General features: G+C 41.4%; 52 protein-coding genes, 1 tRNA gene and 1 pseudogene (1 of these 54 running past the window's edge). 41 read left to right on the top strand and 13 right to left on the bottom strand.

Going from position 1 to position 57671, the window contains the following annotated elements:
* The 3 genes in view from ACI3E5_RS13690 to ACI3E5_RS13680 are tightly spaced (at most 47 nt apart) and all read left to right on the top strand, a layout consistent with a single transcriptional unit that may run on beyond the window.
* A protein-coding gene (locus ACI3E5_RS13690) for an ABC transporter permease (protein ID WP_060792682.1) crosses the window boundary here: on the top strand, positions 1-556 show its 3' portion. The gene continues 521 nt to the left of window position 1, outside the view; the window shows 556 of its 1077 coding nt (coding positions 522-1077); its start codon lies off the left edge, out of view; it ends in the stop codon at positions 554-556.
* A 5-nt stretch (positions 557-561) separates the two neighbouring features.
* The gene (locus tag ACI3E5_RS13685) at positions 562-1263 is read left to right on the top strand and encodes an ABC transporter ATP-binding protein (RefSeq protein WP_060792683.1); all 702 of its coding nucleotides are present in this window, start codon (positions 562-564) and stop codon (positions 1261-1263) included.
* 47 nt (positions 1264-1310) lie between these two features.
* On the top strand, positions 1311-1949 hold the full coding sequence (locus ACI3E5_RS13680; RefSeq protein ID WP_060792684.1) for a TetR family transcriptional regulator: 639 nt from the start codon (positions 1311-1313) through the stop codon (positions 1947-1949).
* A 115-nt stretch (positions 1950-2064) separates the two neighbouring features.
* Here ACI3E5_RS13680 and ACI3E5_RS13675 read toward each other — a convergent pair whose 3' ends face one another.
* Positions 2065-3492, bottom strand: a complete 1428-nt coding sequence (locus ACI3E5_RS13675) for an APC family permease (RefSeq protein ID WP_005225272.1) — start codon at positions 3490-3492, stop codon at positions 2065-2067.
* 559 nt (positions 3493-4051) lie between these two features.
* Positions 4052-4591, bottom strand: coding sequence for a hypothetical protein (locus ACI3E5_RS13670; protein ID WP_096742302.1), 540 nt, complete (start codon positions 4589-4591; stop codon positions 4052-4054).
* A gap of 140 nt (positions 4592-4731) precedes the next feature.
* Between ACI3E5_RS13670 and ACI3E5_RS13665 the strand changes: the two genes are divergently transcribed.
* The 5 genes from ACI3E5_RS13665 (at position 4732) to ACI3E5_RS13645 (ending at position 10183) form a co-directional block, all read left to right on the top strand.
* Positions 4732-7209, top strand: coding sequence for a vitamin B12-dependent ribonucleotide reductase (locus ACI3E5_RS13665; RefSeq protein ID WP_311957800.1), 2478 nt, complete (start codon positions 4732-4734; stop codon positions 7207-7209).
* A gap of 87 nt (positions 7210-7296) precedes the next feature.
* Positions 7297-7686 (top strand): DUF4430 domain-containing protein, encoded by a 390-nt coding sequence (locus ACI3E5_RS13660; protein ID WP_060792688.1) that lies wholly within the window; start codon positions 7297-7299, stop codon positions 7684-7686.
* Between the two features lie 536 nt (positions 7687-8222).
* On the top strand, positions 8223-8711 hold the full coding sequence (locus ACI3E5_RS13655; protein WP_034868317.1) for a P-loop nucleotide/nucleoside kinase family protein: 489 nt from the start codon (positions 8223-8225) through the stop codon (positions 8709-8711).
* A gap of 931 nt (positions 8712-9642) precedes the next feature.
* Positions 9643-9918 (top strand): type II toxin-antitoxin system RelB/DinJ family antitoxin, encoded by a 276-nt coding sequence (locus tag ACI3E5_RS13650; protein WP_311957799.1) that lies wholly within the window; start codon positions 9643-9645, stop codon positions 9916-9918.
* A complete protein-coding gene (locus ACI3E5_RS13645) occupies positions 9911-10183 on the top strand; it encodes a type II toxin-antitoxin system PemK/MazF family toxin (protein WP_244323525.1) in 273 nt (90 codons plus the stop codon). Before ACI3E5_RS13650 ends, ACI3E5_RS13645 begins: the two co-directional genes overlap by 8 nt.
* 475 nt (positions 10184-10658) lie before the next feature.
* On the opposite strand, the gene ACI3E5_RS13640 is transcribed toward ACI3E5_RS13645, so the two are convergent.
* Positions 10659-10731, bottom strand: a tRNA-Lys gene (locus tag ACI3E5_RS13640).
* A 269-nt stretch (positions 10732-11000) separates the two neighbouring features.
* Here ACI3E5_RS13640 and ACI3E5_RS13635 point away from each other — a divergent pair.
* From ACI3E5_RS13635 to ACI3E5_RS13590, 10 genes are all read left to right on the top strand, one after another.
* Complete coding sequence (locus ACI3E5_RS13635; protein WP_275626302.1) at positions 11001-11567, top strand: DUF1836 domain-containing protein; 567 nt, start codon at positions 11001-11003, stop codon at positions 11565-11567.
* Complete coding sequence (locus ACI3E5_RS13630) at positions 11560-12420, top strand: DegV family protein (RefSeq protein WP_005225280.1); 861 nt, start codon at positions 11560-11562, stop codon at positions 12418-12420. The genes ACI3E5_RS13635 and ACI3E5_RS13630 overlap by 8 nt, the downstream gene beginning before the upstream one ends.
* A gap of 132 nt (positions 12421-12552) precedes the next feature.
* Complete coding sequence (gene yycF / locus ACI3E5_RS13625; RefSeq protein WP_010747607.1) at positions 12553-13257, top strand: response regulator YycF; 705 nt, start codon at positions 12553-12555, stop codon at positions 13255-13257.
* A 3-nt stretch (positions 13258-13260) separates the two neighbouring features.
* Positions 13261-15102, top strand: a complete 1842-nt coding sequence (walK, locus tag ACI3E5_RS13620; protein ID WP_086293178.1) for a cell wall metabolism sensor histidine kinase WalK — start codon at positions 13261-13263, stop codon at positions 15100-15102.
* A complete protein-coding gene (locus ACI3E5_RS13615; RefSeq protein ID WP_428219848.1) occupies positions 15099-16409 on the top strand; it encodes a YycH family regulatory protein in 1311 nt (436 codons plus the stop codon). The genes walK and ACI3E5_RS13615 overlap by 4 nt, the downstream gene beginning before the upstream one ends.
* The gene (locus ACI3E5_RS13610; protein WP_005225285.1) at positions 16410-17264 is read left to right on the top strand and encodes a two-component system regulatory protein YycI; all 855 of its coding nucleotides are present in this window, start codon (positions 16410-16412) and stop codon (positions 17262-17264) included.
* Positions 17265-17319: 55 nt separating this feature from the next.
* Positions 17320-18126, top strand: coding sequence for an MBL fold metallo-hydrolase (locus tag ACI3E5_RS13605; protein ID WP_005231151.1), 807 nt, complete (start codon positions 17320-17322; stop codon positions 18124-18126).
* 42 nt (positions 18127-18168) lie between these two features.
* Entirely contained in the window at positions 18169-18906 is a 738-nt protein-coding gene (locus tag ACI3E5_RS13600; protein WP_010747610.1) for a MurR/RpiR family transcriptional regulator, read from the top strand.
* A 155-nt stretch (positions 18907-19061) separates the two neighbouring features.
* Positions 19062-20354, top strand: a complete 1293-nt coding sequence (locus ACI3E5_RS13595) for a PTS sugar transporter subunit IIC (protein ID WP_010747611.1) — start codon at positions 19062-19064, stop codon at positions 20352-20354.
* A 25-nt stretch (positions 20355-20379) separates the two neighbouring features.
* A complete protein-coding gene (locus tag ACI3E5_RS13590; RefSeq protein ID WP_010747612.1) occupies positions 20380-21810 on the top strand; it encodes a 6-phospho-beta-glucosidase in 1431 nt (476 codons plus the stop codon).
* A gap of 42 nt (positions 21811-21852) precedes the next feature.
* On the opposite strand, the gene ACI3E5_RS13585 is transcribed toward ACI3E5_RS13590, so the two are convergent.
* Positions 21853-22497 (bottom strand): CPBP family intramembrane glutamic endopeptidase, encoded by a 645-nt coding sequence (locus ACI3E5_RS13585; RefSeq protein WP_005225290.1) that lies wholly within the window; start codon positions 22495-22497, stop codon positions 21853-21855.
* Between the two features lie 217 nt (positions 22498-22714).
* Here ACI3E5_RS13585 and groES point away from each other — a divergent pair, with 217 nt between their 5' ends.
* Positions 22715-22999: a co-chaperone GroES gene (gene groES, locus ACI3E5_RS13580; RefSeq protein ID WP_005225291.1), complete on the top strand. Its 285-nt coding sequence runs from the start codon at positions 22715-22717 to the stop codon at positions 22997-22999.
* Positions 23000-23031: 32 nt separating this feature from the next.
* On the top strand, positions 23032-24660 hold the full coding sequence (gene groL, locus ACI3E5_RS13575; RefSeq protein WP_005237384.1) for a chaperonin GroEL: 1629 nt from the start codon (positions 23032-23034) through the stop codon (positions 24658-24660).
* A gap of 206 nt (positions 24661-24866) precedes the next feature.
* On the opposite strand, the gene ACI3E5_RS13570 is transcribed toward groL, so the two are convergent.
* Entirely contained in the window at positions 24867-25073 is a 207-nt protein-coding gene (locus ACI3E5_RS13570) for a hypothetical protein (RefSeq protein WP_231435116.1), read from the bottom strand.
* 390 nt (positions 25074-25463) lie between these two features.
* Between ACI3E5_RS13570 and ACI3E5_RS13565 the strand changes: the two genes are divergently transcribed.
* The 3 genes from ACI3E5_RS13565 (at position 25464) to ACI3E5_RS13555 (ending at position 28131) form a co-directional block, all read left to right on the top strand.
* Entirely contained in the window at positions 25464-26210 is a 747-nt protein-coding gene (locus ACI3E5_RS13565) for a YcjF family protein (protein WP_498855879.1), read from the top strand.
* 95 nt (positions 26211-26305) lie between these two features.
* A complete protein-coding gene (locus ACI3E5_RS13560; protein WP_231473121.1) occupies positions 26306-26812 on the top strand; it encodes a hypothetical protein in 507 nt (168 codons plus the stop codon).
* Positions 26812-28131: a glycosyltransferase family 2 protein gene (locus ACI3E5_RS13555; RefSeq protein ID WP_428219846.1), complete on the top strand. Its 1320-nt coding sequence runs from the start codon at positions 26812-26814 to the stop codon at positions 28129-28131. The genes ACI3E5_RS13560 and ACI3E5_RS13555 overlap by 1 nt, the downstream gene beginning before the upstream one ends.
* Before the next feature lie 65 nt (positions 28132-28196).
* Here the strand turns inward: ACI3E5_RS13555 and ACI3E5_RS13550 are convergent.
* Positions 28197-28895 (bottom strand): annotated as a pseudogene (locus ACI3E5_RS13550) (GntR family transcriptional regulator).
* Positions 28896-29094: 199 nt separating this feature from the next.
* Here ACI3E5_RS13550 and ACI3E5_RS13545 point away from each other — a divergent pair.
* The 4 genes from ACI3E5_RS13545 to ACI3E5_RS13530 all read left to right on the top strand — a co-directional run bounded on the left by ACI3E5_RS13545 (position 29095) and on the right by ACI3E5_RS13530 (position 32782).
* Positions 29095-30474, top strand: coding sequence for a glycoside hydrolase family 1 protein (locus ACI3E5_RS13545; RefSeq protein WP_074932468.1), 1380 nt, complete (start codon positions 29095-29097; stop codon positions 30472-30474).
* Between the two features lie 11 nt (positions 30475-30485).
* Entirely contained in the window at positions 30486-31799 is a 1314-nt protein-coding gene (locus tag ACI3E5_RS13540) for a PTS sugar transporter subunit IIC (protein WP_016620624.1), read from the top strand.
* A gap of 152 nt (positions 31800-31951) precedes the next feature.
* On the top strand, positions 31952-32251 hold the full coding sequence (locus ACI3E5_RS13535) for a MazG-like family protein (protein ID WP_121262073.1): 300 nt from the start codon (positions 31952-31954) through the stop codon (positions 32249-32251).
* A gap of 72 nt (positions 32252-32323) precedes the next feature.
* Positions 32324-32782: a GNAT family N-acetyltransferase gene (locus ACI3E5_RS13530; protein WP_005225310.1), complete on the top strand. Its 459-nt coding sequence runs from the start codon at positions 32324-32326 to the stop codon at positions 32780-32782.
* Positions 32783-33037: 255 nt separating this feature from the next.
* Here the strand turns inward: ACI3E5_RS13530 and ACI3E5_RS13525 are convergent, their stop codons facing one another.
* Entirely contained in the window at positions 33038-33877 is an 840-nt protein-coding gene (locus tag ACI3E5_RS13525) for an AraC family transcriptional regulator (RefSeq protein WP_060792893.1), read from the bottom strand.
* A 114-nt stretch (positions 33878-33991) separates the two neighbouring features.
* Here ACI3E5_RS13525 and ACI3E5_RS13520 point away from each other — a divergent pair, with 114 nt between their 5' ends.
* Positions 33992-34870: a DMT family transporter gene (locus tag ACI3E5_RS13520; protein ID WP_121262071.1), complete on the top strand. Its 879-nt coding sequence runs from the start codon at positions 33992-33994 to the stop codon at positions 34868-34870.
* A gap of 74 nt (positions 34871-34944) precedes the next feature.
* On the opposite strand, the gene ACI3E5_RS13515 is transcribed toward ACI3E5_RS13520, so the two are convergent.
* A complete protein-coding gene (locus ACI3E5_RS13515; protein WP_498821915.1) occupies positions 34945-35085 on the bottom strand; it encodes a hypothetical protein in 141 nt (46 codons plus the stop codon).
* 612 nt (positions 35086-35697) lie between these two features.
* On the opposite strand from ACI3E5_RS13515, the gene ACI3E5_RS13510 reads away from it, so the two are divergent.
* Both ACI3E5_RS13510 and ACI3E5_RS13505 read left to right on the top strand, forming a co-directional pair.
* Positions 35698-37338, top strand: coding sequence for a C40 family peptidase (locus ACI3E5_RS13510; protein WP_060792891.1), 1641 nt, complete (start codon positions 35698-35700; stop codon positions 37336-37338).
* A gap of 244 nt (positions 37339-37582) precedes the next feature.
* Positions 37583-39355 carry an oleate hydratase gene (locus ACI3E5_RS13505; RefSeq protein ID WP_060792890.1) on the top strand — a complete coding sequence of 591 codons (1773 nt, stop codon included), beginning with the start codon at positions 37583-37585 and terminating at the stop codon, positions 39353-39355.
* Positions 39356-39441: 86 nt separating this feature from the next.
* Here the strand turns inward: ACI3E5_RS13505 and ACI3E5_RS13500 are convergent, their stop codons facing one another.
* On the bottom strand, positions 39442-40230 hold the full coding sequence (locus ACI3E5_RS13500; RefSeq protein ID WP_498821918.1) for a MerR family transcriptional regulator: 789 nt from the start codon (positions 40228-40230) through the stop codon (positions 39442-39444).
* A 73-nt stretch (positions 40231-40303) separates the two neighbouring features.
* On the opposite strand from ACI3E5_RS13500, the gene ACI3E5_RS13495 reads away from it, so the two are divergent.
* The 5 genes from ACI3E5_RS13495 to ACI3E5_RS13475 all read left to right on the top strand — a co-directional run bounded on the left by ACI3E5_RS13495 (position 40304) and on the right by ACI3E5_RS13475 (position 44872).
* A complete protein-coding gene (locus ACI3E5_RS13495) occupies positions 40304-40927 on the top strand; it encodes an N-acetyltransferase (RefSeq protein ID WP_060792888.1) in 624 nt (207 codons plus the stop codon).
* Between the two features lie 156 nt (positions 40928-41083).
* Entirely contained in the window at positions 41084-41923 is an 840-nt protein-coding gene (locus ACI3E5_RS13490; RefSeq protein WP_034858307.1) for a Cof-type HAD-IIB family hydrolase, read from the top strand.
* A 108-nt stretch (positions 41924-42031) separates the two neighbouring features.
* Positions 42032-42154 (top strand): hypothetical protein, encoded by a 123-nt coding sequence (locus tag ACI3E5_RS13485; protein WP_498821919.1) that lies wholly within the window; start codon positions 42032-42034, stop codon positions 42152-42154.
* Positions 42155-42175: 21 nt separating this feature from the next.
* Positions 42176-42979, top strand: coding sequence for a hypothetical protein (locus ACI3E5_RS13480; protein WP_498821921.1), 804 nt, complete (start codon positions 42176-42178; stop codon positions 42977-42979).
* Positions 42980-43207: 228 nt separating this feature from the next.
* Positions 43208-44872 (top strand): peptide ABC transporter substrate-binding protein, encoded by a 1665-nt coding sequence (locus ACI3E5_RS13475; RefSeq protein WP_060792886.1) that lies wholly within the window; start codon positions 43208-43210, stop codon positions 44870-44872.
* Between the two features lie 194 nt (positions 44873-45066).
* On the opposite strand, the gene ACI3E5_RS13470 is transcribed toward ACI3E5_RS13475, so the two are convergent.
* Positions 45067-45651 (bottom strand): polymer-forming cytoskeletal protein, encoded by a 585-nt coding sequence (locus tag ACI3E5_RS13470; protein ID WP_010747631.1) that lies wholly within the window; start codon positions 45649-45651, stop codon positions 45067-45069.
* A gap of 245 nt (positions 45652-45896) precedes the next feature.
* The gene (locus ACI3E5_RS13465) at positions 45897-46706 is read right to left on the bottom strand and encodes a MurR/RpiR family transcriptional regulator (protein ID WP_015509153.1); all 810 of its coding nucleotides are present in this window, start codon (positions 46704-46706) and stop codon (positions 45897-45899) included.
* A 107-nt stretch (positions 46707-46813) separates the two neighbouring features.
* Between ACI3E5_RS13465 and ACI3E5_RS13460 the strand changes: the two genes are divergently transcribed.
* The 5 genes from ACI3E5_RS13460 to ACI3E5_RS13440 all read left to right on the top strand — a co-directional run bounded on the left by ACI3E5_RS13460 (position 46814) and on the right by ACI3E5_RS13440 (position 52884).
* The gene (locus ACI3E5_RS13460) at positions 46814-48685 is read left to right on the top strand and encodes a beta-glucoside-specific PTS transporter subunit IIABC (protein WP_081091758.1); all 1872 of its coding nucleotides are present in this window, start codon (positions 46814-46816) and stop codon (positions 48683-48685) included.
* On the top strand, positions 48682-50124 hold the full coding sequence (locus ACI3E5_RS13455; RefSeq protein WP_498821923.1) for a family 1 glycosylhydrolase: 1443 nt from the start codon (positions 48682-48684) through the stop codon (positions 50122-50124). The genes ACI3E5_RS13460 and ACI3E5_RS13455 overlap by 4 nt, the downstream gene beginning before the upstream one ends.
* A 1-nt stretch (position 50125) precedes the next feature.
* Complete coding sequence (locus ACI3E5_RS13450) at positions 50126-51586, top strand: glycoside hydrolase family 1 protein (protein WP_081117307.1); 1461 nt, start codon at positions 50126-50128, stop codon at positions 51584-51586.
* Positions 51587-51833: 247 nt separating this feature from the next.
* On the top strand, positions 51834-52034 hold the full coding sequence (locus tag ACI3E5_RS13445; RefSeq protein WP_005225331.1) for a cold-shock protein: 201 nt from the start codon (positions 51834-51836) through the stop codon (positions 52032-52034).
* Between the two features lie 496 nt (positions 52035-52530).
* The gene (locus ACI3E5_RS13440; protein WP_060792883.1) at positions 52531-52884 is read left to right on the top strand and encodes a nuclear transport factor 2 family protein; all 354 of its coding nucleotides are present in this window, start codon (positions 52531-52533) and stop codon (positions 52882-52884) included.
* Positions 52885-53335: 451 nt separating this feature from the next.
* On the opposite strand, the gene ACI3E5_RS13435 is transcribed toward ACI3E5_RS13440, so the two are convergent.
* Positions 53336-54736 carry a metallophosphoesterase gene (locus tag ACI3E5_RS13435; protein ID WP_498855878.1) on the bottom strand — a complete coding sequence of 467 codons (1401 nt, stop codon included), beginning with the start codon at positions 54734-54736 and terminating at the stop codon, positions 53336-53338.
* Between the two features lie 391 nt (positions 54737-55127).
* Here ACI3E5_RS13435 and ACI3E5_RS13430 point away from each other — a divergent pair, with 391 nt between their 5' ends.
* Positions 55128-56504: a CHAP domain-containing protein gene (locus ACI3E5_RS13430; protein WP_498821927.1), complete on the top strand. Its 1377-nt coding sequence runs from the start codon at positions 55128-55130 to the stop codon at positions 56502-56504.
* 237 nt (positions 56505-56741) lie between these two features.
* Here ACI3E5_RS13430 and ACI3E5_RS13425 read toward each other — a convergent pair.
* A partial coding sequence (locus tag ACI3E5_RS13425) for an ISL3 family transposase (RefSeq protein ID WP_428207897.1) occupies positions 56742-57671 on the bottom strand: 930 nt, incomplete at its 5' end.

The raw sequence follows: 57671 nt of genomic DNA, 5'->3' as shown, positions 1-57671 counted from the left end.
TTCCCTCGATACTTGGACGAAAATGAAGTTTGCTAATCAACCATTTGCATCTGACAAGGAGCAGCCCATCAATATCATTGTGACCAAATCAAGTGATCCGAAAGTCGATAACCAAGAAGGAACCCAGCTTAAAGTGTTGGCAACGGAAGACTTTATTGAAAAGCTTCCTGGATTTTCTGCCCAAAACTTGACCTTAAATGCCATGATCTACTTCTTATTTGTCGTTGCAACGGCAATCGTGGGGATTTTCATGTATGTGATCACCCTGCAAAAAACGGCGATTTTTGGTGTGATGAAAGCCCAAGGCATTCGGACCAGCTTTATTGCCAAATCAATTATTGCGCAAGCATTTATGGTCGGTGTGATCGGGGTAGCCCTAGCCTTTGCGGCGGCATACGGCACCAGTTTGTTTTTACCAGATGCCATGCCATTTTTCTTTGAATTCAAGCAATGGCTGCTTTATAGCGGCATCTTGATTCTCGTGGCAGTTCTAGGCGGCTTATTCTCCATTCGGACGGTCACAAAAGTCGATCCAATCACGGCAATAGGAGGGTAACAAAGATGAAAGACATTTTAGTAATGAAGGATATTATAAAAAAATTTGGCAAGCAGCATACCGAAGTAACGGCATTAAAAGGACTGAATTTTCATGTTCAAGAAGGGGAATTTGTCAGTATCATCGGTCCTTCTGGTTCAGGAAAAAGTACCTTTTTGACCATCGCTGGCGGCTTACAAAGGCCAACATCGGGAGAGATCATCATCAACCAGGTGAACTTTTCCCAATTAAATGAAAAGCAACGAGGGAAGTTGCGTTTTAAAGAGATTGGGTTTATCTTGCAAAGCTCGAATTTGATCCCTTTTCTAACGGTAAAGGAACAATTTTATTTGGTCGACAAAGTTTCAGGAAAAGCCAAGGAAAAGGAACGGATTGATGAATTGCTTGCTTCATTAGATATTCTCGATCTTCAAGACAAGTTTCCCCGCGATTTATCTGGTGGGGAACGTCAACGAGTAGCGATCGGCAGGGCGTTGTTTAATGACCCCAGCTTGATTTTGGCGGATGAACCAACTGCCAGCTTAGACACCGATCATGCGTATGAAGTGGTGAAGTTATTGGTGAAAGAAGCGCATGAGAAAAAGAAAGCGACAGTCATGGTCACTCACGACGAGCGAATGATCCAATGGAGTGATCGCATTTTCCGAATGGAAGATGGCAATCTGATCGAACAAAACGCCCCGTCAAGAGAAACTGCACAAGTCTGAGTGGAAAAGTAGAGGGATTAGTTTATAATAGAGGGAGTAGATTGCGAATGATGGAGGAGAATCCCTTGCCAAGTACAACATTTTTTCATTTAAAACAAGAGAAAAAAGAAAAAATCGATGCCGTGCTTTTAGAAGAATTCTTCAGCAAGCACATCAGTCAAGTCAAGGTCTCTGCCATCGTCGAAAAGTCGCACATTTCTAGAGGGGCGTTTTACAAGTACTTTCAAAACTTAGAAGATGCCTATGACTATGCGATCGCCGACTATTCAAACCAAATCCATTCTGCGATTTTTACGTTTATCAATCGCAACAAAAATGATTTTTTCAAAGGGATCGAAGAATACTTGGCTTGGTGCAGTCAATGGTCACCTGAAGATGATCATTGGAAAATGATCCACTTATGTACCCAAAGCAATGCCTGGACGAAGCGCGATGCGATCTCTGACGATTCGCCCATGATTCGTCAGTGGTTGGAGCTGTTGGAAGAAAATCGCTTTACGATCCATGATACGCAAGAAGCTGTCAGTTTCCTTTATTTTATTATGGCGGTCGTGATGGATAGTCTGACAGATTTTATTTCGAATGAATGGACCGCAAAAGAGCTGATCAAAGATTTTCGCTATAAGGTGCAATGGATCAAGTATGGAATCAAAGAGGACAACAAAGAGGACAATGAAGAAGAATGAACGCTTCGGCAAGAGGATGGACCAAATGCCTCGCACGGCGGAAAAGTTCATATATAAGGAAAGAGGTGCCCGACAACCGAAATAGTTGTCGGACACCTCTTTTTTGAGGGAATGATTATTTTTTATTTACACGTTTCGCAATGATCGGCAAGATCAAGCCAATCAAAAGAAAGGCGATTGGCGTAATGATATTTAAGGCCAATTGGAAGAACCAAGCTTGCGGATCTGCCGCATAATCAAGCTTAGGAACCATCCCTAAAATGCAGGCAAAGGCCGTGAACAAGAAGCACCATAAGCCGATCCCAAAGCCAACCTTGGTGTTTTTCACGAATTTATAATCGGAAGTAAAGCGATTGGCGTGTTTGTTGACTAGCATAAAAGCTAAGAAGACCCATAAGTAACGCAATGGCATGACAACTGAATTCAAGTTCAACAACCAACGATACAGTTCGGTCATATTGCCGATTCCTAGTGCTGGAATAATGATCAAAATGCTGACTAGGATACCAGTCATAATATACCCATTCACTGGTGTTCCTTTTTTGTTTAGTTTTGCTAAACCATTTGGAACAAATTCTGAATCAGCATCAGACAATAATATTTTCAATGGGGCATCAATTGAAAAAGCCAAAGCAGAGATTTGCGCTAACGCATTGGCGATGGAATAAAGAATGACAAAGAAATTGCCGATTCCGTAGAAGTTTCCTAGTCGTTGAAAGGCTTCATAAGCGCCGTTGACCATCAAATCTTCTGGAATATGGTTGGCATCAAAAAGCATCCCCATAGCAATCGAGCCGAGCAAGGCACATAACGCCACCATACCGGCTAAAAAGATCATGCCTTTTGGAAATTCTTTGGCAGGATTTTTTGTGTTATTTACGTAAGGCGAGATTTTTTCACAGCCACCTACCGCAAATACCAGCATCGAGATCGTGGTTAAATAGGTAAAGTCAAATTTAGGGATATAGGTTGAAACAGATGACATATTTGGTGTAGCAATCTCAGCACCAGTCATTGCTGGAGCAGTCACTGCTAAAAGAATAAAAAGAATCGACATCACGAACATGGCTGTTCCGGCGATGTTCCCAATCATTTTTAAGGTCGTCAATCCTTTAGAGGCAATCCATAAAAAGAATAGAAAAATAGCTAAACAAATCAATGAGACTTCCATGGAGCCCATCGTTGATACAAATGTACCGTTTCCTTTAAATAACCAACTCAATGATACTAAGATTCCTTGGGGTTTTTGTGCCAAATAAGGCACGTGAACGACCCAATAAGTCCAAGCAGCAAAAAAAGCCAACCGCTTTGTTGAGGTTTCTTTGATCCATGAGGAAACCCCACCACTTGACTCTTTGAAGGTCGATCCTAACTGACCAACACTTAATGCATAGGGTACAAAATAAAGAGCCATAATTAATAGCCACGAAACAACAACAGTCAACCCTTGTTGAGCGTAGTTGTTTACAACATTTCCCAGTCCCCAAACAGAGACGAACGCCATCAGCGCAATATTATACCAGCGTAATTGTTTCTCATTCATCGCTTTCTCCTTCTTAAAATGATTTTTCTGACTGGTTAAAATAGAGCGTTTTTTGAAATTTAGTGAGAAAAAAATTTCTTTCCATAAGCGCTTGATCACGATCAAGTTTCTTATGCATTTTTTCACAAATGTCAAAGGTCAAATTGAATAAAAAAATTTCATTTGCTTCTTTTTATCCAGTCGTTGATTTTCCATAGTTAGGATAAACCTCTGAATTCTTTTGGTCAAGAAAAATTAAATTGTTATTTAAAAAAAATAATAAATTTCTGATGATAGCAAAAGCAAACATCATCATTCATTAATAATCTGAAAGAAATCCAACTACATTCGGTCAAGGGCATGGATGAAATAGGGAGTGCTTCATTCAAATGAATGGACGTATAAAGATGGAAGAAACCCTTTCGAAAGGCTTTTCACTGGTGCTTTTAGGATAGATTTTTAAGCAAAGGAAACAGGAGAGTAGACGTAATTTTTTTGTTTTTTTAAGAAAAATTTTACGCGAACATTCTTTCAAAGAAACACGTAAACAAAGTTAGCCAAATGCTTCGTTCCATCGAAATCACTCGTTTTTTTTCGCCAATTTATAGGAAGTGGGTGTTATTCGCTCAAATACTGGCCATAAAAGCAGATAAAAGACGAAGTTTCCACTGGCATGGAAGAAATCGAACAGTAGTCCTTGAAGGTAATAGGCAAGAAACGAAGGAAACTGATAAAGCCAAACTTCCATCAACGAAATGATCAAGCCATAAAGAAGTCCGCAAAGAAAGGCAAAGAAAGCTTGCAAGAAGCGGTTTTTCTTGATGATCGGTATTTTTCCAAACTGATGAAAAAGAATGATGGTGATAGTAAGTGCAGCCAATTGACTGATCGTCCAGGGACCCATGCCTAGATAGATATTTGTTCCGAGCAAACTTAATAAGGCAATCATCAACGCATCGGATAAACGGTAAGAAAAAGCCACTAAAAATAAAAGGGCACTCATAGGCTGAACGTTAGGGATAAAGACAAAAACTAACCGTCCAACGATACAAGCCGCAGTAATCAGTGCTAAATGAGAAATTCTTTGGATGGAAAATATCTTGGTTTGGGGAGGAAGCATGAAAATCGCCGTCTTTCTAATTGATAATCATTCTCATTATACATGGAAAATAATAAAATTCAAGATTGAAATACACATTATATAGTACGATAATAAAAAACGAGCACAATATGTTGTGTTTTAGAAGGTGAGGGAAAGAAATGGAATACAAAAAACAAACGATTGAGAAATTGAACGAGGATATCAAGTTTTTCCAAGAAGTTTCGGCGATCACACCAGAAATGACCCAAACATTTGAGGGAATCGCTCGTTTGATTATGCTGGATCGTTATTCATACAAGGATCAAACCCATCAAACATTGCGTAAGGATGATTTGGTGATTTTGACAACGAAAGCTGATCCTAAATATCCTGCGCGAGGAATCGGTGTTGTGAAAGCAATCGATGGGGAACTAGTCTCTATCGAAGTGGAAGAGGCCTATCGCTCAGCGTTAGAAGATATTGATGAACAAGCCAATGGACTTGTTAAAAGAAGAAAAAGTGACATTGAAAAACCGTTAGAACTCTTTTTTGAGCAAGTGGCGCATCGTGTAGCCAAAGGGATTTCTGCCAACGAGTCCCATGACCAGGAGCGCTTCTTCGAGGTGTTTTACCAACAAATCGTGGCGCAAAACCTAATTCCTGCAGGCAGAGTACTTTATGGAGCAGGAACAAATTCTCAAGTTACCTACTTCAATTGCTTTGTGATGCCTTTCATCCATGATTCCCGAAAAGGGATTGCTGTTCATCGACAAGAAGTTATGGAAATCATGAGTCGAGGTGGCGGGGTCGGAACCAATGGGTCGACCTTGCGACCAAAATCAAGTGTGGTCCACGGTGTCAGTGGTCGGTCTTCTGGGGCAGTTTCTTGGTTGAATGATTTGGCAAACTTGACGAACCTTGTCGAACAAGGAGGTAGCCGCCGTGGAGCGCAGATGATTATGATGGCAGATTGGCATCCAGATATTTTTGCGTTTATTCTTTCTAAAATTCAAAATCCTGCTGTATTGCTTCACCTAAAAAAAACAATCACAAATGCGACGATCAAACAACTGATCAATGAAAAACTGCAATTTGACCCTCTGACAAAAATGGAAGAAAGAATGTTCACTTATCTAGCACAACTGCCTGAATCGTCAGATAAGGAACATAATGACATGATCCAAAAGGCAAAAGAAAAATTGCGCATAGGTGGCAGCTATACGGTGAAAGAAAGTGATTTCTTAACTGGCGCGAATATCTCAGTCTGCTTGACAGAAGAATTCATGGAAGCAGTGAAGACAGATGGGTGGTATGAGCTACGCTTTCCAGATATCGACAATTATTCAGAAGCAGAGATGGCGCAATATGATGCAAAGTGGGCTGAAGTCGGGGATGTGCGAGAATGGGCAGCTGCTGGCCATAAAGTCAAAACCTATCAAAGGATCAAAGCTCGTGAGTTATGGGAGTTGATTACTTTTTGTGCAACGTATTCTGCTGAGCCTGGTATTTTCTTTATCGATAATGCCAACAAGATGACGAATGCTACAGCATATGGACAAAAAGTCGTAGCAACTAATCCGTGCGGTGAACAGCCCCTAACCCCTTATGCGGTCTGTAACTTGGCAGCCATCAATCTCGCAAACATGGCGGATCGCCAAAAGGGCACCGTTGATTTTGCCAAACTAAAAGAAACCGTGAAAACAGCGGTTCGTTTCCAAGACAATGTTATTGACGTAACGCCTTACTTTTTTGACAAAAATGAGCAGCAGGCGAAAGGGGAAAGACGTGTTGGATTAGGGATCATGGGCTTGGCAGATTTATTGATCTACTGCGGGAAAAAATACGGATCGGCAGAAGGAAATCAATTCATTGATCAAATTTTCGAGGCAATGGCAGTCACTGCCTATGAGGCATCCATTGAATTGGCGAAAGAAAAAGGCAGCTTTCCCTTCCTGATTGGAAAAAATGACCAAGAGACGCAAGCGTTGCGAAAGAAATTTATCGATACAGGATACATGAAAAAAATGCCAGCGCACATCCGCGAAGGCGTGCTGCGATTCGGTATTCGCAACTCTCATCTTTTGACTGTTGCGCCAACAGGATCGACAGGCACGATGACGGGAGTTTCAACTGGTTTAGAACCTTATTACTCCTTTTCTTATTTTAGAAGCGGTCGACTAGGTAAGTTTATTGAAATCAATGCGGAAATCGTTGACGAATACCTGATGGATCATCCTGAACGAACCAAAGCGGAGTTGCCGGCATGGTTCATTTCCGCTATGGAGTTGACGCCCGAAGAGCATGTCGGTGTGCAATGCACCATACAACGCTGGGTGGATAGCTCCATTTCAAAAACGGTCAATGCACCAAAAGGATATACAGTAAGCCAAGTAGCCAAGGTTTATCGAGATCTTTATGAAGGAGGAGCCAAAGGAGGGACTGTCTATGTAGACGGCAGCCGAGATTCACAAGTACTTACCTTAGAAGCGGTTGAAAATGAGCTGACCGCACAAGTTGAACCGCTGCCTGTCGTTCAAGTAAATGAACCCGTCGCCTCTGGTGAAATCTGTCCCATCTGCCATGAAGGAACCATTGAGGAAATCGGTGGCTGTAGTACCTGCACAAACTGTAAAATCCAATTAAAATGCGGGCTCTAAGAAAAAACGAGAGTGATAAAATAATTCTTATCCGTATACTGGATAGAAAAACGATTAGTATTTTGACTATTGGAGAGGAAGAAATAGATGAAAAAAGTATTTGTCGTATTCCTGCTAGTGAGCACACTACTCGTCGCTACAGGATGCCAACAGGCAAGTGTAACGCCAGAAAGCACGCAGCAAAGTTCCTTGAAGCAAGAACAAGGAACAGCTACGATCGTCATCCAAAATCAAGAAGCTGTGACCTCAAAAGAAGTAACGTTCCGAGAAAATGAGTCGCTGCTGGAAGTAATGAAAGAAAACTTTGCGATCAAAGAAAAAGATGGCTTTATCACCTCGATCGACGGCATCAGTCAAGATCAAAAAGCCAATCTATTTTGGGTCTATACCGTCAATGACGAAATGACCGATAAAGGGGCACAAGCGTTGATTTTAAAGAACAATGACACTATCACATTTGATTTGAAAGCATTCTGATTTGCTTGATTCTAAGGATCTTTATTGGTGCAAAAGAACTTGCATATAAAGATCTTTATCTATACAGATAGACTCTTGCGTTGATTTTGGAGGCAGTTTTGCATTCAAGTTCTATTCAAGAGTCTATTCTTGTTTTTCTATCAGGGGTTGGGTGGTGGCTTAGTTTATTTTAAAATTGGAATAATAGAAGTAAAGATACCATTACATACATAAGTTTTAGCCATGATGTTTCTTTCGTATTTTGGCTTTCGTTCCTATTTTTTGTAGAAAATAATTTTTTTATAGTAGAGTGGAAATGGACAAAAATTTGATTTATCCGTTAGCTTAAGTGGCTAACGCTTCTATTCTCTAATATATGGTTTTACTTACTATTTTTCTTGCGATTGTTTCCCAATCTGCTTGTTGTTCATAAAAACAATGTTATCATTGTACCATCAGATGTGGTGGCGAACAGTGGTCTAAAACACGAGCGGTGATTACAAATAAGGTTTTTTCGTTCTCTTTGTTTATTGATCAGAAAAGGTAGGAGGAGAATAATGGTTGAGGTACTTTTGATGTGTGGCGTTAGTGGTGCAGGCAAAACCACTTACTCAAAACAAAAAGAGCAAGAAGGCTATGTAAGACTAGCAATAGATGAATTGATTTGGGAAGATTATGGCGTTTATGGTGTTGATTACCCTTCGGAGAAATATGCAAAAGTTTCTTCATTATCTTCAGTTAAATTGAAAGAGCTTACAGTAAAGGCTGTTCAAGAAGGAAAAAACGTAGTTGTCGATTCTAGTTTTTGGGCTAAAAGTCACCGAGACGCTTATAGAGAACTACTGGCAGCATATGATGTGACGATTAAAGTAATCTATCTAAAAGCTGATTATGATACTTTACGAAAACGATTAGCGATCAGAAATAAAGTCCAGACTGCAAATTCCGCTTTTCCTATTACAGAAGAAATCCTTCAACGGTTTTTTTCAGGATTCGAAGAACCGGTAAATGAAGATGAGGTAGTGATCGAGCAAAAGAATATATGAAGTAGCCTCAAAACTTTTTTTACTCTTTTTCAATACAGTTAGTCTTATTCCTGTGCAGGACACGAAGGACAGTCATGCTAGAAGCAAAATAGTGATTGGCAATTTCTTTTCTTGTTGCATTCTTCGATAGAAGAAATAATTTAGCGGTGACCACCCCAAATGAAGAATAAGAGCAGCTAGTACGAAATTTGTATCCAATTGCTGATGAGAGGAATTAGATCAGCCAAAATTGTAAAAGAGGGTAAGAAATAGGAGAACTATTTTAAAATGACGATCGTCCCCTCAGAACCTTCAGAATACAAATAGAATAAAATCAATTGATTGTATAGGTGAGTTATGAAAGTTCAGTATAAACTAATTTTTCTTATTATATTATTTATTTTGATAGGGTTAGTTTTAATTGGAGATCCTACAGATATTTTTTATATAGTGTTAAATTTTTCTCTTCCTGTGTTATTTATAATTTTTAAATTGTTTTTTTCTGATGTGAAAAACAGGAAATTGTTTTGGCAAAAAAGGTCGCCATACTTTGGAGAGCAAAGAAGAAAAATAAATAAAAACATTTTAAATCTATTTTTTATAATAGGATTAGTATGGTTTATGTATTTAGTTTATCAATACCTAAATTAAAAAAACAAGGGACATGACATAGGTTAACAAGTTATGCTCCTTGTTTTATGGTGTTACGATAATTAGTGTTAGTGTAATATCCATGGATTTTTTGAAGAATATATGGAGATAATATAAATAGGGGTTCGCGCCACGATTTACCTGTTCATTGGGTGTTAAACCCACTTACTAAAAGTTAGGTAATTTGAAGAAGTTAGATTTTTTATGCGAAAAATAAATTTATTTATGAGTATAGTAAGTGAAAATAGCGCTCAAATAGAGTATAATATGAGTATAAAAAACTCTTTTTTGGGGGTGCGTTATGAAGAAGGAAAAAGAAAGAATTCAGATTGCGGTTGAAAAAGATCTAAAAATGGAAGCAGAAGATATTTTACATGATTTAGGAATGAATCCCACTACGGCAATTACTATTTTTTATAAACAAGTCATAGAAAAAGGGGGATTACCCTTTGAGGTAAAACTTTCTGAACAAACAAAGCAAGCTAGGCGAATTGCTAAGTTAGCGAAAAAATCTACTAATGTGACGAGGATAGATGATAATAAGGCTTTCAAGGCTTGGTTGGATGAAGATGAATAAAATAGTTTCAATGTATGTGGCTTATGTGGGTAAACCAGAAGGAAAAAGACGACCAGTTTTGATTATTGAGAATAGTGAAAATGAAGTTCTTTTTTATGCGATTACAAGCAAGTTTGAACACAAATCAGAGCGCATAAAAAAGCTTTATTTCCATATCAATGATTGGCAAGATTCAAATTTAAAAAAAGAGTCTTGGATTGACACAGGAACGTTATTCGTTCTTTCCAAAGAAAAAATAGATTTTAAATATAAAGATATAGGGTAACTATCTCAGAAAGATTTGAATCGTTTAGAAGAGTTTCTTAAGGAGCGCTCTTAGAAGAATGAACAGCATTAAAAATACACTACCTTTTCATTAGGACTAGGTAGTGATTTTTTTGATTTCATATCTAATTTGTAGTGGTAATAGTGAGAAAAAAATTACTGTAAAGGTTTTTGAACTAGCGAAGCACTCACTGAATTTATACAGAAGATATTACTTCCACAAATTATCTGACTCAGTTAATTTATGGAGAAACGAAGCATTTCACGTGCAAAGAGTTCAGTCATCTCGTAGAAAAAAACTTTTCGAAAAGCATAGCTCTTACATACATCATTTAATAAGAAACTTTTTGACAGCAAGGCATTTCTTCTTATTCAATTGGCAATAAATTAATTATAAACAAAAAAATGGAACAGCATAAATGTTTTCGAAATGCTTTCGCACCAACATTTACCTGTTCCGTGGGTTTGGCACCCAATGGGCCGTGAGGGGCTCGAACCCGCGACCCGCTGATTAAGAGTCAGCTGCTCTACCAACTGAGCTAACGGCCCGTACCAAAAGTACTTCATTATCTTAGCACTCCGGTGTTTAAAAATCAATCATTCTTTTGAAAAAAATGTGCGCTTTTTTCAGTTGAAAATCAGGGGTTATCTTAAAAAAACACCATTGGTTCCCCAATTTCAAATGATAGGAAATTCTTAAAAGATTGATCAGATTGCTTTAAAAACTCAGAAAACCGTGATAAAATATATCTAGTTATCATAACTAGATGATTAGTTTACGATAATCTAACCTTCTGTTCGTCAAAATGGAGGATGACATGAAAAAATTACAAGCAGACATGAAAAATTGGGGCAATTCATTGCTGAAATTCCATCTGCCGAGATGGGAAGAGTTGCCAACCCTGGAACTGTATATGGATCAGGTAATCACTTTGATTGACCAATATTTATCACCGGTGATCCAAACGGAAAAGCATCCGCTATTGACCTCTTCCATGGTCAATAATTATGTCAAAAAAGGGATGATTCCAGCACCAGAGAAGAAACGTTACAATCAAAAGCATCTCGCATTTTTGATTGCGATCACGATGCTCAAGCAAGTGCTGACGATTCCTGAAATAAAGACGGGGATCCTTTTTCAAGGGAAAGTCGTCGGCATCAGAAATGCCTACAATGTATTTTGTGAAGAACAAGAAAAAGCGATCCACCTTGTCGGCAAAGAAGCAATGGGAGAACCCGAACAAATGACGTCGGAACCGATCCCAATTGAATTAGTAGCCATGAAAGGTGCGACGCGTTCCTTTGCCAACAAACTATTGGCAGAAAAAACGATTGAATTAGAAGTCATTTATTTAGAAACACATAAAGGAGAAGCCCATGAATAAAGAGAAAATTGCCCTATTAGTTGATTCAGGTACCGATGTTCCCGCACAGATCATGGAGCAATACGGCATGTATATGCTGCCATTGCAAATAATCTACAAGGATCGGACCTATACCGATAAAGTTGATATTACTGCGGAAGAAATCTACGAGCGCTTGCCGCAAGAGATCCCTAGTACCTCGTTACCTGACGGTGCTGCGATCGGGGAAATCTTTGATCGGATCAAAGCCGATGGGTATGAGAAAGTCTTTGCCGTAACCATCTCCAGCGGATTGAGCGGAACGTTTAACGTCGTTCGCCTGTTAGGTGAACAACGGACGGATCTTGAGGTTTTCGTACTTGATACGAAAAATATCGGAATCGGTGCAGGGCTGCAAGCGATTCGTGCAGCAGAACTGTTAGAAAAAGGCGTGACTTGGGAAGAACTGCGGGCACAATTAACGAATGAAGTGCCGAAAAACAAAGTCTTTTTCAACGTAGCTACCTTAGAGTATTTACAAAAAGGCGGCCGGATCGGTCTGGTTGCATCTATCTTAGGCAATGCCTTGAAATTGAATCCAATTATCTCTTGTAATGAAGAAGGGATCTACTATACGGTCGCAAAATCTCGTGGACGGAAGAAAAGCTTGGACAAAACCGTTGACTTGATCAAGCAATTCATCGGTGATCATCGCCATGTGCGTTTAGCTGTGGCGCAAGGTGATGCACTGCAAGAAGCCAAAGAAATGAAAGCACGATTAGAAGCCGAATTTCCTAAGGTCAAAGAAATCTTATTTGGACAAATTTCTCCCGCATTAGTCGTCCACACGGGTCCTGGGTTGTTAGGGATCGGTATCCAGCTTTTAGAAGAGTAAAAAAGAAAGGCCCCGTGCCTTTCTTTTTTTGTGCTTTCCTTAAGAATAAGGCCGCGGTTTTTGGGAAAGATGAAAAGCCCGTTTAAATAATGTATAATAAGTAAGAAACCAAAAAAAATTGAGGTGACATTTTTGAAAAAGATCCTAGTCGTGGACGATGAGAAACCAATTTCTGATATCGTCAAATTTAATTTAACCAAAGAAGGATATGAAGTATATACCGCCTATGATGGAGAAGAGGCATTAGAAAAAGTAGCCGAGGTCGATCCTGATCTGATTTTGCTTGATTTGATGCTGCCAAAAATGGATGGGTTGGAAGTTGCACGGGAAGTGCGCAAAACCCATGACATGCCGATCATCATGGTCACAGCCAAAGATTCTGAAATCGATAAAGTACTAGGCCTCGAGCTTGGTGCGGACGATTATGTAACCAAACCATTTTCAAACCGGGAATTGGTGGCCCGCGTCAAAGCCAATCTGCGTCGCGGTTCGGCAGCTGCGAAGGAAGCAGACGATAACGCCAACAGCGAATTAACGATTGGTGATTTAACCATTCATCCTGATGCGTACATGGTCACTAAAAATGGTGCAGCCATCGAATTGACGCACCGAGAGTTTGAATTGATGCACTACTTGGCAAAACATCTTGGTCAAGTGATGACCCGGGAGCATTTATTGCAAACGGTTTGGGGTTATGACTACTTTGGTGATGTTCGGACCGTTGACGTGACGGTGCGTCGTTTACGTGAAAAAATCGAAGACAGCCCGAGCCATCCAAATTATTTGGTTACTCGTCGCGGAGTGGGCTATTACTTGCGGAACCCAGAACAGGAATAAGCTATGAAAAATAAAGTTCGCTTTTTTCAATCGGTGAACTTCAAAATCGCCCTGACTTTTATCTTGATCTTATTGATTGCGATCCAGATTATCGGGGCGTATTTTATTCGCGAATTGGAAAGAACAACGGTCGATGCCTTCAAACGCGACATGGAGGCACGTGCCAGCACGTTAGTGGTAACATTAGGCTCTGAATTGAGTCGAATGGATAATGATGACGGTTTAGATTGGGATTCCATGAATGCTTCCTTGAATCGAATCTTAACGAGTACCAACTCATCGGAAATTTTGGAGATGCGGGTGGTGGATGAGCAAGGGATCATTCGTGCAACCACTAATATCAATGATCGTGGCTCGGTGGGAGAAAAAAATGATTACCGTGATTACGATACGAACCGAAGTGAAGTCCTCTATGATGAATCCAGCGGCCAGCGGGTGTTCAATATCGTGCAGTCGATCCAATCACCGACAGGGGATACCGTTTTAGGAACCCTTTATTTACGGAGCAATCTTGAGTCAAAATACAATGAAGTCAGTACGACTGCGGTCATTTTTGTGACAGCCTCACTGATTGCGGCAGTGATTTCGATCATTGTGGCACTATTGGTCTCTCGTTCCATCACCCAACCGATCGGAGAGATGCGCGAACAAGCGATTCGCATCGCCAAAGGAGATTATAGCCGCAAGGTCGCGATTCATGGGAAAGATGAATTGGGACAACTGGCGGAGACCTTTAATCAACTAGGGGAACGAATCGAAGAGACTCAAGAGGCGATGGAATCCGAGCGAAACCGCTTGGACAGCGTCTTGTCTCACATGACCGACGGCGTTGTTGCCACCGACCGACGAGGCAAAGTCATTACCATCAATGAGATGGCGATGTCCTTGTTAAATGTCAGCAACGAAGAAGCGATCGGGCAGTCGATTTTGACGTTATTGGAAATCGATGAAGAATACACGTTACGAAAGCTTTTGGAAAATCCTGAAGACATGCTGTTGGAGCGTCCTAGCAATGATTTGACGGGAACAAATCTGATCTTGCGCATCGATTTCTCCATGATTCGTCGGGAGTCTGGCTTTATTTCTGGGTTAGTTGCGGTAATGCACGATGTCACGGAACAAGAAAAAAATGAGCAGGAACGGCGAGAATTCGTTTCCAACGTTTCTCATGAGTTACGGACACCATTAACGAGTATGCGCAGCTACATCGAAGCGCTGAGTGAGGGTGCTTGGAAAGACCCAGAAATTGCGCCGAACTTTTTGAAAGTGACGTTGGATGAGACGGATCGAATGATTCGCATGATCAATGATCTGTTGAGTCTGTCGCGGATGGATAGCGGCAATTCGCAACTGCAGTTGGAATATATCAACTTCAATGAAATGGTCAATTTCGTGTTGGATCGTTTTGACATGATGGTGACGAATGAAAGCAAAAAATACTTGATTCGTCGGGAGTTCACTAAACGAGAATTGTGGGTGGAAGTCGACACGGACAAAATGATCCAAGTGATCGACAACATCATGAATAATGCCATCAAATATTCGCCAGATGGTGGGATCATTACGGTGAAATTGATGGAGACCCATAACAACATCGTACTTAGCATCAATGACCAAGGACTAGGGATTCCGAAAAAAGATCTCACGAAGATCTTTGATCGTTTTTACCGAGTCGACAAAGCTCGTGCCCGTCAGCAAGGAGGTACTGGCTTAGGATTGGCGATCTCACGAGAAGTCATCAAAGCTCATGGCGGTGCGATTTGGGCGGAAAGTCGAGAAAATCGCGGGTCAACATTTTACATCATGTTGCCGTATGAACCGTATGAGGAGGATTGGTGGGTATGAGAATCTCAGAAAAAATCATTCGTGTAGGCTTGATCGTGATGATCGCCTTGAGTTTTTATTTCTCCTATATGATTTGGCTGAATCCGACTGGGTTCAACAATGCCAGCACGGAAACAGATACCGGCGTCAATCCTTCGGTTCAAACCTACAAACAAAAAAGCGATTTGTTTTTGCCCCTGTATTTGACTTGGAATGACGAGGACGCGATCAAAGAAACCAACTCTGAAGCGGTGATTCGAGAGATCCAAGAGGTGATCAATGAGGCAACGATCAGTGATTTGACGCTGCGGACCTATGGCGAGGAACAAGCTTTTTCAAAAGCCCAAGAAGTCAATCAAGGGGTGTCCTTAAACTACTATACGACGTTTTACTTGAAAGATTATGAGAAAACCTTTGAAAAAGAGCTGTCCTTAGAGGACGAAAGTGAAACAGAGGATTTTCCGTTTTCCCGCATCCAGTTTGACTTTGAAGAAAACACGATCCAATTTGTTGATTTTACCCATCAACGAGTGGTGCGAGGCAAAATCGACTGGGACAAAAGCCAAGTAAAACACTTACTAGCAGACAACCCTCGGGAATGGACGACAATGGTGGCAGATGAAGAACGATCCAGCAAGCAATATTATACGCAGGATTCGATTAAGCTGAAAAAATACAGCTACTATTCTTCGACCCAATCTCAGAGCTTGTTTCGAGAAGCCTTTTTCAGCAATCCTAAAAACGTCAAGATCAATGATGAAAGTGTCGATACCTACTATTATGAAGGTGGGCAAAGCATGACGGTCTTGCAAGATCAGCAGCAAGTCAAGTTTGAAACTACCACAGACGGTTCCGATGAAACGGACCTGGCGATGTTGAGTGCGGATTATATTATTCGTTTAGGCAACAATTTTGGGACGATTCGCTATTTTGATCAACAAGACAAGCACTTGGATTATCGGGTCTTCGTTGAAGGCTATCCAGTCTTTAGTACTGGTGGTCAAGGGGTGATCAGTGTGGCTTTTTCAGAAAGTGGTCAGACCGGCAGTCGGGAAATGACGATTTCTGCCAGTTTGAACGCGATTCAAGTGCCGATTCCTTCTGAAACCGAGATTGAATTGCCCTCTAGTTTGTCAGTCAAAAATGAGCTGATTGCGGCAGGGGCTGATCCGGAATTATTGCAACAGATCATCGTTGGCTATCAATGGGGGGAGATCAAAGATGCACCACTCGTTGATTTGACGCCTGCTTGGTATGTCAATTATGACTCGTCTTGGATCAGTTATGATGCATTAATGACAAAATTAGCAGAAACGGAGGAGAATTAATTGGATTTTAAACGAATCGAATGGATTTTTTTCCTCGCTTTTCTTGGTCTGAACGTCTTTTTATTCAATGTTTACAGTGAGGCTCGCAGCGAGCATCAGATGGTTTCACAATCAAACCAAACGATTCCTATCGAACAACGCCTCGAGTCTGAGGACATTCGGTATTCTGGCGAATTATCAGATGAGGTCTTGAGTGGCTATTATTTGAGCGGTGAACAGACGGATTTTGATGTGGAGTTACGAAATCCGCAACTCAATACGCAGTTCAAAAGAGGGTCGACGGTCAAAGGGCAGCAGTTGATCCATGTCTCAACCAATGGCTTTTACATCAGTGATGATTCCCAAACGGAAGAAACCGTCAATGGTTTTTTGCAACGAAAAGATCAAGTCCTGTTTGGGGATGAATATGACTATTTGGAAAACCTCTCTGTCTTGAACGCCAATCATCCGACCGTGGTGGCGGTTCAATCCTATGAAGGCATTCCTTTCAATGACAGCTCAAGTCGAATCGATATCACCTTAGAACAAACGGATGATCTATTGCAGATTGCCCGTTACACGCAAACACATATCTCCAATATTACGCCTCTAAGGGAAAAGATGACGGTTTATTCAGAAAAAGAAGCAGTAAATACGCTTTATCTAAACAACAAGCTGCCGAGTCACTCGAAAATTCTCTGGACGGAATTAGCCTATACGATGATTTTGAAGGTTAGGGAAAAAAATGTGTATATTCCTGCATGGTTTATTGCGTTCCAATTAGATGGCGATGACACCATCCAAATCGAAACGGTCAATGCCTTTAGCAATCGGATCATCACGAATAATGCCGTTCAAAAGGTAGAAAATCCATAAAAAAGCGGGTATAATGGAACTCGTTGAAACAACCAGAGAGGAAGTCACGTAAACCATGATGAAGGAAAATGCCTTTCAAGTAAGTATTCTAGCCAGCGGAAGCTCAGGAAATTCGCTCTATATCGAAAGCAATAAAAAGCGGATCTTAGTGGATGCCGGTTTGAGCGGCAAGAAGATCACTTCATTATTGGATGAAGTAGGGCGTAAACCAGAAGATTTGGACGCCATTCTTGTGACCCACGAACATCGAGATCATATCCACGGTGTCGGAGTACTGGCGCGAAAATACAAACTTGATGTCTATGCGAATACAAAAACATGGCAAGCGATGGATCCAATGATCGGTAACGTCGCTGTCGAACAAAAACATATCTTTGAAATGGGAAAAGTGCTGACCTTGGGTGACTTGGACATTGAGAGCTTTGGCGTCTCTCACGATGCTGCAGCGCCGCAATTTTATCGTTTCCATAAAGACGGCAAATCATTCGTGATGTTGACGGATACCGGTTATTGCAGCGATCATGTACGAGGCATTATCAAAGGCGCCGATGCGTACCTTGTGGAAAGCAACCATGACCTAGAAATGCTGCGAATGGGCCCTTACCCATGGAGCCTCAAACAGCGAATTCTTGGAGACCGTGGTCACTTATCGAATGAAGATGGCGCTCTGGTCATGACGGATATCTTGACCGACAATACCAAACGGGTCTATCTTGGTCATTTAAGTAAAGAAAACAACTTGAAAGAGTTGGCGCACTTAACGATGGTCAACACCATGAAAGAACATGATCTAGGTGTTGGAGAAACATTTGAAGTCTATGATACCGATCCTGACAAAGCGACGGAGTTATTTGCAATCTAATCGATCAACAAAGGATAAAATTGTCGGGTGGAGGCAGCAGGTATGTTTGATGAAGAAAAAATCAAGCGTCTGAACGAGCTTGAAATGGCTGTTTATAAGTACATTGTCCAGCATTTTGAAGAGATCGATCAACTGACGATCCGCGAATTGTCAGCTGCATGCCATGTCTCGACCTCGACGATTTTACGATGTATCACGAAATTAGGCTATCGCGGGTATTCAGAGTTAAAGTATGCGATCTGTCAAAAAAAGGAACAAGATGCACGAGCGTTTGATCTTTTCTATGATGCAACGATCCAAGTCAATACATTCTTAAAAAAAGTCAATAATGAAGATTACCGTAAGTTTATCCAGCCAGCGGTAGAACTGATTCTTTCCGCACGCCATGTGGCGTTTTCAGGTATCGGCACAAGTGGCATTCTGGGCACCTATGGCAGCCGCTATTTTGCTAATTTAGGCATCAATGCCTATAGCATCGTCGATCCCTTTTTGCCAGTACCGCCTCGTGGGATGGAAAATACGTTAGCGATCATTTTATCAGTTTCGGGAGAAACCATTCAAATGATCAAGCAAACGGAGGACTTCAAACGGTATGGGGCAAAAGTACTCAGCATCACCAATGATGAAAAATCGACGATCGCCCAAATGGCAGATTACAATATTTCCTACTATATGCCCGTCGTCAGTGGGGGAAAAGAAGTCGATTTGAATCTGACGACGCAAGTCCCGGTGATTACACTGATCGAACTTTTAGCCCATCAAGTCTACAAGCAAATCTAAGTGATCGTAAAAAAACAGCTTCGGCTGTTTTTTTTGTTGGAACATGTTTCATAACTTAGAAAAGCTATAGGCAAGGGGAATATTATCCATTAAGATTTATTTGTAAGCGAATTCACTGGCCAGTGGATGGAATTTTATTTTAGGAGTGATGTGAGATGAACGAATGGATCAATGAGAAATTATTACCCCCAATATTAAAATTTGTCAATACGAAAGCAATCACTGCATTAAGAAACGGTATGCTCTATACGATGCCCTTTTCAATCGTAGGATCGATTTTCCTGCTATTAGCAAACTTTCCCGTCCAGTCGATTGCGGATTGGGTAACGAATAGCGGCTTAGGTGAATACTTCAACCAAGCCTATGGCGCCTCTTTTGCAATTATGGCCTTTTTCGCCGTAATGGGCATCGCCTATTCATATGTAAAAGCAGAAGGTTACGAAGGACTCCCTGCAGGGATGATTGGTTTAGTTATTTTCTTATTAACTATGGAGTCAAGTGTGACGGATGCTGAAGCAAATGTGACCATCGCAAATGTCATTGATAAGACGTGGACCGGTGGACAAGGAATGATCAGTGCCATCTTAGTGGGACTTTTTGTGGGTTGGGGCTATACGTGGTTCTTGAAACGCGACATCCGAATCAAACTGCCAGAGCAAGTACCCACCAATGTCGCAAACTCATTTACAGCATTGATTCCAGCCGCTGTTTTGACGACCATCGCATTAGGCATTTATATTTTCTTTGATAAAGTTTTTCAAACAACCGTGGTCGAATGGATCTACACCGTGATTCAAAGTCCGATGCAAGGGGTGACGGATTCCCTTGGTGGTGCAATGATGTTAGGCTTCTTAGTGCCATTCTTGTGGTTCTTTGGGGTTCACGGTTCGACGATCGTGGGCGGGATCATGGGACCAATTTTACAAGCCAATTCACTAGCCAATACGGCTATTCTTGAATCTGGTAAAGCATTGACATTAGAAAATGGCGGACACATCGTGACCCAGCAGTTTTTGGATCAATTTATGACGGTAACTGGCGCAGGAATGACGATTGGGATCGTGCTATACATGGTGGCTTTTGCCCGTTCGGCGCAGTTCAAACAATTAGGACGTCTTTCCTTGATCCCGGCATTCTTTAATATCAATGAACCAATTATTTTTGCGACACCGATCGTCATGAACCCAATCATGGTATTACCATTTATTTTGACACCGATGGTTTCAGGCGTGATCACGTATTTTGCACTTTATACCAGTATCGTACCGCTATTTACTGCTGTGCAAGTTCCCTGGACGACTCCGCCGATCATTTCAGGTTTTCTAGTAGGTGGCATTCGGACCGCTATTTTACAATTTGTTGTTTTAGCAATCGGCTTCTTTATTTACTATCCTTTCATTCGTAAGGTCGATAGTTTGAACTATAAACAAGAAACAGAGATCGTTTAATACCAAGGAAGCAGGTTGAATAGAAATGAATAAACTAAGAAGCGATTTTTTATGGGGTGGCGCAGTCGCTGCTCACCAATTGGAAGGCGGCTATCGTGCGGGTGGAAAAGGCGTGAGTGTCGCTGATGTCATGACTGTCGGAGGCAACGGAATTCCTCGCCGAATCACGGAAGGGATCCAACCGGGCGAAAGCTATCCCAATCATGAAGCGATCGATTTTTATCATCGGTATCCTGAAGACATCAAGCTTTTTGCCGAATTAGGGTTGAAGTGCTTCCGAACATCGATTGCCTGGACCCGTATTTTTCCAAAGGGGGATGAGCGCGAGCCGAATGAGGAAGGCCTGGCCTTTTATGATCAATTATTCGATGAGTGTTTACGCTATGGCATTGAGCCAGTCATTACCCTGTCTCACTTTGAAATGCCTTATCATTTAGTGACCGAATACGGAGGTTGGCGTAACCGTAAGTTGATCGATTTGTTTGTCCGCTTTGCAGAAGTTTGTTTTACGCGCTATCAAAAGAAAGTGAAGTATTGGATGACCTTCAATGAAATCAATAATCAAGCAAACTATAAAGAAGATTTTGCGCCATTTACCAATTCTGGTCTGTTCTTTACGGAAGGAGAAGACCGAGAAAAAGTCATGTACCAAGCAGCTCATTACGAGCTCGTTGCCAGTGCAAAAGCGGTGGCGCTAGGACATGCGATCAATCCTGCGTTTCAAATCGGATCGATGATCGCGATGTGCCCAATCTATCCGTATTCTTGCGATCCCAAAGACATGATGGCAGCCGCGGTGGCCATGCAACGGCGCTATTGGTTTTCAGATGTTCATGCCCGTGGGCACTATCCGAGTTATATGCGCAGCTATTTTGAAAGAAAACAATTTGATTTAGATATCACCCCTGAAGATGAAGCAGCTTTGGCAAAAGGTTGTGTTGACTACATTGGTTTTAGCTACTATATGTCTTTTGCGATCAAAGGCAAGGAGAATGATCCAACCTATGACTATGATGAGAGCCAAGATCTGGTGGACAATCCTTATGTCGATGCTTCTGAATGGGGCTGGCAGATTGATCCCGTAGGCTTGCGCTATGCCATGAACTGGTTTAACGAACGCTACGAATTGCCGCTTTTCATTGTAGAAAATGGCTTTGGTGCGGTGGATACGGTGGAAGAGGATGGACAGATTCACGATGACTACCGTATTGACTACCTAAAAGCCCATATCGAAATGATGAAAGAAGCAGTAGCTTATGATGGCGTCGACTTATTAGGTTATACACCGTGGGGCATCATTGACTTGGTTTCTGCGGGGACAGGGGAAATGAAGAAACGCTATGGTGTGATCTATGTGGACAAAGACAATGAAGGAAATGGAACCCTTGCTCGTCGGAAGAAAGATTCATTTGCATGGTATCAGCAAGTGATTGCGTCCAATGGCACGAAGGTCTAAAGAAAAAAACGTTACGCAAAATTTCTGCGTAGCGTTTTTTCTTTAGGGCATTTGGATATAGCCGTAATGAAGCAATAACTGAATAATAATAACTAAAGTGTTCATTCCCACATGGGTGATCATGGAAGTCCAAATACTGCCGGTCAAAGCATAAAGCCCGGAAAAGAACAGTCCTAAGAAAATATAGACTAAGAGATGATTGTCATTGTGGGCAAAGGCAAAGGCTACGGCGCTGACCACTACACCAACCCAAACATTGCTGTATTTCCCAATGATGCCAACTAAGGCTCTGCGGAAGACAAATTCCTCCATAATTGGCCCACCGACCATTGCTGCGAGAGCAAAGAGTGGGTTTTGCACCACGATGGCAATGATGTTTTCGGTATTTTGCGAAGCGCTGACTTCTCCGAAAAAGGATTCGATAAAGATGGCTAGATTTTGCAACAAAATCGCTGCGACAATGCCGGTTAGCCCGTAAATAAGAATCGCTGAGACTTTGGTTTTTTTGTGTTCAAACGATAGCGGTTCTGTTTGTTTGAAATACAAGAAAAACATGATCGCTGCACCAGCTAAGTAACCGATCGTTGTTGCTGCTACTTGATGTCCGCTAGGGACGAAGGCGATCGGTAGAAAAAAGACGATGCCGTAAGTAAGAATCGTGGACAAAGAATATTTTGATAAAGACATAGTTGTTTCCTCACACTCCTTTGCTTCATTATAGACTAGGTTACTTCTAGAAACAAAAAATCCTACTATATTTATCAATCAATTAGAAATGCAAAAAAAATTTAGCAAAAGGCTTGCAAAAATTTGGGAAAATGAGTAATATTGAAACTGTAAGTTAGCACTCGATACAAGAGAGTGCTAATGCTAAATTCTATAACATTCATTGGAGGGATTTATCGTGTTAAGACCATTAGGTGATCGTGTGATTATCGAAGTCGCAAAAGAAGAAGAAAAAACTGTAGGCGGAATCGTGCTTGCATCAGCAGCAAAAGAAAAACCACAAACGGGTACCGTTATTGCAGTCGGCGAAGGACGCACGCTCGAAAACGGTGAAAAAGCTCCTGTTGCTGTCAACGTTGGCGAACAAGTAATGTTCGAAAAATACGCTGGCACAGAAGTGAAATATGAAGGAACAGAATATTTGATCGTTGCTGCAAAAGATATCATTGCAGTAGTAGAATAAGAAAAATAAAAAATACTTGAGGTGATGAAATCATGGCAAAAGAAATCAAATTTGCAGAAGACGCACGCGCTGCAATGCTTCGTGGGGTAGATAAATTAGCAGATACAGTAAAAGTAACCTTAGGCCCTAAAGGTCGTAACGTGGTTTTAGAAAAATCTTACGGTTCACCATTGATCACAAATGACGGTGTAACGATCGCGAAAGAAATCGAATTAGAAGATCATTTTGAAAACATGGGCGCAAAACTTGTTTCTGAAGTCGCTTCAAAAACAAACGATATCGCTGGTGACGGAACAACGACTGCTACGTTATTGACACAAGCAATCGTTCGTGAAGGATTGAAAAATGTCACCGCTGGTGCGAACCCATTAGGTATTCGTCGTGGGATCGAAATGGCAACAAAAGTGGCTGTAGAAGAGCTACACAACATTTCATCAATCGTTGATTCAAAAGAAGCAATCGCACAAGTTGGTGCTGTTTCTTCTGGTAGTGAAAAAGTTGGTCAATACATCGCTGATGCAATGGAAAAAGTCGGCAATGACGGTGTTATCACTATTGAAGAATCAAAAGGGATCGAAACAGAATTAGATGTTGTGGAAGGAATGCAATTTGATCGTGGTTACTTATCACAATACATGGTAACTGACAACGATAAAATGGAAGCAGCGTTAGAAAATCCATACATCTTGATCACTGACAAAAAAATCTCTAACATCCAAGATATCTTGCCATTGTTAGAACAAATCTTACAACAATCAAAACCATTATTGATCATCGCTGATGACGTTGATGGCGAAGCATTACCAACACTTGTATTGAACAAAATCCGTGGAACATTCAATGTTGTTGCAGTGAAAGCACCAGGATTTGGTGACCGTCGTAAAGCAATGCTAGAAGACATTGCGATCTTAACTGGTGGTACAGTGATCACTGAAGACTTAGGTCTTGAGCTGAAAGATGCAACCATCGATAACTTAGGTCAAGCAAGCAAAGTGGTTGTGGATAAAGACAACACAACAATCGTTGAAGGTGCTGGTGAAAAAGAAGCAATTGACGCACGCGTTCAATTGATCAAAAACCAAATCGCTGATACAACTTCTGACTTTGACCGTGAAAAACTACAAGAACGCTTAGCAAAACTTGCTGGTGGGGTTGCTGTGATCAAAGTTGGGGCACCAACTGAAACTGAATTGAAAGAATTGAAATTACGTATTGAAGATGCATTGAATGCAACACGTGCCGCTGTTGAAGAAGGCATGGTCTCAGGTGGGGGAACTGCCTTAGTGAATGTCATCAACAAAGTTGCAGAAATCGAAACAGATGGCGATGCAGCAACAGGTGTCAAAATCGTTTTACGTGCCTTAGAAGAACCAGTTCGTCAAATTGCTGAAAATGCAGGCTACGAAGGTTCAGTGATCATCGACAAATTGAAAAACGCTGACTTAGGCGTTGGTTTCAATGCAGCAACTGGCGAATGGGTAAACATGCTAGAAGCTGGGATCGTTGACCCAACAAAAGTGACGCGTTCTGCATTACAAAACGCAGCTTCTGTTGCCGCATTATTGTTAACAACTGAAGCAGTCGTTGCCGACAAACCAGAACCAGCAGCGCCAGCAGCTCCTGCAATGGACCCGTCAATGGGTATGGGCGGCATGATGTAAGCAAGCCTTGAGAACTCCTCTTTTGAGGGGTTCTTTTTTTGTGCGATCTAAAAATACTTCAACACAGAAAAAGACAAAAAACCTTTCTTCTTAGTATTCTAAGCACCAAAGAATTGGTTCATTGCTTGAATAAAAGGAGAAAGGATTGGTAGATATAAGCTATCTATTTGTCTTGTAAAGGCAGCGAGTTTTGTAAGGAACGTCAATCACAACCGTTCCCAAAATCCCTGCGCAAAACCAGTAATAAATTCGTAGAGAGCCGGCAGTATCACCGAAATACATAAGACGACAAAGACCATTTTCTGAACAGCAGTTAATTGTTGGAGGAAATGGTTTTTTGTGAACAATAAATACGCGATACAGATAACGGCAAGCAGCTGCAATAGATCAAATAAAATGGACAAGAAAATCACCTTTTCTGATTAGATTGAATGGACGATAGAATGATGGATTCTCTCAACATAGAGCAAAGCGTTGAATGATATGGTTCTGAGAAAGCGTGAAGATCAACGTTTATAAAGAAACGGTATTTCGACGCCAAAGAATGCGAAGATCCCGCTTAAAAGAAAGTAAGTCAATAAGCCTAGATAAAAAAGGACTTTCCAATTCAATTTCTTTTTCATTCGATCCACTCCTTTTGTGTATCATAGCATAAAAAAACGATAATATAAATAAATAATCCAAAGATGCAAATTTGCATTTTTTAGCAAGTGTAAGCTCTCTCAAGCTACATTTTCGCTATCTTGAAAAACCTGAGCTAAAATAGAATTAGGAACAAAATCATGGCTCACTTTGATTTTTAAATGAACAACGAGTCGAAAGAAGGAGACATTTCTTTGAAAAAACCATGGATAAAACGCAAAAAGAAACAAAACGAAAATGAATTATTAACGGAACAGTCCGTTCAAGTCGAGCAAAGTCAAATAGGAGAAGAGTTGCAAGAAGAAGCGGAGTTTACTTCTTTTTTTGCGGATGTCATGAAGCGAATGCCGAAAAAATCGGCTGCCCTGGTGATGAAAGGCTATGACGGATCAAAAGCCCAGGCGGAAAAAGTGTTAGCGAAAAGCAAGGATCAATTTGATCAGGTATTTGAGGAGTTTTTGGTTGGCGTAGATGATGAAACGCGAAAAAAAGCCCACCGCACGATCCATGCGGCTTCTTTGACGGCGGCGATCATCGGCTGTTCACCGATTCCCTTTTCAGATGCAGTGTTACTTGTGCCAGTTCAAATGACGATGATGGCCCGTTTGTATCGTATTTTTGGGCGAACATGGCGTGAAGGGTTAGCGAAAAGCATTTCGAAAGAGCTAGTCGTTGTGAGTTTTGGTCGCAGTGCCGTTGGCAATATCTTGAAATTTGTCCCAGCAGTCGGCACCGTTGCTGGAGCTGCAATCAATGCCAGTGTGGCTAGCGGTATTACCGAAGCATTAGGCTGGGTGACGGTCAAGATGCTGAATGATGGGGAAGATGTGTTTGAGCAAGTGATGTCCTTTAAAGGCCAATTTCACACGCTGTTCAATGCGTTGAAAGTTGGCAAGAAATCTAAGTGAGACAAACAGAAGAAGAACAAAGCAGGTCCAGACGACTTGCTTTTGTTGCTTCTTTTTCTTCACAGCAAATAAAAAAAATTTAAGGAGTGAGTAAAATGAAACAACGAGTGACACGGGAAGAAGTCAAAGAACGGTTGGTCACCGATGCGTATTTTCAAAAAGGTCGTTCCGCTTTAAAGACCCGCCAAACGATTTTGACGATTCTTGCTTGGCTGATGGTCTTGGTTCCCTTTGTCTGGCTGGCCATTCCGTTGACGCTGCCGAATCTGGCGGATCGGATCGCCTTTCGGACCTATTTAGAAGAAGCAGTCACTTTCGAATTTCTAGCGTTATTTTTAGGCATTTCTTTTTTGATTTTAGTTCTTACGTTTACTTTATTAACTTTGAGGAACAACCGCCGCTTCAAACGATTGCTTCAAAAGCAATCGATGCATGATGAAGCTGACTTGGAAAAACGCAAAGAGTTGCTAGAAGCATTTTACGAAGAACGCTTCGGGACGAAAGAAGAACGCCACGGGGCAAAATACTACGCAGTTGCACCGGAGCAAAACATCGGAGAAACGGAGATTCAAGAACTTTTCCGTAGAAATGGGGTGGGCTGATGGTTGTCAATTTTGATACTGGGTTCCCATGGTTGGATACATTTTTAACAGTCGTTTTGATGATTCTCTTCACGTATCCAATTTTAGGTGGCTTTGCTTGGTTCATCGGGGTGATCTGCAATCGTTTTTTGTTCCGTTATCGACAATTAGAGTGGATACCGATCCCCGAAGAGATCGAGCCGATGATCACGATTATGGTACCAGCTCACAATGAAGAAATCGTTATTGAAGACACGATTCATTATTTAATGAACAATCTGAACTACAGCAATTATGAGGTGTTGGTGACTGATGATGGCTCAACGGATCAAACTCCTGTGATACTAGACCGATTGATGGAACAGTACCCAAACCTAAGAGTGTTGCGCATCGAAAAAAAACAAGGAAAAGCCCATGCCTTTAATATTGGGGTAGGGTTTGCCAAAGGGGAATTGATCTTGAGCAACGATGCAGATACGGTTCCTGAACCTGATGCGTTATGGAAATATGTCAATTATTTCATTCGCCAAGACTCCATCAATATCTCTGCCATTACGGCGAATATGGATGTTCAAAATCGCACAACGATCGTAGGGAAATCACAAACCGTTGAATTTTCAAGTATCGTAGGGATTATCAAACGGACCCAGCAAGCCGTTTTCGGCGTCATCTATGCCTATAGCGGTGCCAATACGATGTATCGCCGCGCGGCATTGATGGACGTGGGTCTGTTTCGACAAAATCGAGCCACAGAAGACATCAGTATTGCCTGGGACCACCAATTCCGAGGTTGGCTGTCTTTATTTGCTTCACGAGTGATGTTTTTCATGGAGGTGCCAGAAACACTCAAGATGCTCTACCGACAACGGAAACGCTGGGCGAAGGGCGGTACAGAAGTATGGCTGACCAACTTTAAAAAGGTCTTTTTGCATCCTTTTGAAAACATTGGTCGAACCGCTATGTTTGTCGATCAAACATTAAGTATCATATGGTCATTCTTTTTCTGGCTTTCATCTGCCTTGTTTGTCTTCTATCTGATCTATTATGGTGCAACTGGGAATTACGAACGGATCTATCATATGTTTACGATGGCCTTTCTCTTCGTTTGTCTCGAGATGATTGCGGGGGTGATGCAGCTATTTACCAGCCTCCTGGCGGATGATAACCGCAGCAAGCTGAAGTATTTCCGTTTTGCCCCTTTTTACATGCTGTTTTACTGGATGATCAATGCCATAACGATCGTCACTACCTTTATTCCAGCCGTCAAAACCATCCTTGGATACGGCAGCGGCGTTTGGGTCAGTCCAGAGCGAACGGCGAAAAAAACCGAAGAATCTTAACGAATACACCTTCCCTGGATAATAAAAAACAAGTCTGAGTTTTCTTCAGACTTATTTTTTTGCCATTAAGGTTCAGAAAGATAGTAAATCTCACGATTTTGGTATGGATAACGAGTTTGCGAAAATTCGAAGGGTCGTCCGTCGGAGAGACGAGCAACTTGTTCTAATTCTAAGATCGGATCATTCGGATCGACTTCTAAATGTTTGATATCATAGGAATCTGCTTTGTCGGCACGGATTTTACGTATGGCGGGACCTATTTTGAGATGTAAGGAATCAGTGATATATCGATAGATCGAGTGTTCAAGGATCGCCATATCAATATCGGGAATGGTTTTGATGGGCATGATCGTGTACTCCAATTCAAAGGGTTCGTTATCAACATAGCGCAGTCGTACGATATCATAAACAGGTTCGTTTTCTCGCAAGGACAAGTAATCCATTTCGTTGGCTTCTGGAAAACGTACATTGAAACTAATGATTTTACTTTGCACTTTATGCCGCCCGCCATATCGGTTGACTAGACCGATATACTAATTGATCTGTCCTTGGTAGGTCGCTGAATTGACATAGGTGCCATGACCTCTTTTGGTGGAAATCAGGCCTTCTTGCTTCAGTTGATTTAGCGCTTTTTGGATTGTCATTCGCGAGGTTTGAAATCGTTTGGCTAACGCCGTTTGTTCCGGTAGTTTTGATAAAGCAGGAAAAACTCCTTCATAAATATCCGTCCGCAACTGATCAACGATCTCTTTGTATTTTGTCATAGTCATCACTCCTTATGTAAAGAAATTCATGGACTTGAGTTTTGTTTGAAGGGGATAAAAACAAGGTCTATCACTAAAGAATCCGCTGAAATTCACATGTATAGAAAAAGCTTTACATATGTTTTTGAAAAATTTACATGCCTGTTTCACCTAATTATAATAGGTTTTGTAAGCGAATACAAATGATGGAGGAATCAATATGAAAAAATTTTACTGGGGAAACAGTGTCAGCAGTATGCAGACAGAAGGTGGTTGGAATGAAGGCGGTAAAAGCTTATCCGTTTATGATATACGGGAAGCTTCGGAACAGGCTAGCGATTGGCATGTAGCAAATGATAACTATCATGCGTATACAGAAGATTTTGATTATATGCAAGATTTGGGGATGAACATGTATCGTTTCCAAATTTCTTGGTCAAGGGTCGTTCACGATGGAGATGGTGCCTTTAATGAAGAAGGGATCGCCTATTACGATCGTTTTATTGATGATCTGTTAGCTAGAGGGATCGAGCCTATGATTTGTTTGTACCATTTTGATATGCCTCTGCATCTGGCGAAAACCTATAACGGGTTCATCAGCAAAGAAGTGAAGGACGCATTCATTCGTTTTGGAAAAGAAATGGTGGATCGTTTTGCGGATAAAGTCCATTATTGGTTAACCTTTAACGAACAAAATCTTTTCCACCAAGACCATGGTTTTAAGATCAGCGGTTATTTAGAAGGGGAAGAAACGACAGAAGAATTGTATCAGATTTTCCACAATGTCATGGTTTGCCATGCAGAAATCTGTAATTATCTTCATGAAACAACAAATGCGAAGATCGGCGGCATGCTGGCGTATTCTGAGGCGTATCCAGCGACTTGTCGTCCACAAGACATCAAAGCAGCAAGAGAGTTTGATGAATTTGCGAACTTTACTTTATTAGATTGCTATGCGCACGGCAAGTATTCGGCAGCACAAGACCGATACGTGAAAAATCATCAACTCAATATGAATATTTTACCTGGGGAATTAGAAGCGATCGCAGCGCAGAAAAATGATTACATTGCCTTTAGCTATTATGCTTCTTCTACCTTGAATGCTGAAAAAATTCCTGAAGGAACGCCGCCGAATCGGTACATGACTTTTGGAAAACAAGACAATCCGTATATTAAAACGACGGAATGGAATTGGCAAATTGATCCGCTCGGCTTCCGTGATGTCTTAAATAAAGTCTATCAGCGGTACCGGTTGCCAGTGTTTCCGATTGAAAACGGGATTGGTGTCAGAGAGCATTGGGATGGCAAAGAACCGATTCAAGATGATTACCGTATTGCCTATCATCAAGAGCATATTCGAGCGATGTTTGAAGCGATGGTGGAAGATGGAGTGGTCTGTCTTGGGTATCTTGGTTGGGGGCTGATCGACATTTTGAGCTCGCAAGGTGATATGGAGAAACGATACGGACTCGTGTATGTCAATCGTGGCAACCATGAGTTGCGAGATATGAAACGTGTACCGAAAAAATCGTATGAATGGTTCAAAGAAGTGATCAAAACCAATGGTAGTACGATCTATACAAACCCATATACAGAATAGGAGGAACAAAAATGGCAGCAGAAAAGCGCACGTTTTTAGATAAATTTACAGAGTTTTCGGTCCGTCTCGGCAATCAGGTTCATCTCAAAAGTCTTCGTGATGCGTTTGCGACCTTAATGCCTGCCTTTATTATCGCAGGGATCGCTGTGTTGTTTAATAATGTCTTCTTTCCATGGTTTTTAGAAGGGGCTGCCTTGGCGCGAATGCAAGTGTTTGGCAATTCCATCACCAATGGAACATTGAATATCGCCGGTCTGCTGATCGCCCCGATGATCGCTTATTTTCTTTGCCGCAATAAAAACAATCCGAGCGCCATCAATGCAACCTTTGTGGCAACGACTTGCTTAGTGGTCATGTTGGCGATGGCTCATGCCGTGATGCCAGAAGGCGCTCAAGCAGAAGTGACCATCAGTGGTGTGATGCTATTTGACGATGTCGGGACCAAAGGGATGTTTTCTGGAATCATTTGTGGGTTAGTTGCCACGGAATTATTTATTCGACTGTCAGAAAACAAGCACCTAAAAATCAATTTAGGGGATCAAGTTCCTCCTGCCGTCAGCAAATCCTTCAGCACGTTGATCCCTGCTATTTTGGTGATTTCCTTCTTTGCCGTAGTTGCGACCGTGCTAGCAGCCTTTGATACCGACCTGATTCAAATCATTTCAACAGTGATCCAAGAACCACTGCGTTTATTGAACACATCGATTTTTGGGTTCTTGATCATCTATTCAACGGGCAATTTTCTGTTTACTTTAGGCATTCACCAAACCGTCATCAATGGCACCTTGTTAGATCCATTGCTGTTAGTCAATATGAATGAAAACATGCAAGCCGTGCAAGAAGGCGCTACGCCACCCAATATCTTAAATTCAGCATTCGTGACGGTTTTCGCACAACTAGGCGGGACTGGATTTACGATCAGCTTGATCATTGCAGTGCTCTTATTCGTCCGCAATTACCAACCTTTTCGGGATGTCGTCAATCTATCCCTAGCTCCGGGTATTTTTAATATCAACGAGCCAATCATCTTTGGTTTACCGATCGTCTTCAATTTACCCATGATCATTCCCTTCGTTGCAAGTCCAATTGTTGCGACGTTGATTGGCTACTTTGCTACCGCAGTAGGATTCATTGAGCCGCTTTCTGTGATGGTTCCTTGGACGACACCACCAATTCTTAGTGCATTGTTGGCATCAAAAGGGGATTTTAAAGTTGTTTTGGTTCAAGTGATCATCATCGTCGTCTGTGTAGCAATCTATTTTCCATTTCTAAAAATCGCTCAACGGGTTGCAATCAAATCTGCTGAATTGGAGCGGGCAGAATAAACAAAACAGGATGAATCCTATACTAGAGTGACCTACAAAAGTTAGAACAAAATTCTAATGTTTTGGGGGTCACTATTTTTTGAGGTGATTTTTTTACTAAGTTTCTATTTTGAACTTTAATTAAATGGTATACTATCCCAAAAGGAGCGACTATGAAACTTTCAGAAATGCAAAAAGCGATTTATCAAAACAAAATCGATCACCAATTCAATGTCACAAATATTGAAAAAGAGTTTTTGGCTTTATATGGTGAAGTAGGGGAAGCCTTTGACGCGTATCGGAAGCAACAAGAGGTAGGAGAAGAATTGGCGGATGTGGCGATTTATCTTCTTGGGTTAGCGGAAATCCTTTTCATCGATCTTGAAGCAGAGATTCATAAAAAAATGGCCGTCAACCAAAAGCGTCGTTATACGAGTTATGGCAATGGCTATGCCAAACGAATCGATAATTGATACACGCACAAAAACTAGTGGATTCCTCGAGTATAGGCCCTTACCGAAATAGAGATGGAAGCAGGAGATAGGATGGAAAAGAATGTAAGCATGCGTGAATTAACCACGGCGGATTTAGCAGAAGTCGTGGACCACTATATTGCCGTATTTTCAGCAGAACCATGGAATGACCAATTGACAGTGCCGCAAATCACCGACTATGTATCTTCAATGATGGCAATGAATACTTTTATTGGTTATCGACTAACAGACCGAGCATCGAATGAATTGATTGGTCTTTCATTAGGCTTTATCAAGCCCTGGTATCAAGGAAAAGAGTATGTGATCGATACCTTTTTAATTACTGGCACGCATCAAGGAAAAGGCCTTGGTTCCACTTTTTTAGAAAGGATCAAAGAGGATCTGCTCAAGAAAGAGATTCCAACGATCCTGTTAGATACCGAAGAAAGTATGCCAGCAGCGGATTTTTACAAAAAGAATGGCTTTAAACCGCTACCAGATAATGTGAGCTATTATTTATCTCTAGAATAATAATAGCTTGTCAATAAATAAAAAAGTCTGCGAAAAAATCGCAGGCTTTTTAGTTATGCACAGTTTCAACAGGTTTATCCACAATATGTTGTAGGAACATGTTTTCGCCTACTAAATATTGGGTGTGTGGTTTTTAGAAAAGGATTTCAAAGAGATTCTTATGGACCAATGAGCGTAAAAGTGAAAAAAGTACTGAACCGCTTATAGAATATAGCAAAATTTATCTAGATGAGAGGCTCTGTTGGTACCGATCATCTAATTTCTATCATCTTCGCGATAGGTCTTGCGATACTGTAGCGGCGTTAAACCAAATTTACGCTGAAATCTTTTGCTAAAGTAGCTCAAGTGATTGAAGCCAACGTGGTAGCAGATGGTTGAGATCGGCTCATCCGTTTCGATCAATAGGTTTTTGGCTTGAGACAATCGATAATCAATCAGATAGTTGATTGGGGTCAATGTCGTGTATTGCCGAAAAAGGGCGGTACAAGTACGTGTATTGATGGCAGCAGCTTTAGCGATCGCAGGAACCGTTAATGGTTCTTGATAATGCTCATGGACAAATGCCAGCATTAAGTAGATAGTTTCTTTCTTTGGTGAAGCAGGTCTTGCAGCCATTAGCTGTGAAAGGGCAGCTAAAAACAATTCATAGAGAGTAAATCGTTGTTCAATAAGCAGAGGCAGACGCACGGTTTGAACAAATGCTTGGTGTTGGGCGGTTAAGGTTAAGCGCCGATAGCTGCGGGTGCGATCGTGGACTAATTGTTCGATCGCTTCTTTAAAAACAGGGTCAGCAATAAAGCCTGAAGAAAAATCAAAGCAGCAATATCGGACGTTTTGTGAAGCTAAAACAGCACCATGGAGTACACGGCTATTAATAATGATCGCCTCATTCTTGCTTAGCAAAATTTGCTCGTCGTCTATCGTATACACGAAGCTACCTTCTTCGACCCATACAATTTGCAGCTCGTCGTGCCAATGCAGAGGCAATTGGTCGCCACGCCTTTGTTGCAAGCAACGTTGATAAATTGCGAAGGAGCGATTTGTAGTTGTATGTTTGGTCGTTTCTTCGTTTTCTTCTGTGCGTTCAAAGTACATACCGCACCACCTTTTTACAGAATAGTGTTAAAAACAATCAGGATATTGACAAAAGTTCACTATCTGATTCGGTATAATACTAACAAAGTAAAGTGAAAGACAAAAGGTGTTTTTATGAAAAAAACAGTTGGGATTGTTTATGCTTGTTCAGCAGCAGCTTTGTGGGCAGTTTCTGGCATCGCTGGACAAATTTTATTTACGAAATATAGTATTACAGCAAATTGGCTCGTTTCAACACGATTGGTTCTTTCAGGGTGTTTGTTGCTGAGTATTGGGTTAAAGGATCGCGCCCGTTTGATTTCCCCATTTCGTGAGAAAAAGGACTTCATTCAGCTGCTCTTGTTTTCTTTCTTAGGCATGTTTCTCGTTCAATTTACCTACTTTAAAACGATTGAGCAAAGCAATGCTTCTTTTGCAACGATTATTCAATATACAGGACCTTTCTTTGTTTTACTCTATGCTGCGATAGCCAAAAGGCAGCTCCCCTCTTTAAAGACATGTTTCTGGTTACTGGTAACCTTACTTGGTGTGACGGCTGTGGCATCAAAAGGACAGATTGAGCAATTAGCGACTTCCCAATCTGCGCTAGGCTGGGGGTTAGCATCAGCGATATCACTAGCTTTTTATTCTATACAGCCGCGTAAACTCTTGCAAAAATATGGGAGTTTACCAATTGTCGGCTGGGGGATGTTGATTGGTGGAGGCTTGGCGAATGTGGTTCATCCAATGTGGCAGATTGATAGTCAACTGAACGTTCAAGTGATTCTTTATTTGCTGGTGGTCATTTTATTTGGAACAGCACTAGCGTATTTGATTTTTTTAACAAGTTTACGCTATTTATCCTCAACACTTGCAACAGTTTTAACGGCAGTTGAGCCATTGCTGGCTGCTTTCTTATCGATCATTGTTTTTCATGATCACTTCACAGTGGTGGAGATACTAGGATTTATGGCAGTCATAGGGAGCATCATGTGTTTACAAAAAAAATTGTGAAAAAGACGAGATTCGCCAAAATCGGTGAAGTCTCGTCTTTTTTATAAATCAACAGAAAAAGAAAACGCAGGAGTCTACGCTTTCTTTTTCTGTTCTTCTTTTTTCTTGTCTGTGGTCGGTACGGAATCTAGGGCTTTTTTGAAAATCTCTTCTTTTTTCGTTTTATAGTTATGTTGTCGTTCAGCATAAATTTTTTCTTTCGTCTTTGTTTTCATACTCGGTCACCTCTTCCTTTTTTTTAAGTATAGCATGATTTCACAAACTTATGCAAATCCTTGGTTTTCTCCTTGGTGTTATAATCTTTCTCGTAATATACATTGTGAAAATATTTCTTTTGGCAGAGATGAGGGACTTCTCTATCAAGAAATTCGCATCCGGTTGGAGTCGATGTAACAGGATCTCATCTTAGCGTCGATCACACAGCTGGAAGCGGCGTTCCTTTTGAAGCAACTTTTTCACAGAATCCCTCGTGTAAAAAAGGAATGATAAATGGGTGATTTTAGTATCGATTTTTGAAAAAGGGGATCTGGAAAGAAATGTTATTCAAATAACAGTCTTGTTTTTCAAAAAGTGGGTTTGTTTGCAAAAAAAATCCTGTTTTTATTCGCGAATTAAAATAACGTTGAATGAAATAGCGTTTTTCTGTAGTTTATAGAAATCTTTGTAAATAGAGTGCCATTGAGCAACACCAAAGAGAAAGTGATCAAAAATAATAACGCAGGAAAATAAATGACACGTTTTATTAAACGTAAATTAAAAAAATACAAAACGAAAACAATATCAAAAAATATTAATTTTTGTTAAAATGGGGTACAGGGGGTGTTTTATTGGAATCTCGGAAAATCAAACGTAAGCGTTTAGTGAAACAAAAACGGTCCCTTTTCGTACAAAAAGGATTGGGTATCACAGCAGCGTTAGCATCGACTTCAGGTGTCTTTACGTCTCTTGCTCATGCGACCGAAACGACAAACGCTTCGTCATCAACCAACACAACTGCTACTCTTGCCAGATCGTCAGCTGAAACGGCGATCAATCGACAATTTAAAACAACAGCTTCACTGAATGTTCGTTCAAATGCTTCAACAAGTGCCTCTATCGTAAGTGGCGTAGGAGCAAATACAACAATCACTGCGGTGGCTCAAAAGAACGGTACCTCAGTGAATGGCAATACAACATGGTATAAGCTATCAACAGGCGGCTGGATCTCAGGTGCTTATGTGAAAAGCACCTCAGGCTCTTCTTCTGCCAATACTGGCTCGTCCAATTCGTCGTCTTCATCGGAAAAAGCAATTTCGAAATCAGTGAAAACGACTACTGCATTGAACGTCCGTTCAAATGCAACGACTAGTTCTAGTGTCGTACGTGGACTAGGCAGCAATGCGACGGTGAAAGTCGTTGCACAAAAGAGTGGAACGTCGGTGAATGGCACGACCACTTGGTACAAATTGTCCACAGGCGGTTGGATCACGGCGGCCTATGTCAAAGATGTTTCCAGCAGCTCGACAGGCAATAGTTCTTCTGGCGGCAACACAAGTGTTTCTGCAGAAACGGCTATCAACAAGAACGTGAAAACAACAGCGGCATTGAATGTCCGTTCGAGTGCCTCAACAAGCGGGAGTGTCGTTGGCAGCCTAAGCAACAGCACGACGGTGAAGGTCGTTGCCCAGAAAAATGGCACATCCGTTGGCGGCACCAATGTTTGGTACAAAGTATCGACTGGTGGCTGGATCACAGCGGCATATGTGCGTGACGTCACGTCTAGTTCTGGAAATACAAGTAATAACAATAATTCAAACACAGGTTCAAGCAACACTGGTTCATCAAACGGCTCAAACAATGCGAGTGAGCAAGCTATCAATAAAACGTTCCAAACAACCACTGGTATGAATGTCCGCTCAAATGCATCGACTTCTGCAAGTGTAGTCAGCAGTTTGGGCAGCAATGCTACCTTCAAAGCAGTCGCTCAAAAACAAGGTACGTCAGTCAATGGCAACGCCACTTGGTATAAGTTATCAACGGGTGGCTGGGTATCTGCAGCGTATGTGAAGGAAGTCAGTGCAACGACTCCTGGCAACAATAACAACGCAGGCAATTCCAATGTTCCGATGAGCGTGAACGGAGCAGCGATCGTTGCAGAAGCTAGAAAACATATTGGCACTCCTTATCAATGGGGAGGCAAAGGACCAGATGTCTTCGACTGTTCTGGGTTTACACGTTATGTCTTCTTAAAAGTGACGGGCAAAAACATCGGTGATTGGACAGTCCCACAAGAAAGCGCAGGGACGATCATTCCTGTCTCGCAAGCACAAGCTGGCGACTTGCTGTTCTGGGGTCAAAAAGGGAATACCTACCACGTAGCGATCGCTACCAGTAATACAAGCTATATCCATGCGCCAAGCACGGGTTATACAGTCACCGAAGCACAATCAGGCTTTTCGACTGCTAGCTTCGCTCTACGAGTGAAATAAATGTTTCATTGAATAGGCAAAGGGTTTGTCCTTTGTTAGAAACGCCCCTAAGAAAGCTGCCATCAGTTTTCTTAGGGGCGCTTTTGGGGTTGGGCGCAGATCTTTTTAAAAGGTGGGGCTTTGCCCTGTTTTTTTGACAAAAAGGCCGATTTGTCAAAATCACTTGTTTTTACTAGTACAAATTTTTGTCAAAAAAAATAGTTACTGATACCATAAAAACGTACCAATATTAGGAGGGATCTACATGAGATATACGAACGGAAATTACGAAGCTTTTGCAAGAAGCAGAAAACCGAAAGATGTCGAAAAGAAAGAAGCCTATATTGTTGGTGGGGGATTAGCAGGACTTGCTGCGGCAGTCTTCTTGATCCGTGACGGCCATATGGCGGGTGAGAAAATCCACGTCCTTGAAGAACTTTCTTTATCAGGCGGTTCATTAGACGGAAAATTCATTCCCCATGATGGATTTGTGACCCGCGGCGGTCGAGAAATGGAAAATCATTTTGAGTGTCTGTGGGATCTATTTCGCTCGATTCCATCTTTGGAGGTGGAAGATGCTTCGGTGCTAGATGAGTTTTACTGGTTGGACCACGATGATCCAAATTCGTCTAACTGTCGGATCATCCACAATCGCGGCCAACGAGCAGCAGATGATGGAGAATTTACCTTGTCTGCGACAGCACAAAAAGAATTAACCCAATTATTTATGACTTCAGAAGATCAATTGATCGGGAAAAAAATCGAAGATGTTTTTGGCGAAGAATTCTTTGAATCTAATTTTTGGCTATACTGGTGTACGATGTTCGCCTTTGAAAAATGGCATTCGGCGATTGAAATGCGCCGCTATGTGTTGCGTTTTGTGCACCATATCGATGGCTTGCCTGATTTTACTGCGTTAAAATTTACCCGTTACAACCAGTATGAGTCATTGGTCAAACCACTACTTGCTTATTTGGAAGAACAAGGAGTTGACTTCCAATATGAATGCACCGTCAGCAATATTGATGTTCGGATCGTGGGCGAGGAAAAAGTTGCTCAAAAACTTGTGCTAGAAAAAGCGGGGGCAATCGAAGAAATTCCTTTATCAGAAGATGACTTGGTCTTTGTTACCAACGGATCGATCACTGAAAGTTCCACGCAAGGGGACCATTATACTCCAGCGCCTATCTCAAAAGCACCTGGTGGCAGTTGGCGTTTATGGAAAAACTTGGCGGCGCAATCGCCTGAGTTTGGTCATCCAGAAGTCTTTTATGAAAACTTACCTGAAGAAAGCTGGTTTGTTTCGGCAACCGTGACTTGGCAGAATTTTGATGTGGAACCTTATTTAGAAAAATTGACCCATCGCAAGTTACGAACAGGCAGAATCGTCACTGGCGGGATCATCACCATCAAAGATTCCAATTGGATGATGAGCTTTGCGACCCATCGCCAACCGCACTTTAAAGAACAAAAAGACCAACAAACGATCACATGGGTGTATGGCTTGTTGTCAAATACACCAGGGAACTACATCAAAAAACCAATTGAACAATGTTCTGGACAAGAAATCGTGCAAGAACTGCTTTACCATTTAGGCGTGTCAGAAGCAGAAATCCAACGCATTTCAAAAGAATCAAGTGTGGCAGTTCCAGTCTACATGCCGTTTATCACTTCTTACTTCATGCTGCGTGAACCAGGGGATCGGCCATTGGTTATTCCAAATGGCTCCAAAAACTTAGCTTTTATCGGTAATTTCGCAGAGACTGAACGAGACACTGTTTTTACAACAGAATATTCCGTTCGGACTGCAATGGAGGCTGTTTATCAGCTATTAGATGTGGAACGTGGGGTACCAGAAGTGTTTGCTTCCGCTTATGATCTACGTACTTTGGCCAAAGCTGTCTATTATCTGACCGATAAGAAAAAAATTACGGAAATGGAGCTGCCGTTTATCGAACGGAAACTCTTGGAAGGCTTCGTTAAGAAAACCGAACATACCTACATTGGCGATCTGTTGAAAGAAAACCATTTGATTTAAATAAAACGCAACGACAACGAGGCGAAAGAAGCTGCTCGTTGTCGTTGCGTTTTTTATTTACTTTTTAGCGCAGTTTGAACGAATCATTATTTCTCAGATAAAATCCGAACTTGGATCTCTGTCAAATAAGCTTGCGCGTTGCTAAGGGTCGTTTCGTGGATCGATCGTTCATAGAAGTAGTCATCGATTTGCCATTGGTGCGTCGCAATCAGCTGCTTGAGTTTTTGATAAAACTGTTTCAATCCTTCGTCATCCCCCTGATAAATGGCGGTTAAATAGCATCCTGCTGGTTTCACGAAGGAAGTCCCTTGCGGCTCTTCTTGCCGCACGTAAACGTAGTCGATGTCTTGCGTATCGTCTTTGTTCGTCCGAATCATAAAACCATATTCGTTATTCGAGAAAAGATACGGCTGTGCCATCAAAAGGTCGTAGGCTTGGGTGATCATCTCTGGGATGGAGCTGCCGTTTAATCTAGGACTGAGGGAGAAATATTCCTCTGGCTGTTCCTTCAAGGTAAAGGGGGAAGTTTTTTCTGCAGCCAGGCGCAAATCCGCAGCTTTTCGTTCGATGATTTTTTTGATGTTGGTCAACTGCTGAATTTTTTCATCGATGGTTTGCCGCTTGGCTTCCAATAAGTTTCTCATGGTCTCGGCATCCCCCTGCAGCGCTGTTTGGATCTCTTTTAAGGGCATCGATAATTCTTTCAATGACAGGATCAATCCGAGATCCAAAAGTTGATCAAGGGAATAATACCGATACCCGTTCTCGTCTTTGCTGTTTGGTTGAAATAGCCCAATCTCGTCATAATAGTGGAGTGTCCGAGGATTGATCCGCGCGAAGCGTGCCATTGCCGATACTTTTAATTTGGTTTTCATGAAGATCCTCCTTGACTTTACAGTTACTGTAAACCTTATACTAAGGATAGTCAACTACTGGGAGGAAGATAGAATGAATAAAAAAGTAACGTATCGACCATTTAAACGAGAAGATCTGCCTGCGCTTGTGCAAGTGATTATTGATAGCTGGAACTACGACAAGCAATTTGACAAGAAGACCGCCAAGCACTTTGCTCATGTCTTTTTGTGTTATGAACTTGCCCGTGCGACCTATTCGCGGGTGGCTCTTTTAAATGGTGAAGCTGTCGGCATCTTATTAGCAGACAGTAAAAGAGGAAAGAAGCTTCATCCAATGCGCTATTGGGGGAAAACGATTTGGCATGCTGGCTGCTTAATGCTTACGAAAGAAGGGAGAAATACGCTGTTGCATTATGCCAAGGAGGTGGCTGAGTTAAATCAAGCGATGTTGAAAGATTTACAAACTCCTTTTCAGACCGAAGTTGGTTTGTTTGCCGTTAGTCCCAAAACACAAGGATTGGGTGTAGGCAAGCAGCTCTTTACTTCCTTTTTAGCGATGGTCCAGCAGGAAAAAACGGCTCCGTTTTTCCTTTATACCGATACCACCTGTAATTACGGTTTTTATGAGCATATGGGCTTGAAGCGGGCAGCTGCTGTGAAACGCTGGATCAAAAAACCGATGAAGAAGGAAATCGAGTTTTATATCTATACTTCCTAAGAGTGCAGCGATGCACTCTTTTTTCATTGGCTAGTATGGTAAACTGGAAGCAAAGAAGGTCAAGGAAGCTGTTTTCGTTTTATGGAAACGGCGCTTGTTTTGGTCGAAAGCGATGGCTCAATCCGCTTTCGTAAAAAGGATGGGGAATGGGAAAGGATGGTTTATTTGGAAAAAAAGCAGATAGGGTTTATTTTAAGTGATATTGATGGGACGATCTTGGATCATAAGCATCAAATCGATCTGGATTTGATTGAAGAAATCAAACGATTGAAGCAGCAAGCGATTCCTTTTGTTTTGGCTTCCGCTCGCTCCCCGAAAGGAATGCTACCGATAGCTCAAGAATTAGGGATAGAAGACTGGCCCTTGGCTTGTTACAACGGTGCCCTGATTGGAGGGTACGATCAAAAGGGCACACTGGTACCGATTTTCAGTCATGAGGTCAAAAAAGCAGAAGCAAAAACTTTGGTTGCGCGCATCAAAGCTGATTTTCCTGGTGTTTCTATCAATGTCTACTCTGGTGATCAGTGGTATTGCGAAAGAGTGGACCAATGGGCACGAGCAGAAGCGGCGATCACCAAAGAGACTCCTGTAGAAACTTCATTAGAACAACTGTTGGCACAAGAAGCTTTTGAGGTTCATAAGTTTCTTTTGATCGGCACAACGGCAGAAATCCAAGCGCTCCATGCTGCCTGCCAGAACGCTGGATTTTTAGAAAGCGCCTTTTACTTATCCAAAGAGAATTATTTGGAAGTCACTCATCAAGCTGTGGGAAAAGATAAGGCGCTAAATGAATTGGCGGCCTATTTTCAAGTGCCGCTGGCGCAAACCTTAGCGATTGGCGATAATTTTAACGACCTGCCAATGATTGCTTCAGCTGGTATTGGTGTTGCGATGGAGAATGCGCCCGAATTGGTCAAAGCAAAAGCTGATTTTGTGACGGCTAGCAATACAGATCATGGGGTTACTGATGCGTTGCGACGATTTGTCACAGAATAGATAAAAAAACTAGGTTTTTTGAACAAATTGATTGACTTTCATTTCTACTCTCCTTAAACTTTTAGCTATACCTAAAAAGGTAAGTGTTTGTTGGAAAGAAGGAGAAAAATGAATAAGAAGATCGAGAAGACATTGACCAAATTTGCCGAGCCGTTGGGGCTCTCCGTTGATACTTCCACTGGGGTGATTTATGGAACGTATCATAGTTATAAACTTTTTTTAGTTCAATAGAATAACAATAGTTATTCTCTAGTGGCTCACTTTTCACTTAGCAAAGATGGCGAACTTCCCAACCAAGAAGAAGTCAAAGAAGTTTTAAGTGAGTCAAAAGAGATCATCGACTGTGTGATCCAAGGATATCAAGTTGCCTATACTTTACGCGGAGCGATGACTGCAGGGAAAACTGTGGACAAGTTGCGTACTGCGTTGGACCAGTTGACGAATTTTTTGAAGACCAAAGGCTTCCAAAATGCTTGTACCTTCTGCGGCGCGGTCACTGAGCCGGTTTCGCTGTACGCTATTGGCGGCGCTCCCGTCATTGCCTGTGAAGCTTGCTTTAAGAAACAACAAGAAGCAGTCCTTGCGCAAGAACGGGAAAAAGGGCAGAAAAAAGAAAATTGGTTAGCTGGAACCGTGGGTGCGTTTCTTGGCTCACTGATTGGTGCCGGCGCAATTATTTTATTAGGACAACTGGGGTATGTTGCTGCATTGTCTGGGATCGCGATGGCGATCTGTGCCATCAAAGAGTATGAATTATTAGGTGGAAAACTCAGCACAAAAGGTATTATTAGTAGTATTATCGTCATGATCATCATGGTCTATGTCGGGAATCGTATCGACTGGTCGATCAGTGTAGCGAATTATTACACGGACGTTGATGTCTTCTATGCCTTTCGTATTTTACCTGATTTGATTCGTGAAGGATATTTGGAAGCGAGTCAGTATTACGGGAACTTAGGTCTGGTCTATCTCTTTACGGCGATTGGGGCTGTGCCAACTATTATCGCTACGGTACGAGAGGGGAAAGTGACACGTCAAAGCTATAAAATGGAGTAATCCACGTTTCTATCCAAAGATAAAAAAACACAAAGCGAGATCTTGTTCGCTTTGTGTTTTTTGTTTTTGTGTCATAAATAATAACGTGCAGTGTTAACATAAAAAATAAATAATAATAAAATGAGAAAAATAGCTTGCTTTTATAATTAATATTTATTAAAATCTTATTTACATTCAGAGTTTTGTAATAATTCTGAAAATTTTGGATTTTCATAAGGGGTAGGTAAGATGAAGAAAAAATGGGGATATGGTGTCGTCGCTGTTTGTGGAATCGTATTAGCAGGTTGCTCAACAGGAGGGACATCAAGTACAGGTGAAAGTTCAAGTGGTAGTGGGACAGCAGCTGCCGAACAAATTTTTAATGTTGTGGTTCAACAAGAAATGCCGAGTGCCGATCTATCCTTAGCCACCGATACGATCAGTTTCAGTGCTTTAAATAATGTGTATGAAGGGTTGTACCGCTTAGATGCTGATAGTAAGCCCGAACCAGCAGGTGCCGCCGAATTAGCGGAAGTCAGTGAAGATGGTCTGACCTATAAATTGAAATTACGAGAAGATGCCAAATGGTCAAATGGAGAACCAGTAACAGCAGCGGATTATGTCTTTGGCTGGCAACGCACTGTAAGTGCGGAAACAGGTTCTGAGTATGCGTACTTATTTGCGCCCGTAACCAATGCCGAAGCGATAACAGCAGGTGAAAAAGATGCCTCAGAATTAGGGATCAAAGCAGTCAGTGACTATGAATTAGAAATCACGCTGACGACGCCTACGCCATACTTCCAATACTTATTGGCGTTTCCATCCTTCTTCCCACAAAGCCAAGCAGTTGTAGAAGACAACGGCGATCAATATGCTTCAACAAGCGACAATGCCGTTTACAATGGACCCTTTGTGTTAGCTGGCTTTGATGGGCCAGGAACCGATACAGAATGGTCATATGAAAAGAATGACCAATATTGGGACAAAGAGACGGTGAAACTTGATACCATCAATGTTAGTGTCGTAAAAGAATCATCAACTTCCTTGAATCTATTCCAAGATGGGCAAGCAGACGACGTCATCTTAACAGGAGAATTGGCGCAGCAGATGGCCAATGATGAAGCGTTTGTTTCAGAACCATTAGCCCGTACTTCCTATATCGAGTTGAATCAGCGAGAAGAAGATTCGCCATTCCGCAATGAGGATCTGCGTAAAGCAATCTCTTATGCCATCGATCGTGATGCATTAGTGACATCGATTTTAGGGGACGGTTCATTGGCTTCCACAGGATTGATACCAAAAGGAATGACCTTTAACCCAACTGATAATACTGATTTTGTCGATGAAGCGGAAAGTGTCATTGAATACGATCAAGAAAAGGCCAAAGAACATTGGGAAAAAGCCAAAGAGGCGTTAGGAATCGATTCCTTGAGCTTTGAAATTTTGGCTTCTGATACAGATTCAACCAAAAAGGCCATTGAGTATATTCAAAGTGCGATTCAAGACACGCTGGATGGGGTGAAAGTTAGCCTAAGTCCTGTTCCTTTCTCCGTTCGTTTAGATCGTTCAAACTCAGGTGACTTTGATGTCGTCATGGGTGGTTGGGGAGCTGACTATGCGGATGCTAGCAGCTTTACTGATTTGTTTGTTACCGACAATTCCTACAACCGCGGTCGTTGGACAAGTGAGGAGTACGATACAGCAGTGAAATCGTCTGCCACGACAAACGCTGGCAATCCAGATGCTCGCTGGCAAGACTTGTTAGATGCAGAGAAAATCATTATGGATCAACAAGGGGTCATCCCTGTGTACCAAAACGTTGAAGCTCATTTACGTGCACCAAAAGTAAAAGGGGTCGTATCACACGGTGCTGGTGCGCAATATGACTACAAGTGGGCAGTTATTGAAGAATAAGCGCCTAAAGAAGAAACTGGTTTTGCGTAAGCAAGCCAGTTTTTTTTCTTGGGCTTTGTTCTTACTTACACAATGTTAGTAATGAGAGCGGATGCAATTGTTTATAAAAAAACAAAAAAAGTTGGCAAGGGATCAACGATCGACTTGCCAACCTCGTTTTTTGTTCATCTATTTCACAGAAATCCAGTGAAAGATTATTCGCTAACTGTTACGTCACCTGTTACAGAAGCGCCATCTTCGTCAAGTGTTGCTGAATCTTGGAATTCTTTTGAAGTGAATGTTACGTTACCTTCAACTTTTGCACCGTTCAATACAAAGCCGTTAGCATTCACTTCAACGTCACCTTTGATTACACCGTGAACGATGTTGAAGTTTTCTGAGTTAACGATCAATTTAGGAACAGTTACTGTGTATTCAGCTGTTACGTTGCGGTCTTCATCTTGTGAGTACAATGCAAATTTACGGTAGATATCAGCAGAGTCGTCACCTTTGTCGTGGAATTCGCCATCAACGGTTACATCGTTATCAAATGTCATGTCGCCAGTTACAGCAACGATCCAGTTACCATCTGCGCTCAATGCTTTTTCGATCACTGAAGTTTGGTCACTGATAGAAGCAGTTGAAACAACGTCATCTGATGATTCAGTTGATGCAGCAGTTGAAGCTGCTGTTGATGATGATGAGCTTGCAGCTGTATCGTTATCTGAACTACATGCAGCTAAAAGAGTGCCTCCCATAAGCAATGATGCAGCGATTAAAGTGATTTTAGTTTTTTTCATGTTTCCTTCTCCTTTGTATTCCCATAGTTTTCTTAAAAACAAAATGATTATACCATACCGAGGTGAAGTTTGTGAAACAAAAAACATAAATGAGGAGAAATTTAATAAATAGCAGCCTAGGATTAAAAAAATTTCAAAGAAACTAGGAATAAATGAGTGACGCTTACGAATGAATGAGACATCTTATTCACAAAGAACCCTCCATTATGGAAGAAATGCCCTTCTTCTATAATGGAGGGTCATTACTACATGCGCTTTCGATCCGTCAACTGCTTGAACTTCGATACGATCAAATCCATGATGAACTGATACATAAAAGCATGGGTTTGAAAATGGGTTTGGTGAGGGAAGATGATTGCTTCTTGGACAAAGGGCAGTTCCGAGATCTGTGGATTAGCGGTGATCACGATGACTTTGGCTTTGGTTCGATCGAAGAAATCTTTCCGTGGTGTTCCATTTCGAATTTGCTGTTTCGTTAGGTAGTCACCGGAGTTGGTAAAAATGATAAACAGCGATTCTTCATCAGCGGTCTTGATGATTTCTTCCTGTACAAGATCGTCTTGGAAGGTCCGAATGAACTTGCCGTTGTATGCTAGTTTGATCTGGAAATCAATAGCAGCCGATTCTGAGAATAAAATTCCAAAAGCAAAGACATTTTTATGCGTCACAATGGCTTTTGCGACCCGTTCGATGGCTGGCAGATCAAGATGATGACGCAGATAATCGATGTCTTGTACAACTGCGTCAAAATAGGAGTCTACGCCCTCTTGCTCTAAGGCAGACAAAATATTCGAACGATAATTCAGGGGATTGTTGAAGCGGTTTTCGATAAAGGCAGCGTTGTCTTTTAGATCGCCATAATCATCAAAGCCCAAGGTGCGAGCGAATTTTGAAACGGTTGACTTTGACACATGGCAAAGAGCAGCGAATTCACCAATGCTTAGAGTTTGGATCTGATCATAATGGTTGATCATGGTCAAACCGATATAGTAGTTGGTGGAATCAGTGGGTGCATTATTTAAAAGATTCAATAAACGAATGATTAAGAGGCCCATTTTCTTTCCTTTCTTGTAAGCAGTTTCCAAATTGCGAACTTTCGCAGGTGAGAGAAAAAAATCTGCTATAGTAACGCCATAAAGCGCTTTATAAATCAAACACGGGAGTGAGTCATTTGGCAAAAGATTATTCAAAACTTGCTAGTGAAATTATAGCACAGGTCGGTGGGGAACAAAATATCGTTAGCCTGTATCATTGCATCACTAGATTGCGTTTTAAGTTGAAAGATGTCGAGTTGGCACGAAAAAATAAGGATAAGATTCAGCAGCTTGATGGGGTATTGTCTGTCATTGAAGGAAACGGCCAGTTTCAAGTCGTGATCGGTAATCATGTAGCGGATGTTTTTCAAACGATCATGAGTAAGTATTCGATCCAAAATGCTTTGGAAAGTGATGGGGATGCCGAAGAATCAACAGAAAAACAAGGCAATGTATTTATCCGATTCTTCAATGTATTGTCTGCGATCTTTAATCCAATCATTGTTGCTCTTGCAGGGGCAGGGATGTTGAAAGCTTTGCTAGTTGTTTTTACAACCTATCATTTGATGGATGCGGAAGGAAGCACCTATAAAATATTAGCTGCTGCTGGCAATAGTGTCTTTTATTTCTTGCCTTTATTTTTAGCGATCAGTGCAGCGCGGATTTTCAAAGTCAATATGTTTATTGCTTTAGCAATCGTTGGGGCGTTGCTGGAGCCGAATTTTACAGCAATGGTGACGGAAAACGGTGTGACGGTCGATTTCTTTGGCATCCCAGCTGTGTTGATGGGGTATTCGGGTACCGTGATTCCAGCGATCGTTTCGATCTATATCTACTCGCATTTGGAACGACTACTCAAACGGATCATTCCTAAGAGTATCGAGATTTTTGCTCTATCACTAGTAGCTCTTTTGATCATGGTGCCTTTGACCGTTTTGATCATTGGACCGGTCGGTGTAATGCTTGGAGACGGTTTAGGCAATGCCATGAACTTTATCAGCGACAAGAGCGGGCTGTTGGCTGGCTTGTTGATCGGTGGCGGTTGGACATTCTTAGTAATGATCGGGATCCATTGGGGAGTTGTACCGATCATGGTCAATAACCTAGCGGTATATGGCTATGATACGCTGCGCCCGATGATCGCAGCAGCAACATTTGCGAGTGCTGGGGTTGCTTTAGGTGTATTTTTACGCTCTCGCAGAAAAGAAACCAAAGGCCTGGCGCTATCTTCCTTGCTTCCAGCATTGCTTGGCGGAATTACAGAGCCAATCGTCTATGGACTTTCGGTAAAATTTAAAAAGCCGTTGATTGCTCAAACCATCGTTGGTGCCCTTGCTGGTGCGTTTATGGGAATGATGCAAACCAAGGCCATCGTCTATGTTTTCCCAGCATTGACGACATTGCCAGCTTTCTTTGGGGACACCTTTGTGTACTATTTGATCGGCATTGCCTTTGCGTTCTTCGGTACTGCTATTTTGACCTATGTATTAGGATTTGAAGAAACGCTAGAACCTGTTTTAGAAGAAGGTGCAGGGCTGCAAGTGATGACACCAGTTGCTGGTGAAACGATCACGCTTGATGATGTCAAAGATGAAGTATTTTCTTCTCGAGCAATGGGGGATGGATTAGCCGTTTATCCATCAGCCGGCGATATTTATGCGCCACTTACTGGTACGGTTGTGACAGTTTTTCCAACTGGACATGCTTTTGGGATCCAATCAGCTGCTGGGACGGAAGTGTTGGTGCATATCGGCTTAGACACGGTTGATTTAGCAAAAGGCGTGTTTGAGATTTCGGTGAAACAAGGGGATCAAGTCGTGAAGGGACAAAAAATTGGCACCTTTGACTTAGCAAAAATTATTGAAAAAGGATATGATCCGACAACCATGTTGGTCTTTACCAGTGTGATCAAAGAAGATGCATTGACAGTTGTGGATCAAGCGAAAAAAGACGTTACCGCTTTGGTAGCAAATGATTTATTAAAAGGAGCGATTTCATGAGTGTATTTCCAAAAAATTTCCTATGGGGCGGCGCAATCGCCGCAAATCAAGCCGAAGGAGCTTATTTGGAAGGAGGAAAAGGATTAAGTGTAGCGGATATTTTACCAGTTGGTGAAAAACGTATTGAGCAAGTTTCACTGCAGCTTGAAGAGGATAACTTTTATCCGAGCCATGAAGCCATCGACTTTTATCATCGGTACCCAGAAGACATTGAACTTTTTGCGGAAATGGGCTTGAAGTGTTTGCGTACCTCAATTGCTTGGAGTCGCATTTTTCCGAATGGGGATGAGACGGAACCCAATGAAGCAGGTTTACAATTTTATGATGATTTATTTGATGCCTTGAATGAAAAAGGGATCCAACCAGTTGTTACATTAGCTCATTTTGAGACGCCACTGCATTTGGTGACGAAATATGGTGGTTGGCAAAATCGTGTACTGATCGATTTTTTTGATCGGTATACAAAAGTGGTTTTTGCACGCTACAAAGGGAAAGTGAAATATTGGATGACTTTCAATGAAATCAACCATACCCATACGATCCCGTTACTCGCAGCAGGTATCGATGTATTTTCTTTCGAGACTGAAGAAGAAAAATTACAGGCACTTTATCAAGCAAGTCATAATATGTTTGTTGCAAGTGCCAAAGCAGTTCTGAATGGGAAGGCAGTAGATGAAAACAATCAGATTGGCTGTATGCTGTCACTGAGCCCGATTTACCCTGCAACGTGCAACCCGCAAGATGTTTTTGAATCGTATCAACTGCGCCGTCGTTCCTTGTTCTATAGTGATGTGCAATTGCGAGGCGCCTATCCGGAATACTTCGACCGCATCGTGAAGGATAATCATCTGTTGCTGGACATTACAGAAGAAGATCTAGCGATCATTAAAGCGGGGACCTGCGATTATTTAGGCTTTAGTTTTTACCGCAGCTCATTGCATGAAGCAGGCATGAAAATTTTAGGCAATACTGGCGGATTACTAGGGAAAAAGAATCCTTACCTAAAAGAAACTGCTTGGGAATGGCCGATCGATCCGCTGGCATTACGCTATGTTTGCAGCGAATTGACTGATCGCTATCAAAAACCATTATTTATCGTTGAAAATGGAATTGGTTTAAAGGATGTTGTCAATGAAGATGGATCGATCGTCGATGAAGAACGGATGGCCTATTTAAAAGACCATGTAGAAGCAATGGCGGAATCGATCAAAGATGGCGCAACGATTCTAGGCTATACATGGTGGGGACCGATCGATATCGTTTCTGCGGGGACAGGAGAGATGGAAAAACGATACGGCTTTATCTATGTCGATAAGCAAAATGATGGTAGCGGAGATCTTTCCCGCAAGAAAAAAGCTAGTTTTGCGTATTATCAGCAAGTGATCGCCACGAATGGGGAAGCGTTGGCGTACGAATCATTTTTGAAAGGCGGCAAGTAAAATGAAAAGTTATTTTCCAAAAGATTTCCTCTGGGGAGGAGCAACGGCTGCCAACCAAGTTGAAGGAGGTTCTGGAATCGATGGAAAAGGCTTGTCGGTTTCTGATGTCTATCTATTCGATTCCTCAATGCCGAAAGAACGATGGACTGACCAATGGCATATGATGACTCATCAGCAAGTTGCAGAAGCACAGGATCCAAACAGCACGAAATACTATCCGAAAAGACAGGGAATCGATTTTTATCATCACTTTAAAGAAGATATTCGTTTATTTGCTGAGATGGGCTTCAAAGCCTATCGGATGTCAATTGCCTGGACACGGATCTTTCCAAAGGGGGATGAGGTAAAGCCAAACGAAGCTGGATTGGCATTTTACGACGCAGTCTTTGATGAGTGTTTGAAGTATGGGATCGAACCAGTGGTATCACTATCCCATTATGAGATGCCTTTGTATTTAGTGACTGAGTATGGAGGATGGCCAAACCGGCAAGTGATCGACTTTTATGTCCGTTTTGCCAAGACGGTGATTGAGCGATACCAAAAGAAAGTCAAATACTGGGTGACTTTTAATGAAATCAATTGTGTCAAACACCATCCATATGTTAGTGTCGGGATCATTGAAGAAGGTCATCCTAATATTGAACAAGACAAGTACCAAGGGGCGCACCATCAATTTGTCGCCAGCGCAATCGTGACTGACTATTGCCATCGATTGATTCCCAATGCCAAGGTCGGCTGCATGATCAGCTATCAATTATTAACGCCGTACAGCTGTGATCCAGACGATGTCCAAAAAACAGTTGAAAGTCAACGAACCTCACTCTTTTTCAGTGATGTGCAGGCAAGAGGCTATTATCCAGCATATGCCAACCGCATGTTTGAAGAAAAAGGAGTGGAATTGGTGATCGAACCAGGAGACTTAGAAGTCATCCGAGAAAACCCGGTTGATTTTGTTTCATTTAGTTACTATATGTCCAGTGCAGTCAGCGCACATCCAGAACGATTGGAAAGTGCTGTCGGGAATCTGATCACTGGTGGGATTAAAAATCCCTATTTGCCAAGCAGTAAATGGGGCTGGCAGATCGATCCCAAAGGGTTGCGAACAGCATTGAATCAACTCTATGACCGCTACCAAAAACCTTTGTTTATTGCCGAAAACGGTTTGGGAGCAGAAGATGTCGTAAACGAAGATGGCACCATCGATGATTTTTATCGAATCGACTATCTGCGTCAGCATATTGAACAAATCAATGAAGCGTTGCATGATGGCGTCGAGGTCTTTGGCTATACGGCATGGGGCTGTATCGATATCATTAGTGCCTCAACCTCACAAATGTCGAAACGTTATGGCTTTATCTATGTTGACCAAGACGATGAAGGCAATGGCACAAAGAAACGCATCAAGAAAGCGTCATTTGATTGGTACAAAAAAGTAATTGCTTCAAACGGCGCAACTCTTTGATTTTTGATTCTTCCAGATAAAGCAATTGCTAGGTTTAATCATAAGGTTTCTTAACAATTTACCTTTTTATCAAGAAAAAAAGCCAACTTTATTTGCTATTTTATTTTAACCATGCTATGATGAATAGGTAAAGTTCTGATATGTTAATACTTGTTTATCTTTTCTATTGATACACACTTCAATTACACATCATTTTCTATTACAAACAAATAAACACAGTCGATGTGTAATATGGAGGTATACGTTTATGAATAACGGTACAGTAAAATGGTTTAATGCAGATAAAGGTTTTGGATTTATTACAGGTGAAGACGGCAATGATGTATTTGCTCACTTCTCAGCTATCCAAGGCGACGGCTTCAAAACTTTAGAAGAAGGTCAAGCAGTGACTTTCGACGTTGAAGAAGGCCAACGTGGCTTACAAGCAACAAACATCGTTAAAGGTTAATTGACGTTAACAAGCGAGAATCCATTGGGTTCTCGCTTTTTTTTGCTTTAATTTACATAATTATTGAAATGGATAGGGTTTTGATGATCTGCTACAAGAGAATAGTTGCAGGTTTTGAGGACCTGACATGGTAAATAGTACATCTTTGATTTCACTATTCAACTAGCCCTAAGCGTTGCGGTTTACTTACCTATGATTTCTCATTCGATGATAAGCGTATAAAAAGAAAGAGGGGCTGTATACCGTATTCAATAAATTAATAAAGTGGTTGAATAGGTTTAGTGGCGTTGCTACCATTAAAGCGAAACATGCTACGATTCAATATATGGTACCCCGTACTTATACAAGAGTAATCGATGTGAAAGATCGATATTTCTTATTCGTTTCATCGATATTGTCTTGAATGAATTGTAAAAGTAGAATATATTGGTACAAATTAGCTGCTTTTTTTATTGGAGATGGGAACAAAGATGATTACATTTCGAGGGAGATTTATATGAAGCCAAAAGAAATACTTTGCCAATGGGTTGATGCGTTTAATCAGGCAGATGTAGAATGTATTTCAGAATTATATGATGAGAATGCAATAAACCACCAGGTTGCTAATGAGCCAGTTGTTGGGAAACAAGCGATCAAGCAGATGTTTGAGCAAGATTTTTCTAACGCAAAAATGGTTTGTATCGTTGAGAACATTTTCGAAGATGGACAATGGGCAATTTTAGAGTGGCGTGACCCCTTAGGTTTGAGAGGTTGCGGTTTTTTTCAAATAGTAAATGATAAAATTTTATTTCAAAGAGGCTACTGGGATAAATTATCTTTCTTAAAACAGCACGACTTGCCTATTGAATAAAAGGAATTCCCTTATAGGAATGGTTAGCAGATATGCATGACAGGAAGGTTAATCGCTTCACGTAAAATTCTTAAAGGAGCAACACTGTTTGAAAACAATACCTTTTGTTTTAAGTAATGATTAAGAATAAGTTAGTTTACTTCCGTCGGCGCCTAGTTGCGTGGTATAGTTATTGATAAGCGACAAATATTTTTGTACCACACGTTACTTGTTTTGAAGAAATTTATTCAAACCTGGCGTAACTTCAGAGTTACAAGGATACAATAGAGGTTAGGGATTGTATCGTTTAAATGAGAAATAAATAATAGTAGTAATAGTATGCTGCACTTTCAAAGAATAAATATTGACTCGTCAGATAGCCTTCTCGTTTACCCAAACGAGAGGGCTATCGTTCATTAGAAAAGAAAAAGTGTCTTTTTCCTAAAAGAAAGGAAGAAGACACTTTTTGGCTTTATTCTGCTGTGAGGGGGATCGTCAGCTTGCGATCATCGGTTTGATCGTCCAGCATTGAATCGACATATTGCTTCAAAAAGTAAGAATAGGTCGCTAACCACTGATACTCCTTGGAGTCTTTGATAGCAGCTTTTTCTTCGGCTGAGTAAGTATCATTGCCAGTAAAAAGGGCAGTGTTCAGCTTCGTGACAAACGTACAAAGTTTTGTCATCTGGGCATCTGACAGTTCAGACACTGCGGACAATTGGTCACGGACCAGTTGGTCGGTGTCTTTTTCAAAAATACTTTTCTGGTAGTTTTGATAGTTCAGCAACTGTTCATCAGTTTGCTTCGTTTCAGCCGCCCAAGCATCGAGATCAATCTGGCGTGCTTCGTAGTTGATTTCCTTGTCAGAAAGAGAAAGGACGCCGTAGCCTAATTCTGCCGTTGAATAAGACCCAGTGACTGCTTCATAAAGCGAATCATTCCCTTCGTTAATGTCTTGAATGTGGATATGACCAGAGAAAACGGCTGGCACGTTGAAGCGTTCCAACAAAGCGACAGTCTCAGAGGCGTTGTCAAGAACATAACCGTCTTGTAAGAGTTCATTATGACCGAACAAGTTATGGTGCAAAAAGACCAGTGGTACTTGCTCCGCTTCTTTCGTCAGGGTTAATTGCTCCTCCAACCAAGTTAGAGTAGCCGGTTTCAACTCACCATTCGTAGTAGGATCATCCCAATTAACCTCAGAATCGTAGATACATGAATCGAGCAAAAAGAGACGATACTTGTCGTTTAACTGAATGCTGTAGCTAAGGGAAGACTTGTCGATAATGTTGGCTTTTTCGTAACCTTCAGCAAAAATCGTTTGAAAATCCTCAGGACTGATTTGATCTGCGTAGTATTCCTTTTCACCTTTAAATGCTCGCGCCCAACCATTGTAAATCTCGTGGTTGCCAGGTAATGCTAAAACCATAATGTCAGCTTCTTGCAATGGTTCAAGCAATCTTGCCAACTCTTGAGCACTTGCTTTCTCGCCATTGAGCGTCATATCACCGGTCAAAATAATTCCCGTGGGTTTCTCTTTTAAGGCTTGAGCGGTGAAGGCCTCGATCGATTGTTCTTGATACGTCATCTCTTTGCCAGCAGCTCCCTTTGTGAAGGTCTGAAAGGCTGCGCCGTTATCATGGAGCGTGGAGGAAAGAAAATGAATATCACTTAAGAGCCAAAACTCACTGTTGCTCGCCTGTTGCAATGGAGTATCGGCTTCATGCACCTTACGAAATTGAAAGAATAACAGGAAACAGGTGACAAAAAGTGTAAGTAGTGCCAATGGCCAAAACCATTTTTTGTGTGTACGAATCGCGATTCCCTCCTCGCTTGTTTTATTTATTATAGAAAGGAATAGGGATCTTGTCACATAAATGGTCTTTTTTTGAATGATTTCTTGTTTTCATAGTTTTTCTTAATAAAATAATCGTGATCAAGTTATAATCCTTGAATAATTAGCCTTAATTTTGATAAAGATAACATGAATTGAATTTATTTTAGATGATGAAAATGAAAAGAAAATGCGGTAATTTATTCAGAAACGTTGATTTAACGGTCTTTAATTGTCATGTTATTTATCGTTGAGATAAAGGGAGTGTTAGATTGAAACATTTTTGTAACATTTCCTTTATCTGTGTGTCATATCATTATGGTAGAATTCATTTGTCGTTAAATCGAACATTAAACTTTCTTAGACAAAATTAAGTTTTTATAAAGGCAGTTCATCTGTCAAATCAACCAGCTAGTCGGAGGAAAAACGAGTGAAGAATAGTTTGTTATCAGCATTAATGGTGTGTTCACTAACATTAACAGCAGTTGCAGCACCTGCATTAGCATTTGCAGATTCCATTGATGATCAAATCGAGCAGCAAGACCAAAAAATCAATTCTCTTAAAGGTCAGCAAGCTGACGCCCAATCACAAATCGATTCTCTAGAAGCAGAAATTGAAACAGTGAGTGCAAAAGTTGCTTCATTAGAAGCGAAACAAGTTGAGTTAGGTCAAGAAGCTGAGAAATTGCAAGACAAAATCGCAACATTGAAATTGCGTATTGCCAAACGTGAAGAAGCAATCCAAAAGCAAGCCCGTGATGTACAAGTTAACGGTCAAAGCACCAATTTCATTGATGCTGTTTTAGAAGCAGATTCTTTAACGGATGTTATCGGTCGCGTACAAGCGATGACAACGATCGTCAATGCAAACAATGATTTAGTTGAACAACAAAAACAAGACAAACAAGATGTTGAAGACAAAGTCAAAGAAAACGAAAGCAAGATCCAAGAAGTTGCTGCGAACCAAGCAGAACTTAGCCAACAAAGAGATGCCATCGCAGCAAAACAAGCTGACTTAAATGTCTTGAAAGCAAACTTAGCAGCAGAACAAGCGACTGCTGAAAAAGACAAAGATGCATTGAATAAGAAAAAACAAGAAGCGGAAGCTGAAAAAGCACGTATCTTGAAAGAACAACAAGAAGCTGCTGCTGCTCAAAAAGCAGAAGAAGAAAGACAAGCTGCTGCTTTGAAAGAAGCACAACAAGAAGCTGCTGCTCAATCAACTGAAAGCACGACAGAGAATACAACAGCTTCTACTGAAACAGCAACAAGTAGTTCTTCAAGCAACACAAGCTCAAGCAATACCAGCAGTTCTAACAGCTCAAGTTCATCGAACGCAGGCTCTTCAAACACTGGTTCAAGCAATTCAAGCTCAAGTAACTCAGATTCAAACTCTTCATCAAACAATAATTCTACAGGAAGTATTTCTACTGGCGGTGGAAAAGATCATTCAAGCTCAGGTAACATGTATGCTTGGGGTCAATGTACTTGGTACGTGAAAAACCGCGCTCCTTGGGTAGGTACTTACTGGGGTAATGGTGCACAATGGGGTGCGTCAGCTGCAGCTGATGGATACACTGTCAATGGTACACCAGCAGCCGGTGCCGTTGTAGTCTTTGCCGCTGATCAATCAGTTGGTGGCGAATGGACTGCTGATCCAACTTATGGACACGTAGCCTATGTTGAATCATACAACCCATCAAACAATACCATCACAATCTCTCAAGGCGGAATGGGCTTTGACAGTCCTGGTGGACCAAACACTGCAACAATGAGCGCATCTGGATATACTTACATCCATCGCTAATCAATTCAAAAGCAAAGCATCAACGCAATCGCGTTGATGCTTTTTTATTTGATCGATAGCTTTCTAAATCAGTCAGATAAGAGAACTACTCAGAGAGGCAAGACAGGGTTCTCTCAAATCTTATCAAGATTCTATAGAAAATAGGAGGTTTTTCGGGCTCTTTGTCAATAAGGACTGATGAGTTGTGCAAAATCAAATCTGGGTCAGAATGAACCACATTCTGGCTCAGATTTTTTGTTATCTTACATTGATTAATTGATTGATCAAAAAGATTCTAATTCTCATGTTCTCGAATGATTTAAATCCGTAGGATACTCGTTTCATTGTCTTTATGTGGGTATTCTTCGCTTCAATTTTTCCATTGGAATAAGGATAGATCATTGCGTTGGTGATACCTTCTTCATAGGTCAGAAGGTTTTGAAGCTTCTCCCGAAAGCCGTCATCTAACGTTTCGGGAAGTTCTGCCAATAAGGAGAAAAATAAGTCAGGGTCTTTGTCTCGAAAGGCTTCAACTAATTCATGAAAAAAGGGATACGCCTCCTTTAGGGGCGCAGAAAACTCAAGCAATCGATCAATCATCATTGCTTCAGTGAGAAATGGGTATTTTGGTGCTCGGAAACTTTTCCATGTTTTGTACTCATAATGGTTGATGCTTGCACGATTTTTTAGCAAAAAGCGCCAGTTCTTTTTCAGTTTTTCTGCCTGGCTTTTCTGTCCTGCTTTACGAAGTTCATTCATTTCACGGATACGCAACTCATTGAACGCTTGATTCATGTGATTGACAATATGAAACCGATCAATCACTATTTTCGCATTTGGCAGAACACGTTTGGTGAGCTGGAAGTAGGCAGCGTTCATGTCTGTAACCAAGAATTCTACTTCTTCTGGATTGGTACAACCTAAGAAATAGCTTGTTAATCGGGGTAATTTACGCGTAGGCAAAACATCTATTAATTTTCCTGTTTCGCCATCTGCACAAATAAAGCTCATCTTATCTTCTATGGAAGTGTGCGAACGAAATTCATCAACCATCAATACTCTGGGGAGAATCTTCTTAGACTGCTTTGGCAAATAGCTTTTAAACTCTTTTAATGTACGAATAACGGTGGTCAAAGATACCTGACAGCTTTTCGCAATAAAAGATAAAGATACTTTTTCAGTCAGTAA

It is taken from the genome of Candidatus Enterococcus avicola (assembly GCF_047470845.1).
GTDB classification, from domain to species: domain Bacteria; phylum Bacillota; class Bacilli; order Lactobacillales; family Enterococcaceae; genus Enterococcus_D; species Enterococcus_D casseliflavus.
The sequence above is the reverse complement of the archived record's forward strand: the minus strand, read 5'-3'. Positions and strand labels throughout refer to the sequence as shown.

Bases quoted from the DNA above. Each gene is read 5' to 3' on its own strand.
- ACI3E5_RS13495 (WP_060792888.1), top strand. From the start codon at position 40,304: ATGAATAAAAAAGTAACGTATCGACCATTTAAACGAGAAGATCTGCCT.
- ACI3E5_RS13660 (WP_060792688.1), top strand. From the start codon at position 7,297: ATGAAAAAAGTATTTGTCGTATTCCTGCTAGTGAGCACACTACTCGTC.
- ACI3E5_RS13485 (WP_498821919.1), top strand. From the start codon at position 42,032: ATGAATAAGAAGATCGAGAAGACATTGACCAAATTTGCCGAGCCGTTG.
- ACI3E5_RS13470 (WP_010747631.1), bottom strand. From the start codon at position 45,651: ATGAAAAAAACTAAAATCACTTTAATCGCTGCATCATTGCTTATGGGA.
- ACI3E5_RS13630 (WP_005225280.1), top strand. From the start codon at position 11,560: ATGAATAAAGAGAAAATTGCCCTATTAGTTGATTCAGGTACCGATGTT.
- ACI3E5_RS13515 (WP_498821915.1), bottom strand. From the start codon at position 35,085: ATGAAAACAAAGACGAAAGAAAAAATTTATGCTGAACGACAACATAAC.
- ACI3E5_RS13650 (WP_311957799.1), top strand. From the start codon at position 9,643: ATGAAGAAGGAAAAAGAAAGAATTCAGATTGCGGTTGAAAAAGATCTA.
- groL (WP_005237384.1), top strand. From the start codon at position 23,032: ATGGCAAAAGAAATCAAATTTGCAGAAGACGCACGCGCTGCAATGCTT.
- ACI3E5_RS13540 (WP_016620624.1), top strand. From the start codon at position 30,486: ATGGCAGCAGAAAAGCGCACGTTTTTAGATAAATTTACAGAGTTTTCG.
- ACI3E5_RS13655 (WP_034868317.1), top strand. From the start codon at position 8,223: ATGGTTGAGGTACTTTTGATGTGTGGCGTTAGTGGTGCAGGCAAAACC.
- ACI3E5_RS13635 (WP_275626302.1), top strand. From the start codon at position 11,001: ATGAAAAAATTACAAGCAGACATGAAAAATTGGGGCAATTCATTGCTG.
- ACI3E5_RS13490 (WP_034858307.1), top strand. From the start codon at position 41,084: ATGGTTTATTTGGAAAAAAAGCAGATAGGGTTTATTTTAAGTGATATT.
- walK (WP_086293178.1), top strand. From the start codon at position 13,261: ATGAAAAATAAAGTTCGCTTTTTTCAATCGGTGAACTTCAAAATCGCC.
- ACI3E5_RS13440 (WP_060792883.1), top strand. From the start codon at position 52,531: ATGAAGCCAAAAGAAATACTTTGCCAATGGGTTGATGCGTTTAATCAG.
- ACI3E5_RS13565 (WP_498855879.1), top strand. From the start codon at position 25,464: ATGAACAACGAGTCGAAAGAAGGAGACATTTCTTTGAAAAAACCATGG.
- ACI3E5_RS13590 (WP_010747612.1), top strand. From the start codon at position 20,380: ATGAATAAACTAAGAAGCGATTTTTTATGGGGTGGCGCAGTCGCTGCT.
- ACI3E5_RS13545 (WP_074932468.1), top strand. From the start codon at position 29,095: ATGAAAAAATTTTACTGGGGAAACAGTGTCAGCAGTATGCAGACAGAA.
- ACI3E5_RS13505 (WP_060792890.1), top strand. From the start codon at position 37,583: ATGAGATATACGAACGGAAATTACGAAGCTTTTGCAAGAAGCAGAAAA.
- ACI3E5_RS13530 (WP_005225310.1), top strand. From the start codon at position 32,324: ATGGAAAAGAATGTAAGCATGCGTGAATTAACCACGGCGGATTTAGCA.
- ACI3E5_RS13680 (WP_060792684.1), top strand. From the start codon at position 1,311: ATGATGGAGGAGAATCCCTTGCCAAGTACAACATTTTTTCATTTAAAA.
- ACI3E5_RS13560 (WP_231473121.1), top strand. From the start codon at position 26,306: ATGAAACAACGAGTGACACGGGAAGAAGTCAAAGAACGGTTGGTCACC.
- ACI3E5_RS13665 (WP_311957800.1), top strand. From the start codon at position 4,732: ATGGAATACAAAAAACAAACGATTGAGAAATTGAACGAGGATATCAAG.
- ACI3E5_RS13475 (WP_060792886.1), top strand. From the start codon at position 43,208: ATGAAGAAAAAATGGGGATATGGTGTCGTCGCTGTTTGTGGAATCGTA.
- ACI3E5_RS13585 (WP_005225290.1), bottom strand. From the start codon at position 22,497: ATGTCTTTATCAAAATATTCTTTGTCCACGATTCTTACTTACGGCATC.
- ACI3E5_RS13455 (WP_498821923.1), top strand. From the start codon at position 48,682: ATGAGTGTATTTCCAAAAAATTTCCTATGGGGCGGCGCAATCGCCGCA.
- ACI3E5_RS13615 (WP_428219848.1), top strand. From the start codon at position 15,099: ATGAGAATCTCAGAAAAAATCATTCGTGTAGGCTTGATCGTGATGATC.
- ACI3E5_RS13675 (WP_005225272.1), bottom strand. From the start codon at position 3,492: ATGAATGAGAAACAATTACGCTGGTATAATATTGCGCTGATGGCGTTC.
- ACI3E5_RS13525 (WP_060792893.1), bottom strand. From the start codon at position 33,877: ATGTACTTTGAACGCACAGAAGAAAACGAAGAAACGACCAAACATACA.
- ACI3E5_RS13465 (WP_015509153.1), bottom strand. From the start codon at position 46,706: ATGGGCCTCTTAATCATTCGTTTATTGAATCTTTTAAATAATGCACCC.
- ACI3E5_RS13605 (WP_005231151.1), top strand. From the start codon at position 17,320: ATGATGAAGGAAAATGCCTTTCAAGTAAGTATTCTAGCCAGCGGAAGC.
- ACI3E5_RS13500 (WP_498821918.1), bottom strand. From the start codon at position 40,230: ATGAAAACCAAATTAAAAGTATCGGCAATGGCACGCTTCGCGCGGATC.
- ACI3E5_RS13535 (WP_121262073.1), top strand. From the start codon at position 31,952: ATGAAACTTTCAGAAATGCAAAAAGCGATTTATCAAAACAAAATCGAT.
- ACI3E5_RS13555 (WP_428219846.1), top strand. From the start codon at position 26,812: ATGGTTGTCAATTTTGATACTGGGTTCCCATGGTTGGATACATTTTTA.
- ACI3E5_RS13685 (WP_060792683.1), top strand. From the start codon at position 562: ATGAAAGACATTTTAGTAATGAAGGATATTATAAAAAAATTTGGCAAG.
- ACI3E5_RS13645 (WP_244323525.1), top strand. From the start codon at position 9,911: ATGAATAAAATAGTTTCAATGTATGTGGCTTATGTGGGTAAACCAGAA.
- ACI3E5_RS13595 (WP_010747611.1), top strand. From the start codon at position 19,062: ATGAACGAATGGATCAATGAGAAATTATTACCCCCAATATTAAAATTT.
- ACI3E5_RS13450 (WP_081117307.1), top strand. From the start codon at position 50,126: ATGAAAAGTTATTTTCCAAAAGATTTCCTCTGGGGAGGAGCAACGGCT.
- ACI3E5_RS13520 (WP_121262071.1), top strand. From the start codon at position 33,992: ATGAAAAAAACAGTTGGGATTGTTTATGCTTGTTCAGCAGCAGCTTTG.
- ACI3E5_RS13600 (WP_010747610.1), top strand. From the start codon at position 18,169: ATGTTTGATGAAGAAAAAATCAAGCGTCTGAACGAGCTTGAAATGGCT.
- ACI3E5_RS13445 (WP_005225331.1), top strand. From the start codon at position 51,834: ATGAATAACGGTACAGTAAAATGGTTTAATGCAGATAAAGGTTTTGGA.
- ACI3E5_RS13670 (WP_096742302.1), bottom strand. From the start codon at position 4,591: ATGCTTCCTCCCCAAACCAAGATATTTTCCATCCAAAGAATTTCTCAT.